The sequence below is a fragment of the Nocardioides sp. ChNu-99 genome (assembly GCF_029493445.1).
GTDB lineage: Bacteria > Actinomycetota > Actinomycetes > Propionibacteriales > Nocardioidaceae > Nocardioides.
This window is the reverse complement of the sequence record NZ_JAHWBL010000012.1, coordinates 1-56,631: the sequence shown is the minus strand read 5'-3', so window position 1 is coordinate 56,631 and position 56,631 is coordinate 1. Positions and strand designations below refer to the sequence as shown.

Here is a 56,631-nt window from a genome sequence, read left to right as displayed (position 1 = left end):
GGGCGGGGCCGACACGGTCGTGCTGCGCCTGCCGGGCCTCATGACCGACGGGACGCTGGCGGACGCCCTCACCGCCGTGCTGACCGCGGGGGCCTTCGCGGCGTTCCTGTCGACGTCGTCGGGCCTGACGATCGCGGTCGCCGGCGTGCTCAGCCAGGCCGTGACGCGCAGCCGGCACGCCACGCGGGGGCTCGGGCCCGTGGCGGCGTTCCGCGTCGCCGCCGTGCTGGCGGCGGGCGTGCCCTGCCTCGCCGCGCTGGCGGCTCCGGGGATCCCGGTCGCGCGGTCGGTCGGGCTGGCCTTCGCGGTGGCGGCCTCGACGTTCTGCCCCCTGCTCGTGCTCGGCATCTGGTGGCGCGGCCTGACCGCCGCCGGGGCGCTGGCCGGGCTCGTCGTGGGCGGGCTCGGCTCCTTCGTCGGGGTCGTCGCGGCGCTCGTGCTCGGCTCCGCCAGCGGCGAGGGCTGGGGCGTGGCGCTGGTGACGCAGCCCGCCGCGTGGAGCGTGCCGCTCGCCTTCGCCACGATGGTCGGCGTCAGCCGCGCGACCCGGGCGCGGGTGCCCGAGGGCGTCGACCGGTTCATGGTGCGGCTCCACACCCCCGAGGCCGTCGAGCTCGACCGGGGCTGAGCGCGGCGGGGCCCGGCGCCGGTTCGTGGTGGCAGCGCCGCGGAATGCCTGGCGCTCCCACCACGAACGGGTCCCGGCGCTCAGACCTCCGCGTCGGGGGGCAGCTGGCGGGGGTCGTGCGCGGTGACGACGGTGACGGCCGGGTCGGCGTCGAGGCGCCGCAGGGCGGCGTGGTTGCGGCGCAGCCGCCACGGCTGGCGGCACGCCACCGCCTCGAACGCCCGCAGCGCCGGCAGCGTGCCGAACGCGTCGCCGGTGCCGGGGTCGCACGCCCCGAAGGTGCTGGCGTCGAACGCCGCGTCGCCCGCGTGCACGACGAGCCCGGCGTCGCCCTCGACGGCGACCGCCGCGTGGCCCCGGGTGTGCCCGGCCAGCGGCACGAGCGTGATGCCCGGCAGCACCTCGTGCCCGCGCAGCCCGTCGCGCCACGGCTCGCCCGGGCCCGCGTGCCGACGTACGTCGCTCGTCGTCGCCCACTGCACGGGGCGGTAGCGCAGCCGCTCCGGCGCGTGCGTCGCGACCGTCGCGGCGGCCCACTCGGTCGTCGTGGTGTGCAGGACCGCCTGCGGGAAGTCGGACAGCCCGCCGGCGTGGTCGAAGTCGAGGTGGGTGAGCACGACGTGGGTGACGTCGGTGGCGCTGTGACCCAGGGCCAGGACGGCCGCGAGGGCGGTGGTGCTCGGGTCGGGGTCGGGCCGCAGCATCCGCCCGACCGGGCCGAGCCGGCGCGGGTCGGCGAGGTCCGCCGTACCCAGACCGGCGTCGACGAGCACGAGGCCCGCCTCGTGCTCCACGACGAGGACGTGGCAGACCGCCCGCGCTGCGAACCGGGGACGGAGGACGCCGGCGACGGCGTGGTGCACGCGCATGACCCGATCTTGGCACCCCGGCCAGGGGCGCGGGGGGCGGACCGCGAGGACGCCCGCCCCGCGACCGTTCGTCGCGCCCGGACGACCGCTCGGCGACCCGCGGCGCCGCCCACCGACCCGGGCGGCCCGCGGCGTCGCCCGTGAGCGCGACCACACCTAGCGTGACCGTGCTCACATCCCCGCCGAGGAGGCAACGATGCCCGAACCGTCCGAGCAGAGGTACCGCTCGACGTCCGAACCGATCTACGCCGACCTGCACTCGACGGCGCAGTTCGCCGAGCTGCGCCGCCGCTACCGCGGCTTCGCGCTGCCGTGGACCGTCGCGTTCCTCGTCTGGTACCTGACCTACGTCGCGCTCTCCAACTGGGCGCCCGGCCTGATGAACACCGAGGTGGTCGGCAACGTCAACGTCGCCCTGATCTTCGGCCTGCTGCAGTTCGTCACGACGTTCGGCATCGCCTGGCTCTACTCGCGCCACTCGACGCGGACCCTCGACCCCCTCGCGGCCGAGCTGCTCGACCGCTACGACACCCGCGGCGCCGCCGGCGGCCACCACCTCCGGAAGGACGACTCGCGATGAGCCAGCAGTTCCTCACCAGCGCGCTGTTCCTCGGCGTCGTCCTCCTCACCGTCGGGATCACGTTCTGGGCCTCGCGCCAGACGAAGTCCGCGACCGACTTCTACTCCGGCGGGCGCTCGTTCTCGGGCTTCCAGAACGGCCTCGCGATCGGCGGCGACTACATGTCGGCCGCCTCGTTCCTCGGCATCTCCGGGGCCATCGCGCTCTACGGCTACGACGGCTTCCTCTACTCGATCGGCTTCCTCGTCGCCTGGCTCGTCGCGCTGCTGCTCGTCGCGGAGATGCTGCGCAACGCGGGTCGCTACACGATGGCCGACCAGCTCGCCTTCCGGATGCGCCAGCGCCCCGTGCGCACGGCCGCGTCGGTCTCCACCGTGGTCGTCTCGATCTTCTACCTGCTCGCGCAGATGGTCGGCGCCGGCACGCTCGTCGCCCTCCTGCTCGGCGTGTCCAGCGAGGCGGTCAAGAACCTCACCATCGTCGGCGTCGGCCTGCTGATGATCTTCTACGTCGTCGTCGGCGGCATGAAGGGCACGACGTACGTGCAGATCGTCAAGGCCGTCCTGCTCATGCTCGGCTCCGCGCTCATCGTCTTCCTCGTCATGCTGAAGTTCGACTTCAACCTCTCGGCGCTGCTCGGCGAGGCCGCGGACAACTCGGGCAAGGGCGACGCGTTCCTGCAGCCCGGCCTGCAGTACGGCTCCACCTTGACCTCGCAGATCGACTTCCTGTCGCTCGGCCTGGCCCTCGTGCTCGGTACGGCGGGACTCCCCCACATCCTCATCCGCTTCTACACGGTGCCGACGGCGCGCGACGCCCGGAAGTCCGTGCTGTGGGCCATCGGTCTCATCGGCGCCTTCTACCTGATGACTCTGGTGCTCGGCTTCGGGGCCGCGGCGCTGCTCGACACCTCCGAGGGCTCGACGGTGGGCGACAACTCGAACCTCGCCTCGCCGCTCCTCGCCGAGGCGGTCGGTGGCGGTGACGGCTCGACGGGCGGCGCGATCCTGCTGGCGCTCATCTCGGCGGTCGCCTTCGCGACCATCCTCGCGGTGGTCGCCGGCCTGACGCTGGCGTCGTCCTCCTCGGTGGCGCACGACCTCTACAAGGGCGTGTTCAAGAAGGAGGGCACCGTCTCGGAGAAGGACGAGGTGCGGGTCGCCCGCATCGCCGCCTTCGCCATCGGCGCGGTCGCGATCGTGCTCGCCATCCCGGCGCAGCGCCTCAACATCGCCTTCCTCGTGGCGCTGGCCTTCGCGGTCGCCGCGTCGGCGAACCTGCCGGCGATCCTTTTCAACATGTTCTGGAAGCGCTTCAACACCCGCGGCGCGACCTGGAGCATCTACGGGGGCCTCATCACCAGCGTGGGCCTCGTGCTCCTCTCGCCGGTGACCTCGGGCGCCGAGACGTCGCTGTTCCCCGACAGCGACTGGGCGATCTTCCCGCTCAACAACCCCGGCATCGTGTCGATCCCCGCCGGCTTCCTGCTCGGCATCATCGGCACCCTGACGTCGCGGGAGTCGCACTCCGAGGCGCTCTACGCCGAGCTCGAGGTCCGCGCGCTCACCGGCGCGGGCGCCGAGGGGGCGAGCCAGCACTGAGCCCCGCGGTGGGGACTCCCGGGACCACCGGGGGTCCCCACCGTCACGCACGCGCAGCAGTCCCGTCGTACGACGGGAGCACCGGCCTAGGCTGACGAACGACCAGCCGCCCAGCACCGACCGCCCCCCGCGGGCGGAGGAGGAGAGAGACGTGAGCGAGAACCTGTCGAACCTGCTCAAGGAGGAGCGGCGCTTCGCCCCGCCCGCCGAGCTGGCGCGCGACGCCAACGCGACGGCGGCCACCTACGAGCGGGCCGCGGCCGACCGCCTCGGCTTCTGGGCGGAGCAGGCCGAGCGCCTCACGTGGGGCGAGCCGTTCACCGAGGTGCTCGACTGGACGAACCCGCCCTTCGCCAAGTGGTTCGTGGGCGGGAGGCTCAACGTGGCCTACAACTGCGTCGACCGCCACGTCGAGGCCGGCAACGGCGACCGGGTCGCGTTCCACTTCGTCGGCGAGCCCGGCGACACCCGCGACATCACCTACGCCGAGCTCAAGGACCTGGTCTCCCAGGCGGCCAACGCCCTCACCGACCTCGGCGTCCGCGCCGGCGACCGGGTCGCCATCTACATGCCGATGATCCCCGAGGCCGTCGTCGCGATGCTCGCGTGCGCCCGGCTCGGCGCCCCCCACACCGTCGTCTTCGGCGGTTTCTCCTCCGACGCGCTCGCCTCGCGCATCGAGGCCTGCCAGGCCGAGGTGGTCGTCACCTCCGACGGCGGCTACCGCCGCGGCGCGCCCTCCGCGCTCAAGCCCGCCGTCGACGACGCCGTCGCGAAGCTGCCGGACGGCAGCGTGCGCAGCGTGCTGGTGGTGCGCCGTACCGGCCAGGACCTGCCGGAGGGCTCGTGGGTCGAGGGACGCGACGTCTGGTGGCACGACGTCGTCGAGGCCGCCTCCACCGAGCACACCCCCGAGCTGTTCGACGCCGAGCAGCCGCTCTACGTCATGTTCACCTCCGGCACGACGGGCAAGCCGAAGGGCATCCTGCACACCTCGGGCGGCTACCTCACCCAGTGCGCCTCCACCTTCTGGTCGACCTTCGACCACAAGCCGGAGACCGACGTCTACTGGTGCACCGCCGACATCGGCTGGGTCACCGGGCACTCCTACATCGTCTACGGCCCGACGGCGAACGGCGCCACGCAGGTGCTCTACGAGGGCACCCCCGACTCCCCCCACAAGGGCCGCTGGTGGGAGATCGTGCAGGAGAAGAAGGTGACGACGCTCTACACGGCGCCCACCGCCATCCGCACCTTCATGAAGTGGGGCGACGACATCCCCGCGCAGTACGACCTCTCGTCGCTGCGCCTGCTGGGCTCCGTGGGCGAGTCCATCAACCCCGAGGCCTACGTCTGGTACCGCGAGAACATCGGCGGCGGCAGCGCCCCGATCGTCGACACCTGGTGGCAGACCGAGACCGGCGCCCACATGATCAGCCCGCTGCCGGGCGTCACCGCGGGCAAGCCGGGCTCGGCCATGCTCGCCGTGCCCGGCATCGAGGTCGCGGTCGTCGACAACGACGGCAACCCGGTCGGCAACGGCGAGGGCGGCCTGCTCGTCATCACCGAGCCGTGGCCCGCGATGCTCCGCACCATCTGGGGCGACGACCAGCGCTACCAGGACACGTACTGGTCGCGGTTCCCCGAGCAGGGCTACTACTTCGCCGGCGACGGTGCCAAGCTCGACGAGGACGGCGACATCTGGCTGCTCGGCCGCGTCGACGACGTCATGAACGTCTCGGGCCACCGCCTGTCGACCACCGAGATCGAGTCCGCGCTCGTCTCCCACCCGAAGGTCGCGGAGGCCGCAGTGGTGGGCGCCGCCGACGAGACCACCGGTCAGGCCGTCTGCGCCTTCGTCATCCTCCGCGAGGAGGCGGGCGACGGCGGCGCCGACATCGTCGAGGAGCTGCGCAGCCACGTGGCGAAGGAGATCGGCCCCATCGCCAAGCCCCGCCAGGTGATGGTCGTGCCCGAGCTGCCCAAGACCCGGTCGGGCAAGATCATGCGGCGTCTGCTGCGCGACGTGGCCGAGCACCGCGAGGTGGGTGACGTGACCACGCTCGCCGACTCCTCGGTCATGGACCTGATCTCGAAGGGCCTCTCCACCGACAAGGCCGACGGCTGAGCCGGTAGCACCGGTCCCACCGCCCGACCCGCACCACCCGCAGGACCCCGTGGCCCGGCCGCGCGGCGTACCCCCGCTCACCGGGGCGCGCCGTGCGCCGGGCCGTGCCACGCCTGCGTTGTAGGGTCGGGCGAGACGCAGCTGCGCCGCCGCCCGCACCACCACGAGCCACCAGGGGATGACTCCATGACGACCGACCCGGTCAACCCGGTCAAGGACACCGAGCCCACGATCGGCCAGCTCGTGGCCGACGCGAGCCGCGACGTGTCCACGTTGCTGCAGAAGGAGATCGAGCTCGCCAAGGCCGAGCTCAAGGTCAGCGTGAGGAACGGCGGCACGGGCGCCGTCCTGTTCGCCGTCGCCGGCTTCCTCGGCCTGCTGGCGATCATCCTGCTGTCGATCGCCTTCGCCCACCTCATCCACTGGAACGGCGACGGCCTCGACCTCCACTGGGCCTACCTCATCGTCACCGGCGCCTACCTGCTGCTCGCCGGGCTGCTCGTGTTCCTGGGCATCCGGAAGGTCAAGAAGGTCCGCGCCCCGGAGCGCGCCATCCGCCAGGGCAAGCAGATCCCCCCGGCGCTCAAGGGCAAGGTCGGCTGACCTCCCGCTCCCGCAGCGCCTCGCGCGCCCCCGTGGCTCCGGGCGGCCCCGCCGCCCCCGACGCGCCCCGCCGGCCCAGGCCCGCGGGGCGCTGTCGCGTCCGGGCGCCGATCCGCGTCGCGGCGCTGTCACCCCGTCGTACGACGCGCGCCCTTCAGGCCGCGCAGGCCCCGGTGGCCACCTCGACGGACGACGCCCGGCCGGCCTCGCCGGCGCTGGCGACCTGGGCCGCGGTGAGCGCGTAGCCCGTGTCGGTGTCGGTCACCGACGCCGCGAAGATGACGCCGACGACCTGGCCCGAGGCGTCGACCACCGGGCCGCCGGAGTTGCCGGGCCGCACGAGGCCGCGCAGCGAGAAGACGTCGCGCACGGTGCGGCCCTCGCCGTAGATGTCGGGCGAGCGCAGCTGCTGCTGGGCGCGGATGCGGGCCGGCTGCACGTCGTACGGCCCGTCCTGCGGGTAGCCGAGGATCGCCACGCTCTCCTCCGTCGCGCCCTCGCCGAAGGCGAGCGGGGAGAGGCCCTGGTCGTCGAGCGCCAGGACCGCGACGTCGACCTGGGGGTCGTAGTGCACGACGCGGGCCTGCACCCACTCGCCGCCGAGCTCGACGCGAGGCTCGTCCACCCCGGCCACGACGTGGGCGTTGGTCATGAGGCGGTCGTCGGCGTAGAGGAAGCCCGTGCCCTCGACGCCGCGGCCGCAGTCGTTGTCGCCGCGGATCTTCAGCACGCGGCTCTGGGCACCGACGACGCCGGCGGCCTGCAGCGTCTCCCGGTCGCCCGGGGCGACCTCGACGATGCGCTCGGGCGCGAACGGCTCGAGGTAGCGCGGGAAGAAGGAGGTGCCCACGACGCCGTTGAACGCCTCCAGCGCGCGGTCGGCCTCGCCCGGCAGCACCGTGTCGACCTTCGCCAGCACCGCCGAGCTGCGCACGGCCTCGGTCACGCCCGCGATGCGGGTGCCGGAGACGGCGACGCCGAGGGCCCAGGCGACGAGGAGCACGGCGAGCGCGCTGAGCGCCGCCCCACCGAGGGCGTCGACGACGCGCGCCGGCTGCCACGTGACGTGGTCGCGGGCGCGGGAGCCCAGGTACTGGAAGCTGGCCTGCCCGATCGAGGCGAGCAGGATGACGATGAACAGCGCCCCCAGCGAGACCCACAGCCCCGGCTCGGCGTCCCCCAGCACGAGCGGCGCCAGCACGATGCCGGCGAGCCCGCCGACCAGCAGCCCGGCCGTCGCGAACGCGCCCGTGATGAAGCCCTGCCAGTAGCCCGACAGCGCGTAGGTGCCCACGAGCAGCAGCAGCACCCAGTCCAGCCAGTTCATCCGTCGCTCTCCTCGATGTCGGCCATCGGCCCCTCGATCGGGGCCTCGACCGGCTCCTGCCGCACGGTCTGCGGTCCCGCGCGCTCGGCGCCGCCCAGCATGTACGACGGGAGCGCCGTCGTGAGCGTGTCGTCCCACGGCTCGCTCCACCCGAGGAAGTCGAGCAGGCGCGCGACGATCCCCCCGGTGAAGCCCCAGAGCACCACGTCGTGGTCCTCGCCGATGAGGAAGCCCGGCGACGACCAGCCCGACGGTCCGCGGACGGTGCGCCGCCAGCGGGGGTCGACGAGGTCGGCGACGGCGACGCGGTGGATCGCGTGCACCTCGTCGGCGCTGCGCACCGACACGGTGCCGGGCGAGGCCCACCAGGCGACGACCGGCACGACGGCGAAGTTGCTCGGCGGCAGCCAGAGCTCGGGCAGCCGGCCCACGACGTGCACCGACGCCGGGTCGAGGCCGATCTCCTCCCACGCCTCGCGCAGCGCGGCCTGCTCGTGGGTCTCCCCGGGGTCGAGGCTGCCGCCGGGGAACGAGACCTGCCCGGGGTGGGAGCGCATGTGGTGGGCCCGCTCGGTGAGCAGCAGCTCGGGGCCGCGCTCGCCCTCCGCGAAGACCATGAGGACGGCGCCCGGGCGGGCGTCGCCGCCGGGCGGGGGCGTGAACGCGGTGAGGTGCTCGGCCCGGATCGTGGCCAGCGCGTCGGTGATCGGGCGCAGCCAGTCGGGGGCGCCCGCGGGGCCGACGGTCCCGTCGCTGCCGGACGCGCTCACCGCTGCAGCCCCAGGTGCTCGTCGACGAGGTCGAGCAGCTGCTCGGTGGACTTCAGGGCGACCGCCTCGCTGAACACGACCTGCCCCGACGCGTCGACGAGCGTCGTGACGGGCAGCCCGCGGTTGAGGGCGAGGAACGCCTCCTGGGTGCCCAGGTACTCCTGCGTGTCGACGAGCAGCGGGTAGGTCACGCCCGACTCGGCGACCAGCTCCATCGCCCCCTCCGGGTCGAGCTCGTTGTAGGCCACGCCCACGGTGGCGACCTGGTCGCCGTACTGCTCGTGGAAGGCCTGGAGCAGCGGCATCTCCTCGCGGCACGGGCCGCACCAGCTGGCCCAGAAGTTGAGCAGCAGCGGACCCTCGAGCGAGCTGAGGTCGACCGCCTCGCCGCCACCGAAGCACGGCAGGACCGCGCTGGGCAGGCCGCCGTCGACCGCCTCGCCGGCGCCGGGCACGCAGGGCGCGACGCCCGCGTCGGCCTTGAGCGCGCGGAGCTCGGGGCTGTCGACCACCAGGTCGCGCGGCCCGACGCTGGGCACGACGTACGCCTCCCCGTCCCGCGAGCCCTCCCCCGAGGGCGCGCAGCCGGCGAGCGCCCCGGCGAGGGCCAGGAGGGCGGCGGCGGCCGCCGTACCCCTCACGCGCGACCCTCGGTGCGCACCAGCGCCTCGGCGAGCACGGGGTCGGTCGGGCCCTCCCCGAACGCGGGGCACCAGCGGGCCACGGGGCAGGCGCCGCAGGCGGGCTTCTTGGCGTGACAGCGGCGGCGGCCGTGCCAGATGAGGTGGTGGGACAGCATCGTCCAGTCGCGGCGCGGGAAGAGCGCGCCGATCGCGTGCTCGACCTTCACCGGGTCGGTCTCCTCGGTCCAGCCGAAGCGGCGCACGAGGCGACCGAAGTGGGTGTCGACCGTGATGCCGGGGACGTCGAAGGCGTTGCCCAGCACGACGTTGGCCGTCTTGCGGCCCACGCCGGGCAGCGTCACGAGGTCCTCGAGGCGGGGCGGCACCTGCCCGTCGTACCGCTCCACCAGGGCCTGGCTCAGCTTGAGCAGCGCGTCGGTCTTGGCGCGGAAGAAGCCGAGCGGGCCGACGATGCCCTCGAGGACGGCGCGGTCGGCGGCGGCCATCGCGGCGGGGTCGGGGTACGCCGCGAACAGCGTGGGCCGCACCGCGTTGACCCGCTTGTCGGTCGTCTGCGCGGAGAGCACGGTGACGACGAGGAGCTCGAAGGGGTTGGCGAAGTCGAGCTCGCAGCGGGCGTCGGGATAGGTCTGCGCCAGCACCCGGTCGATCTTCCGGGCACGGCGGACCAGGGCGACGTCAGGCACCCCGACAGGGTACGGGTCGCCACCGACCGGCGTGCCGTCCCACGGCCTGGCGGCGCCGGAGGCGCGGCGCCGCTAGGATGCGGGGTGGCCGTGGCGTGCGCCACGACCGACACCGTCTCCCCGGGAGGATCTTGTGGACATCGACGTGCTGCGTCAGGCGCCGCTCTTCAGCGCGCTCGACGACGAGGCGATCGAGTCTCTCGTCGAGTCGCTGGCCGAGACCCGCCTGCGGCGCGGCGAGGTGCTGTTCCACGAGGGCGACTCCGGGGACAAGCTCTACGTCGTGCTGGACGGCAAGGTGAAGCTCGGCCGCACCTCCGCGGACGGTCGCGAGAACCTGCTGGCCATCCTCGGCCCCGGCCAGATGTTCGGCGAGCTGTCGCTCTTCGACCCGGGCCCGCGCTCGGCGACCGTCACCGCGGTGACGGAGTCGACCTTCGCGTCGCTCTCCCACGACGACCTGCAGGGCTGGATCGAAGGACGTCCGAGCGTCGCCCGCGGCCTCCTCGCCCAGCTCGCCGCACGCCTGCGCAAGGCGAACGACGTCGTGGCGGACCTCGTGTTCTCCGACGTGCCCGGTCGCGTCGCCAAGGCGCTCATCGACCTCGCCGACCGCTTCGGCCGCACCGCCGACGACGGCGTGCACGTGCACCACGACCTCACGCAGGAGGAGCTGGCGCAGCTCGTCGGCGCCTCGCGCGAGACGGTCAACAAGGCGCTCGCCGACTTCACCTCGCGCGGCTGGCTGCGCCTGGAGCCCCGCTCCGTCGTCATCATGGACATCGAGCGGCTCTCGCGCCGCGCGCGCTGAGCGCAACTGCGGTCTCCCCACCTCGGTGGGGGGAAGCTCCTCAGAGCCCGAGGTACGCCAGCTGGGCCCGCACGCTGAGCTCCGCGGCGCCCCAGAGCACGGGGTCGACGTCGGCGTAGACGACCTCGACCACCCGGCGCGGCAGGGTCTCCGCGTCGAGCTGCTCCACCTCCCGCAGGCCGGCCACGGCCGTCTCGACCTGCTCGAGCCGGGAGCGCCGGTGGGCGATGTAGGAGTCGAGCGCGGCCAGCGCGTCGTCGATCACCGGGCCGTGCCCGGGCCACACGACGCGCGCCTCCTCCCGCTCGGCCAGCGCGTGCAGCCGGTCGAGGGAGTCGAGGTAGGCGCCCAGCTGCCCGTCGGGGTGGGCCACCACGGTCGTGCCGCGGCCGAGCACCGTGTCGCCGGTCAGCACCGCCCGCTCGGCGGGCAGCACGAACGACAGCGAGTCGGCCGTGTGCCCCGGCGTCGCGACGACGTGCACCTCCAGCCCGTCGACCTCGACGACGTCGCCGTCGCCGAGGCCCTCGGACCCCAGCCGGTACGCCGGGTCCAGCGCCCGCACGCCGCAGCCGGCCCGCTCCGCGAACGCCCTCGCGGCCTCGGAGTGGTCGAGGTGGTGGTGGGTGAGCAGCACCGCGCCGACCCGGCCTTCGGCGGCCTCCAGCACCGCGTCGAGGTGGGCCTCGTCGGGCGGCCCGGGGTCGACCACCACGGCGCGGGCGGCGCCCGGCTCGCGCAGCACCCACGTGTTGGTGCCGTCGAGGGTCATCGTCCCGGCGTTGGGGGCCAGGACGCACCGGCCCCGCTCGCCGAAGGTGCCGCCGTGCCACGCCTCCACGCCTGCCGCCACCCGCCCCACCTCAGCCGCGGTGCGCCGCGAGGACGGGACGCATCCGGTCGGGCATCGACATCGTCCAGCCGCCGTCCGGCAGCCGCTCGACGTCGGGCTCGAACATCTCCACGGTGCGCCGACCCGCCTCGGCGAGGACGGCCGCGGCGCTCGGCTGCTGGGCCACGTCGAGGCACGTGAGGTACGTCGGGGGCATCATCGCCGTGCCCCCGGTCTCGGCGGCGACCACGGCGTCGGCCGCGGGCACCCACTCCACCGAGGACGACTCCGTCGAGACGTCGCGGGTGCGCTGGCCCGCGGGCAGGGCGGCGGCGAAGAACCACGTGCGGTAGCGCTTCGGCTCGAAGCGGGGCGTCACCCAGGCGTCCCAGACACCGAGCAGGTCGGTGCGCAGCACCAGGCCGCGGCGGGCGAGGAAGTCGGTGAAGGCGAGCTCGTGGGTCTCCAGGGCGACCCGGTCGGCCTCCCAGTCCGCCCCCGTCGTGTCGGCGACGACCTCGTCGGCGGAGGCGCCGGCGAGCAGCACGCCGGACTCCTCGAACGTCTCGCGCACCGCGGCGCAGACCAGCGCCGCCGCCCGCTCCTCGTCGACGCCGAGACGCTCGGCCCAGGCCGCGGGCGACGGCCCGGCCCAGCCGCCGTCACCCAGGTCGGCGTCGAAGTCGCGCGGGTCGACCCCGCCGCCGGGGAACACCGCCATGCCGGCCGCGAACGCCATCGACGTGTGCCGCCGCAGCAGGTAGAGCTCGGGACCGCCGGGGTCACCGGCGCCGTCGCGCACGAGCACGACCGTCGCGGCGTCACGGGGCTCCGCGGGCGTGCGCCGCCCCGCGGCGTACTCCCCCGCCAGCGCGACGACCTCGTCGGGCACGGGCACCGGCGGCAGCGGGATCCGCACGCTCAGACCTCGACGACGATCTCGACCTCGACGGGCGCGTCGAGCGGCAGCACCGGCACGCCGACCGCGGAGCGCGCGTGCACCCCGGCCTCGCCGAAGACCCGGCCCAGCAGCTCGGAGGCCCCGTTCGCGACCTGCGGCTGCCCCGTGAAGTCGGGGGTCGAGGACACGAACGCGACCACCTTGACCACGCGCTTGACCAGGGCCAGGTCACCGATCTCGGCCTTGACGGCGGCGAGGGCGTTGAGCGCGCACTGCTGCGCGCAGGCCACGGCGTCCTCGGGGCTCACCGCTCCCCCGACCTTGCCGGTCGCCATCAGCTCGCCGCCGCGCATGGGCAGCTGGCCGGACGTCATGACGTGGATGCCCGAGCGGACCGCCGGCACGTACGCCGCGACCGGCTTGGCGACCTCGGGCACCGTCAGGCCGAGCTCGGCCAGGCGCTCCTCGGGGTGCGCCACTGCTCAGCCCTGGCCGGGACGCTTGAGGAAGGCGACGAGGCCGCCCTGGGCGTTGGTGTGGATGGCCACCAGCTCCCAGCCGTCCTGGCCGAAGTTGTTCAGCATCAGTGCCTCGTTGTGGAGCGGAATCGGCGCCACCTGGTACTCCCACTTCGTCATGCGGGGCACCCTACTCGGCGCGCTCGCCGCCCGACCCGTGCGACGCCCGGCTCGACGGCGGGCCGGGGCGGGAGCGGCGTCGGATCCACCCGCAGGCGGACGCGGGGCGGGTACGGCGCGCCGTACGCTCACCGGTCATGACGACCGTCGCCGTGCTGCCGCGGCAGCCCCGACGGCTGGGCCCGCGGGGGGCCGCGCTCCTCGACCTGGCGGTGGTCGGGGGCATCGGGTTCCTGGCGTTCGTGGGCGGCGTCAGCCTCTCCTCCGTCGTCGCCCTGGGGCTCGGCGCGGCGCAGACCCTGCCGCTGCTGTGGCGCCGCCACCACCCGGTGGCGACCTTCGCGGCGGTCGTCGCGGCGAGCGCGCTGCAGGTGCCGCTCCTCGGCGATCCCCTGCCCAGCCAGCTCGCGTTCCCGGTCGCGGTCTACTCCGTGGCGCGGTTCTCCTCCGCCCGGGCGGGCTACGCCGCGCTCGCCACGGGGCTCGTGGCCGCCGTGGTCGCGGCGCTCGACTGGACGATGGCGTACGGCGACGGGCTCGTGGCCGCCCGCAGCTACGCCGTCACGATCGGGCTCATCGTGCTCGCCGCCTGGGCGCTCGGCACGCTGGGGCGCACGCGGGCGGCGTACGTCGACGCCCTCCTCGCCCACACCCAGCACCTCGCCCGCGACGCCGAGCAGCGCGCCGAGCTCGCCGCCTCCGACGAGCGCGCCCGCATCGCCCGGGAGATGCACGACGTCGTCGCCCACGGCCTGTCGGTGATCGTGGTGCAGGCGGACGGGGCGCGCTACGCCGCCGCCAAGGACCCCGACGTCGCCACCCGCACGCTCGAGACGATCGCCGGCACGGGGCGCGAGGCCCTCACCGAGATGCGCCGCCTGCTCGGCCTGCTCCGCTCCGACCGCACGGGCACCGCCCCGTAGCCCGGCCTGGCGGACCTGCCCCACCTCCTCGACCAGGCCGCCGCCGACGGCCTGCCGATCATCGCGAGCCTTCCCGACCCGGCCCCCGCCGTGCCCGACGGGACGGCCCTCGTCGTCTACCGCGTCGTGCAGGAGGCCCTCACGAACGTACGGCGGCACGCCGGCCCCGTGGACACCGTGGAGGTCGTCGTCGCCGAGGCACCGGGGGAGGTCGTCGTGCGGGTCACCGACGACGGACGCGGTGCCGCTGCGACCCCGGGCCGCGACGCCCCGTCGGGCGGCCTCGGACTCGTGGGGATGCGCGAGCGGGTGCGCGCGGCCGGTGGCAGCGTCACCGCCGGCCCGCGGCCCGGCGGCGGGTTCGAGGTCGGTGCGAGGATCCCCGTGTGAGCGTCACCGAGCCGATCCGCGTCTTCCTCGTCGACGACCAGCAGATGGTGCGGGCCGGCTTCCGCATGCTGGTGGAGAGCCAGGACGACCTGACCGTCGTCGGCGAGGCCGGCGACGGTGAGGAGGCGCTGCGCCGCCTGGGCGCCGTCACCGCCGACGTCGTGCTCATGGACGTGCGGATGCCCCGGATGGACGGCGTCGACGCCACCCGCCGGCTGGCCGCCGAGGCCGCCGCCGGACGACCGGTCCCGCGCGTCATCGTGCTCACCACGTTCGACCTCGACGAGTACGCCTTCGCCGCCCTCAAGGCCGGTGCCTCGGCGTTCCTCCTCAAGGACGCGACCCCGCCCGAGCTGCTCGAGGCCGTCCGGCGGGTGCACGCCGGCGACGCCGTCGTCGCGCCGTCGACGACCCGCCGGCTGCTCGACCACTTCGCCGCGACGCTGCCCGACGGGGCCGGCCCGGGTGCGACGGCGGCGGGCCCGCCCGCGGCGGGGGACGCCGTACCCGACCCGAGGCTCGCGAACCTCACCGACCGCGAGGCCGAGGTGCTGGAGCTCGTGGGCCGCGGCCTGTCCAACGGCGAGATCGCGACCGCGCTCTTCGTCGGCGAGGCCACCGTGAAGACCCACGTCAGCCGCCTGCTGGCCAAGACCGGCTCCCGCGACCGCGTGCAGCTCGTCGTCCTCGCCTACGAGACCGGCGTCGTCTCCGCGGGCTGAGCGCCGCGCCCGGACCGGGGCCGTCATCCCCCGGGGGGGGACGGCCGGCCACGGGGGCGTCCACCCCCCGGCGTACGGCGGCAGCCCCGCCCGCCGCAGGATCCACCGGTCGCCGGACGACCCGGGGGCCCCGCCGTACCTAGCGTCCTGGTCATGTCCACGACACCCTTCACCGACCTGGTCCACCCCGCGCCGAGCGGCCCCGCGCCGGCCGCCAGCGCCCGCGGCCTGACGAAGACCTACGGCCGCGGCGACGCCGAGGTGCACGCCCTCCGCGGCGTCGACCTCGACCTCCCGGCCGGTCGCTTCACCGCCGTCATGGGCACGTCCGGCTCCGGCAAGTCGACCCTCATGCACTGCCTCGCCGGCCTCGACCAGCCGACGTCGGGCACGGTCAGCATCGCCGGCAAGCGGCTCGAGGGGCTCGACGACGACGCCCTCACCCGCTTCCGCCGCGACCACGTCGGCTTCGTGTTCCAGGCGTTCAACCTGCTGCCGATGCTGACGGCGGGGCAGAACATCCTGCTGCCCTTCGAGCTGGCCGGGCGCCGCGTCGACGCCACGGTGCGGGCCCGCTACGACGAGGTCGTCGCCACCCTGGGCCTCACCGACCGGGTCGGCCACCGGCCCGGCGAGCTCTCCGGCGGCCAGCAGCAGCGCGTCGCGATCGCCCGTGCCCTCGTCGCCCGGCCCGAGATCGTCTTCGCCGACGAGCCGACCGGCAACCTCGACTCCGACACCTCCGCCGAGGTGCTCGGCTTCCTGCGCCGCTGCGTGCGCGAGCTCGGCCAGACCGTCGTCATGGTGACCCACGAGCTCGACGCCGCGGCGTACGCCGACGACGTCGTCGTGCTCGCCGACGGCGCCGTGCGCGCCCACCTCGTCGACCCCACCCCCGAGCAGCTCCTCGCCACCCTGCGTCCCGGCGCCGGGGCCCGCACCGCCGGGGGCACCCGATGAGGACGGTGCTGCTCGCGTCGCTGCGCACCCACACCCGCCGCTACGTCGCCGCCGTCCTCGCCGTGGCGATCGCGGTCGCGTTCGTGGTCGTCACCGACGCCCTCGCCTCCTCGGCCCGCGGCGGGCTGACCGGCGAGGTCGGCAAGCCCTACGAGAAGGGCGACCTCGTCGTCACCGGTGGCGGGCTGGACGGGTGGCCGAACAACACCGGCGTCGAGGCCGTCGTCGACCTGGCCGAGGAGCGGGGCGACGCCGCCGTGCCGCTGGCCCAGACCTGGCTGACGGTCGAGCGCGCCGACGGCTCGACCGTCGCCACCGACGCCGAGATCGGCACCTGGGCCGACGACCCGTCCCTGGTCTGGCAGGACGTCGTCGAGGGCCGCGGTGCCGAGGCGCCCGACGAGGCCGTCGTCAGCGCCTCGCAGGCCCGGGCCCGCGACGTCGCCGTCGGCGACGAGCTCGTCGTCGGCAGCGGGGAGGGCGCGACCACCCTCACCGTGGTCGGTCTCGCCGACGGCACCCGCCTGGCCTCCAGCGCCCTGTGGGTGCCGTTCGCGACGATGCGCACCCTCGAGGGCTGGTGGGCCGAGACGGTCACGTACGCCGTCGCCCCCGGTGGCGACGTCGACGCGGCCGCCGACGCGATCGCGGCGCTGGGCGACGACGGGTCGGGCAGCGTCGACGCCGACGTCGAGACCACCGGCCTGCTCGAGACGTTCACCCCGGCCGAGGTCGCGGACGACCGGCTGCAGCAGGCCAACCAGCAGGTCGACGTCATGGCGATGCTCGTGCTGCTCTTCGCCGCCATCGCGGCGGTCGTGTCGGTGATGGTCATCGCCAACACCTTCTCCATCCTCTTCGCCCAGCGCCTGCGCGACCTCGCGCTGCTGCGCTGCGTCGGCGCCACCCGCCGGCAGGTGCGCCGGGCGATCCGCCTCGAGGCCCTCGTGGTCGGTCTCCTGGCCTCGCTGACCGGCCTCGCGCTGGGCGCGGCCCTGGGGTACGGCGGCGTCGCGCTGCTGCGGGCGAGCGTCGACTTCCCGCTGGGCGCTGTCCGGCCCTCGCCCCTGTGGTGGGGCGCGGCGTTCCTCGGCGGCGTCGTCACCACGGTGGTCGCCGCGTGGCTGCCCACCCGCACCGCGACGCGGGTGAGCCCGCTGGCGGCCCTGCGCCCCGAGGCCGCGCCGTCGGTGCGCACGACCGCGGGCCGGGCCCGGATCGCGCTCGGCGGGCTCGTGCTCGTCGCGGGCGGCGTGGGACTCGCCCTGGCGGTCGCCACGGCGAACCTGCTCGTCATGGTCGCCGGCGGCACCGCGTTCTTCGCCGGCGTCGTGCTGCTCGGGCCCGTCGTCGTGCCGGCGCTGCTGCGGCTCGTGGGGCTCGCGGTCCGGCGTACCGGCCCCGCCGCCCGCATCGCGGGCGACAACGCGGTGCGCAACCCCCGTCGTACGGCGGCCACCACCGCCTCCCTGCTCATCGGGGTCACGCTCACCACCGCCGTGCTGACGGGGATGGCGAGTGCCCGGTCGGCGACGGCGGTCGAGCTGGACCAGCAGTTCCCGGTCGACGTCACGGTCGCCGCCGACGCCGGCCCGCTCGACGCCGACCTCGCGGACCGGCTCGCCGAGGTGCGCGGCGTCGACGCGGCGCTCGTCGTGCCCGGCGGCCTCGCCGCGGTCGCCCCCGCCGCGGGCACCGACACCGGCGGCCTGCCCCCGGAGGAGGTCTGGTCCAGCGACACCCTCCCGCTCGCGGCACCGGCCGCCGCCGAGGACGCCGACGGGTCCCTCGACGAGGTCGTCCGCGGGGACCGCACCATCGCCGCCCCGGCGGACGACGAGATCGCGGTGCCCTACGACGTCGTCGGCACCGCGGGCGTGCCCGAGCGGGTCGAGGTGACGACGGCCGCCGGCACCCGCACGCTCACGCCGCGGCTGGTCGACAGCGGGTGGGGCTCGGCGGCCCTCGTCTCTCCGGCGACGCTCCAGGCGCTGGTCGGGGACGACACGGAGCCGTACGCCGTGTGGTTGCGCGCCGACGACGGCGCCGACGTCGACGACCTCGTCGCCGACCTGGAGGCCGCCGCCAGCGGCAGCGGGGCCGGCGTCACCCCGCTCGTGCAGCAGCGGGACTGGGTCGACACCCAGCTCGACGTCGTGGTGATGGCGGTCGTGGGCCTGCTGGGCATCGGCGTGCTCATCGCGCTCGTCGGCATCGGCAGCACGCTCGGCCTGTCGGTGCTGGAGCGGGCCCGGGAGAACGCGCTGCTGCGGGCGCTCGGCCTGACGCGCCGGCAGCTGCGGCGCACGCTCGCCGCGGAGGGGGTGCTGCTCTCGGTGGTGGCGACGCTGCTCGGCACGGCCGTCGGGGTGTTCTTCGCGGTGATCGGCGTGCGCGTCATGGTGCAGCCGGCCATCGGCGACGCCGCGCTCGTGCTGCCCTGGGGCCAGCTCGCGGCCGTCGTCGCCGTCGCCGCCCTGGCCGGGCTCGTCGCCTGCGTACTGCCCGCCCGCCGGGCCGCACGCATCAGCCCCGCGGCGGGGCTGACGGCGGACTGAGGCGCGGGCCCCGCGTCTCGCCGTACCCCACCCGGGGCGGGGCCCGACGTAGTCCCTGACGTTCCCGACGTCCCGACCGGCGTGTCGCGACGGTTTCGTCAGGGACTACGGCGTCCCGTGGGCGGAGGCTCAGCCGGCGAAGGCGTCCTTGCCGGGGCCGAGCACGGGCTCCCAGGCACGGACGGTCTGCTCGACGACGACGCCGATCGTGACGAAGGGGTCCTCGGCGGTCATCGCGCGCACCTCGTCGGCGGAGCCGCCGCGGAAGAGCAGCAGGGCGCCGGGGGCCTCGTCCGCGCCCCACGGGCCGGAGACGACCATGCGGCCCTCGTCGGCGAGGCCCGCGAGGTACTCCCGGTGGGCGGCGCGGTGCTCGTCGCGCAGCGTGACGTCGTCGGAGTAGGCGTAGGTGACGGCGTAGATCGAGGTCGACATGGCTCGATCCTCACACGCCGGACCCGCCACCCGCCCCGTGGCTAGGATCGCGAGGTGCCCCCCGCCACGGTCCCCGACGCCACCCACTGGCGCGACGTGCAGCTCCACGTGGTCACGGGCAAGGGCGGCACGGGCAAGTCCACGGTCGCCGCGGCGCTCGCGCTCGCGCTGGCCTCCACCGGTCGCAGCGTCCTGCTCTGCGAGGTCGAGGGCCGCCAGGGCATCGCCCGGATGTTCGACGTCGACCCGCTGCCCTACGAGGAGCGCCAGATCGCGAAGGGGCTGCCGGCCACGCCCGGTGCCACCGCCCCGGACGGCTCGCCCCGGGGCCCGGCGGGCACGGTGCACGCCCTCCACATCGACGCCGAGTCGGCGCTGCTCGACTACCTGGCGATGTACTACCGCCTCGGTCGCGCCGGCCGCGCCCTCGACAAGTTCGGCGTCATCGAGTTCGCGACCACGATCGCTCCGGGCGTGCGGGACGTGCTCCTCACCGGCAAGGTCTTCGAGGCGGCGAAGCCGGGGCGCCGCGGCAAGGGCGCCCGCCAGTACGACGCGGTCGTCCTCGACGCCCCGCCGACGGGCCGCATCACCCAGTTCCTCAACGTCTCCGACGAGCTCGCCGGCCTGGCCAAGGTGGGTCCCATCAAGTCGCAGGCCGACCTGATGATGACGCTGTTCCGCTCCTCGCGCACCGCGGTGCACTTCGTGACGGTGCTCGAGGAGATGCCCGTGCAGGAGACGGCCGACGGCATCGCCGACCTGCGCCGCACCGGCCTGCCCGTGGGCGGCGTCGTCGTCAACCTGACCCGCCCGGACGAGCTCGACGCCGAGGACCTCGCCCAGGTCATCGCGGGCACCGCCGACCCCGCCGCGCTCGCGGGCGACCTGGCCGCCGCCGGCCTCGAGGGCTCCCCCGACGACCTGGGCGCCCTGGCCGAGCACCTGCTGGCCCAGGGCCGCGACCACGCCGAGCGCCGGGCGCTGGAGGACTCGCAGCGGGCCCTCGTGGCCGGGTACGACGTGCCCACCTACGAGCTGCCCCGCCTCGCCGGCGGCGTCGACCTCGGCGGTCTCTACGAGCTCGCCGCCCACCTGCGGCGCCAGGGCATGGCATGAGGCACGTGACGAGGGAGGACGCATGACGGTCAGCAGCACCGACCCCGGCAGCGCGGCCGCGCGGTCGGCGACCCACCGTCGCAGCAGCCACCGCGTGGGCCCGCTGGCCGGCACCGAGGGCCCCGCGCCGTACCTCGACCTCGACGCGCTCCTCGACGACCGGGGCACCGGGATCGTCGTGTGCTGCGGCTCCGGAGGCGTGGGCAAGACGACGACGGCGGCGGCGCTGGCGATGCGCGCCGCCGAGCGCGGCCGGAAGGTGGTCGTGCTGACGATCGACCCGGCCCGCCGCCTCGCGCAGTCGATGGGCATCGAGGAGCTCGACAACACCCCCCGCCCCGTCACCGGTCTCGACACCTCGGCGGGCGGCAGCCTCGACGCGATGATGCTCGACATGAAGTCGACCTTCGACGAGGTCGTCGAGAGCCAGGCCAGCCCGGAGAAGGCGCGGGCCATCCTGGAGAACCCGTTCTACGTCGCCCTGTCGAGCTCGTTCGCGGGCACGCAGGAGTACATGGCCATGGAGAAGCTGGGCCAGATCCACCGGCAGGCGGAGGCGGACGGCACCTACGACCTCATCGTCGTCGACACCCCGCCCTCGCGTTCGGCGCTCGACTTCCTCGACGCCCCGGAGCGGCTCTCCAGCTTCCTCGACGGGCGGTTCATCAAGCTGCTGCTGGCACCTGCCAAGGGTCCGGCCCGCGTGATGAGCATGGGCTTCGGGCTCATCACCAACGCGCTGACCAAGGTGCTCGGCGCCCAGGTCCTCACCGACCTGCAGACGTTCGTCGCCGCGTTCGACACCGTCTTCGGCGGCTTCCAGCAGCGCGCGCAGCAGACCTACTCGCTGCTGCAGGACTCCCGTACGGCGTTCGTCGTCGTCGCCGCGCCGGAGCGGGACGCGCTGCGCGAGGCGGCGTACTTCGTCGAGCGGCTGGCCGACGACCGCATGCCGCTCGCCGGGCTCGTCGTCAACCGGGCGCACCCGCACCCACCGGTGGAGCTCAGCGCCGAGGAGGCGCTGGCGGCTGCGCAGCGCCTGGAGCGCCGCCGCGACGACGCCGGGTTGCACGACCCCGAGCTGACCGAGGGCCTGCTGCGGCTGCACGCCGACCACGTCCGCATCACGGAGCGCGAGGCGGCGCTGCGGGCCCGGTTCGCGGCCACGCACCCGGAGGTGCCGACGGCGGTCGTGCCCGCACTGGCCAGCGACGTGCACGACCTGGACGGCCTGCGGCGCGTCGGCGAGCTGCTCGCCCCCGGCTGAGCGGGACGGCGAGGCCCGGGACGCTCAGACCGCGGCGGTGGTGTGCTCGTTGCGCGCCGACTCCAGCACGTCGCGCCACGACGCGGCCGGGCGACGACGCAGCAGGGCGCGGCGCTCACGCTCGGTCATGCCGCCCCACACCCCCCACTCGATCTGGTTGTCGAGCGCCTCCGCGAGGCACTCGGTGCGCACGGGGCAGCCCTGGCACAGCTGCTTGACGCGGTTCTGCTCGGCCCCCCGCACGAAGAGCTCGTCCGGCTGCGCCTGTCGGCACACGGCCTTCGTCGTCCACTCCTCGACCCACATGTGACGTCCCCACCCCGTTCACGCCCGGTGCACGGCCCCACGCCCCGCACCCGGCTCTCCAACCCAACGGGACCAAGGTAAAGAAGTCGCGAGGTCCGCGGCAGACCCATTTGCGTCAACCGTGGTAGTCGGAAGGGACTAGGCCGTTGGTCCCGGGTGGTCCCGTGACCGGGACCGGGACGGGGCGCGGGGCCGGCGTGCGGGACGGGTCGGGAAAGGCCCCGACCCCGGGGCGGTCCCGTACCCTTGGGGACCATGTCCCCCTCCGCACCCGAGCGTCTCACGGCGGGACGCGTCGTGAAGCACCTCCTGGTGATGCTCGCGGCCTCCGTCGTGCTGGGCGTCGTCGTCTCCGGCCTCGCCCTGCCCTTCGCGGGCATGGCCGGCATCTCGGCCCGCAACGTCTCCGAGAGCGTCAAGGAGCTGCCGGCCGAGCTCGAGACGCAGGCCCTGCCGCAGCGCAGCCGGATCCTCGACGCGAACGACAACGTGATCGCGACGATCTTCGACGAGAACCGCGTCAACGTGCCGCTGACCCAGGTCAGCCCGTTCATGCGCCAGGCCATCGTGTCGATCGAGGACTACCGGTTCTACGAGCACGGGGCGCTGGACCTGCAGGGCACCCTGCGCGCGCTCATCGTCAACCAGGCCAACAGCGGCGTCGTGCAGGGTGGCTCCTCGATCACCCAGCAGATGGTGAAGCTGACACTGGTGCAGCAGGCCGGCGACGACGAGCAGGCCCGCGCCGAGGCGACGGAGGAGACGTTCAGCCGCAAGATCCAGGAGCTGCGCTACGCCATCGCGATCGAGAACACCTACTCCAAGGACTGGATCCTGGAGCGGTACCTCAACCTCGCCTACTTCGGCAACGGCGCCTACGGCATCCAGTCCGCGGCCCGCACCTACTTCGGCACGAGTGCGGCGGACCTGACGCTGCCCCAGGCCGCCCTGCTCGCCGGCCTCGTGCAGAACCCCGTCGGCCTCGACCCGACGGTCAACCCCGACCGCGCGCTGCAGCGGCGCAACGTGGTCATCGACCGCATGGCCCAGCTGAACGTCGTGACCGACGAGGACCAGCAGGCGGCCCGCTCCACCGACCTGGGCCTCAACGTCCGCGCGCCGTCCAACGGCTGCGTGTCGTCGGTCGCCCCGTTCTACTGCGACTACGTGCTGCGCTACCTGCTGGCCGACCCGTCCCTGGGCGAGAGCGAGGACGCGCGCCGCTCGCTGCTCTACGAGGGCGGCCTGACGATCCGGACGCCGCTCATCCAGACCTACCAGGCCTCCGCCGACGAGGCGGTCGCCGACGCGGTCGACCCGACCGACAACGCCATCGGCGGGCTCGCCATGGTGGAGCCGGGCACGGGCTACGTCCGGGGCCTGGCGCAGTCGCGCCCCATGGGCACGAACATGGAGGCGGGCCAGACCTACCTCAACTACACGGTGCCCGAGCGGCTCGGCGACTCCAACGGCTTCCAGGCCGGCTCCACGTTCAAGACCTTCGTGCTCGCGGCCGCGCTCGAGCAGGGCATCCCGGTCTCGTGGGGCATCAGCTCCCCCGAGCAGATCGCCGTCCGCGAGTCCACGTTCCGCGACTGCGACGGCGAGCCCTACGGCGGTTCGACCGCGTGGGAGCCGTCGAACTCCACCGACTCGGGCTACATGACGATGACGACCGGGACCCGGCTCTCGGTCAACACGTTCTACGCCCAGCTCACGCAGCGCACGGGCCTGTGCCAGCCGTTCGAGCTCGCCCGCGCCATGGGCGTCGAGCTCGACAACCCCACGGGCGAGGAGCAGCCGGGCCGCCTGGCCGAGCGGGTGCCGTCCTTCGTGCTCGGCGTCGCGGACGTCAGCCCCGTCGAGATGGCCGAGGCCTACGCGACCTTCGCCGGCCGCGGCGTCCACTGCGACGCCCTGCCGGTCGTGCAGATCTCCGACTCGGGCGGCAACGTCGTCAAGACCTACGACCCGACCTGCGACCAGGTGCTCACGCCCGAGGTCGCGGACGCCGTCAACGAGATCCTGTCGGGCGTGCTGGCCCCGGGCGGCTTCGCCGCCGCGCAGAGCCTGGGCATCGACGACGCGGGCAAGACCGGCACCACGCAGAACGCACGCTCGGTCTGGTTCGCGGGCTACACGCCCAACCTGGCGACGGTGGCGATGATCGCCGGCGCCAACGAGGTCGGCACCCCGATCTCGCTCGAGGGTCAGCGCGTCGGCGGGCGCCGGTTCGGCAACGTCTCGGCCTCCCGGTTCGTCGCCCCCATCTGGGGCGACGCGATGCGCGGGATCCGCGACGAGCTGCCCGGCGACGACTTCACGCCGTACAGCGCCTCGGCCCTGCGCGAGGCCGTCGGCCCGCCGGACCCCCAGGGCTCCGTCGGTCTCGGCGGTCGCGCCACCACCCGCATCAGCGGGGACGACGACTGACCCCGGCTGACGCCCGTACGACGACACGAGGCGCCCGTCCCCCTCGGGGGGCGGGCGCCTCGTCGTCCGTCGGCCCCTCGCGGGGCGGACCTCACCAGCCCGCGTGCTGGCCCGTGAGGTTCACCGAGCCGCCGACGTCGCCGTCGGCCAGGGCGCGGACCTCGCCGGCCACCCAGGCCTCCACGCCGTGCTCGGCGAGCAGTCGCAGGGCGGTGTCGACCGAGCCGGGGTCGGTGAGCGCCACCATCCCGACGCCGCAGTTGAGCGTCGCCTCGACGTCGGCCTGGGGCAGGTCGCCCACGCGGCGCACCAGGTCGAAGACGGGCTGCGGGGTCCAGGTGCCGCGGTCGATGGTCGCGGTCAGCTCGGCCGGCATGACCCGCTCGAGGTTCGCCGCGAGGCCGCCGCCGGTCACGTGGGCCATGGCGTGGGTCGCGGTGCCGCGGGCCAGCGCGAGGGCGGGCTTGGTGTAGATCCTCGTCGGCGTCAGCAGCTCGGCGCCGAGCGTGCCGCCCAGCTCCTCGACCTGGCGGTCGAGCTCCCACCCGGCGCCGGCGAGGAGCACGTGGCGCACGAGGGAGTAGCCGTTGGAGTGCAGCCCGCTCGAGGCCATCGCGATGACGACGTCACCGGGGCGCACGCGGCCGGGCCCGAGCATCTGCTCCGCCTCGACGACGCCGGTGGTGGCGCCCGCGACGTCGTAGTCGTCGGGGCCCAGCAGGCCCGGGTGCTCCGCGATCTCCCCGCCGACCAGCGAGCAGCCGGCCTCGACGCACGCCTCGGCGATGCCCTTGACGATCGCCGCGATGCGCTCCGGCACGACGCGGCCGGTGGCGATGTAGTCGGTCATGAACAGCGGCTCGGCGCCGCAGACGACGAGGTCGTCGACGACCATGCCGACGAGGTCGAAGCCGATGGTGTCGTGCTTGTCCATCGCCTGGGCGATGGCCACCTTGGTGCCCACCCCGTCGGTCGACGTGGCCAGCACGGGGCGGTCGTAGGCCTTGAGCGCGCTCGCGTCGAACAGCCCGGCGAAGCCGCCGAGCCCCCCGATGATCTCGGGCCGCCGGGACTTCTCCACCCAGCCCTTCATGAGGTCGATGGCGCGGTCGGCCGCCTCGATGGAGACGCCGGCGGCGGCGTACGCGTTCTCGGCGGGGTCGGTCACGTCAGCTGCTCCTGGGGGCCGGGTGCGGGAGTGCAGGTGGTGCGGGAGTGGGTCGGGCGCCGGGTACGACGGTCAGGGCCGGCGCAGCGCGTCGGCGGCGCCGCCCCCGGCGAGGGAGGCGGCGAGGCCGTCGACGTCGGTCGTCGTCGCGACCGGCGGCGAGCTCGGCGCGGAGCGCTGGATCTCCAGGACGTCCTTGCCCAGGTGGGTGGAGTCGGGCAGGTCGATGGGGTAGACCCCGTCGAAGCAGGCCCGGCACAGGTCGTCCTTCGGCACCGCCGTGGCGTCGATGAGGTCGTCCAGGTCGATGTAGCCGAGCGAGTCCGCGTCGATCGAGCGGCAGATCTCGTCGACGGTCAGGCCGTTGCCGATGAGCTCGGCGCGGGTCGCGAAGTCGATTCCGTAGAAGCAGGGCCACTTCACCGGCGGCGAGGAGATCCGCACGTGCACCTCGCGGGCGCCCGCCTCGCGGAGCATGCGTACGAGCGCGCGCTGCGTGTTGCCGCGCACGATCGAGTCGTCGACGACGACGAGCTTCTTGCCCTCGATGACGTCGCGCAGCGGGTTCAGCTTCAGGCGGATGCCGAGCTGGCGGATCGTCTGCGACGGCTGGATGAAGGTGCGCCCGACGTAGGAGTTCTTGACCAGACCGGTGCCGTACGGGATGCCGGACGCCTCGGCGTACCCGATCGCGGCGGGGGTGCCGGACTCGGGGACGGGGATGACGAGGTCGGCGTCGACGGGGAACGTCTTCGCGAGGCGGCGGCCGATCTCGACGCGCACGCTGTGCATCCGCTTGCCCGTCATCACCGTGTCGGGGCGGGCGAGGTAGACGAACTCGAAGAGGCAGTGCTTCGGCGCGGGCTCCGCGAAGGTGCGGCTGCGCAGGCCGTCGGCGTCGACGGCGACGAGCTCGCCCGGCTCGATCTCGCGGATGAAGGACGCGCCGACGATGTCGAGCGCCGCGGTCTCCGACGCGACGACCCAGCCGCGCTCGAGGCGGCCGAGCACCAGCGGGCGGATGCCCTGGGGGTCGCGCGCGGCGTACAGCGTGTCCTCGGTCATCCACACGAACGAGAAGGCACCGCGCACCTGGGGCAGCAGCTCGACCGCGCGCTCCTCGACGGTGGTGTCGGGGTGGTCGGCGAGCAGGGCGGTGACGACGCTCGTGTCGTTCGTCGAGTTCTGCTCGGGGCGGTGGACCTTGAGGTCGAGCTCGCCGTCGAGGACGCTGCGGTCGCGGACCATCTCGGCCAGCTCGGCGGTGTTGATCAGGTTGCCGTTGTGGGCCAGCGCGATCGAGCCGTGCGCCGTCGGGTGGAAGGTCGGCTGCGCGTTGTGCCACGTGCTCGCGCCGGTGGTGGAGTAGCGCGAGTGGCCGATCGCGACGTGGCCCTGCAGCGCGTCCAGCGTCGACTCGTCGAAGACCTGCGAGACGAGCCCCATGTCCTTGTAGACGAGGATCTGGCGCCCGTTGCTCACCGCGATGCCCGCCGACTCCTGGCCGCGGTGCTGCAGCGCGTAGAGGCCGTAGTAGGTCAGCTTCGCCACGTCCTCGCCCGGCGCCCACACCCCGAAGACGCCGCAGGCGTCCTGCGGGCCCTGGTCCTGGGGGTCGAGTGCGGCGGTCAGTCGACCGTCACCGCCCTTGCGTGTGCTCACGGAGTTGGCCACCCGGCCATGGTACGGCGCGCCCCGCCCGCCGGGCGACGTCGCGCCGTACCCGGACGGGTCACATCCGGCGCTCGCCCGCCCGGACGGCCTCGCGGATGCGGGTGTAGGTCCCGCAGCGGCAGATGTTGCGGATGCCGTCGAGGTCCGCGTCGCTGATGGCCCGTCCCTCGCGCTGCACCTTCCTCACCAGCGCGACCGCGGCCATGATCTGCCCGGGCTGGCAGTAGCCGCACTGGGCGACGTCGCGCTCCAGCCACGCCTCCTGCATGGGGTGGAGCTCCGCGCCGACGGTGGCGGGCAGGCCCTCGATGGTGGTGACCTCGTCGTCGGGCCCGAGGTCGCCGACGGGGACGGCGCACGGGTTGAAGGCGCGGCCGTTGACGTGCGACGTGCACGCCTTGCAGACGTTGATGCCGCAGCCGTACTTGGGGCCGACGACGCCCAGCAGGTCGCGCAGGACCCACAGGAGGCGGACGTCGTCCTCGACGTCGACGCTGACGGTCTCGCCGTTGAGGCGGAAGGTCTGACGGGGCACGGGAGGCTCCTCGGGGGCAGTGCCGGTGGGGCGGGCGGGCAGACGGGCGGGTGCGTGGGTCGGGTACGTCGGGGCGACGGGCGGGTCAGTAGGTGAGGCGCAGGCCGTTGGTCGGCGAGGCCGGGACCGGCGGCTCGAACGACTTGGGCTCGAAGGCCAGGTCGTCGAGGTGGTTGACCGGGAAGTGGGTCGGCATCGTGCCCGTGGCCCGAGCGTAGGCGCAGGCGACGGCGGCGAACGTGGCCGCGACCCCGGCCTCGCCCGCGCCGCCCGGCTGCGGGCTGTTCGACGGCATGACGTGCACCTCGACCTCGGGCGGGGTGTTCCACTGCCGCGTGTAGAAGTAGTTGTCCCAGCTGGCCTCGAGGAAGTGGCCATCACGCAGGTGGAGGCTGGAGGTCAGGGCGAGGGCGATGCCGTCGTTGATGCCGCCCTGCATCTGCGCCTCGAGGCCGCGCGGGTTGATCGCCAGGCCGACGTCGATGGCGAAGACCACCTTGGTGACGCGGGGGCCGGTGACCGCGTCGCGGACCTGGCGGCCCACGGTGGCCGGGCGGCAGTCGATCTCGACGAGGCAGGCCGACGCGCCCTTGTACTCCTTGTGGATGGCGATGCCCTGGGCGGTGCCCGGCTCCATCGCCCGCCCCCAGCGCCCGGCCTGCGCGACCCGGTCGAGCACGGCGGTCACGCGGGCGTTGCGGGAGAAGGCCCGGCGGAACTGGTAGGGGTCGCGGCGCATGTCGGCCGCCAGCCGGTCGACGACGAGCTCGGAGGCGGCGCGCACGTCGGGCGAGTAGATGTTGCGCATGCTGCCGGTGTTGAACCGGCCGTCGGACTCGGTGAGCGTCTGCAGAACCGCGCCGAAGTTGTAGGGCATCTCCTGGGTCAAGGTGAAGACGGTCTCGGCGAAGCCCAGGTTGCCCAGGCCCGCCGGCAGGTCGGCGGCGAAGCCCGTGATGGCCTCGCCCAGGCCGTGGCGGAAGTCCGTCTCGACGCTGGCGTGCGACTGCTGGAAGGCGACGACCTGGCCGCCCACGTGGGCGGCGCGGATCTTCGAGGTGCACATGGGGTGGGTGCGCCCGGCGCGCGCGTCGTCGGCGCGGTGCCACATCAGCTTCACGGGCACGCCCATCGCCTTGCTGATGAGCGCGGCCTCCATGGCGCCGTCGAAGAACAGGCGGCGGCCGAACGACCCGCCGCTCTGCGTGACGTTGACCCGCACCTTGGACACCGGCAGGCCGATGGCGGCGGCGATCTGCTCCTGGGCGATGACCGGGGACTTCAGTCCCGACCAGATCTCGGCCTCGTCGGCCCGCACGTCGGCGATGGCCGAGTTGGTGTCCATCGCCGAGTTGCTGCGGAAGTAGAACGTGACGTCGGCGTTGACGGTGCGCAGCAGCGGCAGGCTGGGCAGCGACGGCAGGGGCAGCTGGTCGCGCTGCAGGCGGGCGAGGACGGTCTCGTCGGACTCGCCCGTGACGGTGCCCGGGTCCCAGTCCGCGCGCACCGCGCGCACGGCGTCGATGCACTGCCCGAACGTGCGGGCGCGCACGGCGACGCCGAAGTCCATGAGCGCGACGTGGGTGACGCCCGGCATCCGCTCCACCTCGGCCACGTTGTGCACCCGCAGGGCGCGGCCGTTGAGATTCGGGGCGCGGCAGACCATGGTCGGCAGCGCGTCCGGCACCTGCAGGTCGGTGGTGAACTGCTTGCGGCCCGTGACGGCATCGAGGGCGTCGATGCGGTTCTGCGGGCGGCCGATCACGGGGTGGGAGGTGCGCTCGGCGAGCTCGACCTCCACGCCGCGGCTCTGGGCAGCGGCAGCCGGGCCGGCCAGCTCGCCGTACGTGACCCGGCGCCCGTCGGGGGCCTCGATGACGCCGCCCAGCTTCACCACCAGCTGGTCGACGGCGTCCCCGAGCTGCACCGACGCCGCCTCCAGGAGCGCGCGCCGGGCGACGGCGGCGGCGACCCGGATGGGGGTGTACGTCGAGATCGTCGTGTTGGAGCCGCCCGTGAGCTGGTTGAGCAGCAGCTCGGGGCGCGCGGGGGCGAGGGTGACCTCGACCTTGTCGACGGGCAGGTCGAGCTCCTCGGCGATGATCATCGCCGTCGACGTCGTGATGCCCTGGCCGACCTCGGCACGGGGCAGGGCGAACGAGGCCGTGCCGTCGGCGTTGATCGTGATGGAGATCAGGTTGCTCGTCGACGCGCCCGCGAGGGTGAGGAAGTCGTTGAGGTCGAGGATCTCCGGTGGCTGCGGCACCGTGGGGATGCCGTCGGCGCTCGCCGGGGCGGCGCCCACACCGAGCGGAGCCGCGGCCACCAGCGTCGAGCCGCTGAGCACGAAGCCCAGGAACGTCCGGCGGCGCACGCCGTCACCCCCGGCGCTGGTCCCCTCCCCTGCTGCCTCCCCTGCTGCGTCGTGCGTCTGGTCGGTCGTCGGTCGAGCCACTGCGTCCTCCGGAGTGTCAGCCGGCCGAGGCCGGTGCGGTCACTCCCTCCCGCCGCCAACGCTCGCATCCCGAGCGGTCGGTCCCAACCCGGGCGCGCCCACGATGTGACGCCGATCACTGGGCAGTCTGCACACCGGCACTCCCCGGAGAGCGGCCTCAGCGAGGGCCGCCCCCCACGACCAGGCCGGTCCTGAGTACGGCGATACAGGACAGGAGTGCCGGTGCCGCCACCAGGAGCACCTCTATGTCGGGCGAGAGGGCCAACGGGAGGAGGACGACCGTCGATCCTCCTGCGACGAGAACGCTCGCCCAGGCCCCCGCCACCAGGAGTCGGTGGGTGCCGCCGCTGCGCAGGTGACCACGCCCCCACGCCACCCAGCCGGCGAGCGCCAGGTGGAGCACCCCCCACACCAGGCCCGCTGCCGCGAGGAACATCCCGGCGAGGACGTTGCCCACCACCGCGTGCGGTCCTGGGAACAGGTACATCTGCAGGCCCCACGCGAGGGCCAGCGCGTCCACACCGGCCGAGACGACGAGCCAGCGCCCCAGCAACCGGGCCCGGGCGAGGAGGAGGACCCGCGCCGCGCGATCCGAGGAAGGGGGCGTCCGGGCCGAGGTCACGGGTCGAACGGTCCTCCTCGACCGCCCCGTCGGCCATGAGCACGGATGCTCAGCGACGCCTCAGCCCGCGCCCCCGAGCCGGTACGCCGCGAGCGCGAGCGACAGCTCGACCGGGGGCGTCGCCGCGCCCACCCGGCCGCCCGTGACCTGCCGGACGCGGCGCAGCCGGTTGAGCACCGTGTTGCGGTGGCACGGCAGCGCCTGCGCGGTGGCGGTCGTCGACCCGCCGAGGCGCACCCACGCCTCGAGCGTCTCCACCAGCGCCCGGCCCTCGTCCCCGGGCAGGTCGAGCAGCGGGCCGAGCCAGTGCTCCACCAGGCGGGCGGCGATGTCGGGCGAGGCCAGCACGAGCGCGTCGGGCAGGGCGTCGTCGAACGCCACCGTCGGCACGCCGCGGCTGGCGGCGATGCGCTGCGCCGCCAGCGCGTGGCGGAAGGCCTCCTCCACCTGGGCGAACCCGACGGCCACCCCCGAGGTGCCCACCGGGCCGCCCACCAGCGCGCGCAGGCCCGCCGAGAGGTCGGGGGCGACGAGCGAGCCGGCCTCGACGAGGCCCACGAGGCCGACGGCGCGCCGTACCCAGCTCGAGCGGTAGCCCGCCGCCCGCAGGTTCGCCTCCGCGCTGCGCGCCGCGGCCGACGGGGTGTCGCCGTGGGCGACCACGACGACGCACGGGGCGCCCGGGTGGAGGTCGAGCAGGCGACCCGCCTCGGCGGCGAACACGGGGTCGGTGCCGCGCCCGGCGAGCAGGTCCTCCCACAGGGCGGTACGGCGCTGCTCGTGCGCGCGCAGCGCCCCGGCCTCGGTCTCGTGGTACGCCGCCGCGACAGCCGCCGACGTGCGGTCCACGACCGCCCACAGCGACGTGCCGATCTCCCGCACGTCGTGGGCGTCGAGGGTGTCGCCGGCGTGGTCGAGGAGGTCCTCCCAGATCAGCCGCCCGCCCATGCGGAACGAGCGCAGCACGTCGTCGAGCGGCAGGCCCTGCTCGGCGCGCCGGTGCCCGGTGGCGCGGGCCGCGTCGTACCGGTCGGGGCCCCCGGCGCGCGCCGGGTCGAGCTCGGCCTCCAGCAGCTCGAGCACGCGGGCGACGTTGTCGAGGCAGGAGCGCCGCAGGTCGTCGTCGGCGAGGACGGGCACGTCGGCGTACCCCGCGTTCTCGGCCCGGATGACGGCGAGCAGGGCCTCGGCGAGCACGCCGACCCGCTGAGCGCGGTGACGCTCGAGGAACGTCGCGGTCGTCGCGCGCACGAGCGGCTCCCGCCGGCCGGCCCCCGACCCGCCCTCAGGCCCCCCGCTCGGCCAGGCGGGCCAGCAGGAGCGTCTCGGCGAGCAGCACCCGCTCGAACTCCGCGAGGTGCAGGCCCTCGTTCGGTCCGTGGGCGCGGGTGTCGGGGTCCTCGACGCCGGTGACGAGGACGGTGGCGTCGGGGAACGCCTCGAGGAACTCCGCGATGAACGGGATCGAGCCGCCGACCCCCATGTCGACGGGCACCGTGCCGTCCCACGCCTCGGCGAACGCGGCGCGGGCGACGTCGTACACCGGCCCGGTCGCGTCGATCTGCGTCGCCTCGCCGGTGTCGACGACGGTGACGGAGAGCTGCGCGCCCCACGGCACGTGCGCCTCGAGGTGGGCGCGCAGGGCGGCCAGCGCGCTCTCGGCCGTGTCGCCGGGGGCGATGCGCATCGAGAGCTTCGCGCGGGCGGCCGGGACGAGGGTGTTCGAGGCGCCGTCGACCTTCGGGGCGTCGAGGCCGGTGACGCTGAGGGACGGCTTGGTCCACAGCCGCTCGACCGCGGACCCGGTGCCGACGAACGCGACGCCGTCGGCGACTCCCGACTCGGCGCGCAGCCGCTCCTCGGGGTAGTCGACGTCGGCGGCCGGGCCGGCGTGCAGGCCGGCGACGGCCACGTCGCCGGCGTCGTCGTGGAGGGTGGCGAGCAGGCGCGCCAGCGTCGTGATCGCGTCGGGGACGAGGCCGCCCCACATGCCGGAGTGCACCGCGTGCGTCAGCGTGCGCACCTCGACGTCGACGCGCACGAGCCCGCGCAGGCTCGTGGTGAGGGCGGGCACGCCGATGTCCCAGTTGGTCGAGTCGGCGATGACGATGACGTCGGCCCGCAGCGTCTCGGCGTGCTCGGCGAGCAGGGCCGGGAGCGTGTCGGAGCCGACCTCCTCCTCGCCCTCGACGAACACCGTCACGCCGACGCCCAGGTCGTCGCCGAGCGCACGCAGGGCGCCGAGGTGGGCCACGACGCCGGCCTTGTCGTCGGCCGCGCCGCGACCGAAGAGGCGCCGGCCACCGGGCGAGTCGGCCTCGGTGGCCTCGAAGGGCGGCGTCGCCCAGTCGGCGTGGTCGCCCTCGGGCTGCACGTCGTGGTGGGCGTAGAGCAGCACCGTGGGCGCGCCCGCGGGCGCGGGGCGGGTCGCGATGACGGCGGGGGCCCCGCCCTCGGCGCTGACGATGCGGGTGTCGAGACCCTCGGCCTCCAGGAGCGCGGCCACGGCCTCGGCGCTGCGCCGTACCTCGCCCGCCCGGGCCGGGTCGGCGCTCACCGACTCGATGCGCACCAGCGCCTCGAGGTCACGGCGCACGCCGGGCAGCACGGCGGCCACCCGGCCGCGGAGGTCGTCGGTGGTGAGGTCAGCCATGCGTCCGACCCTAGCCAGGGGCGCACGCGGTGTCGGGCTGGCCCGACACCGGACCGTCCGGCTCACCGGCTGCCGGGCGGGACGGCGTTTCCCTAGCGTCGTCGTCATGACCCAGACTCTCGACGTGCCCCTCGCCGTACCGCCCGACGCCGCCCTCCCCGGGGCGTCGGCACCCGCGGGGCCGATGGGTCCGGCGGGTGGCGCGGCTGAGCCCCGCCGCGGCCTGGCCGCCCGGCTGGCCGCCGAGACCGGGTACGCCGTGTCCGCCCTGCCGCTCGCGGTCGTCACGTTCACGCTCGTGCTGGCCGGCGTCGTCGTCGGCGTCTCCCTGTCGTGGCTCGTCGTCGGGCTGCCCGTCCTGGCCGGCGCCGTGCTGCTGGCCCGGGGGCTCGCCCACGTCGAGCGGGTGCGGATGCGCACGGCGCTCAGTCGCCGGGCCCCCTCCCCGACCTACGCCCGGGCGCGGGAGGACGCCGGGTGGCTGCGGCGGGTGCTGACCGTGCTCCGCGACCCGCAGTCGTGGCTCGACGTGACGTGGGCGCTGGTCTCGTCGGTCACCGCCGTGGCGCTCGCCGCCGTCACGGTCGGCTGGTGGGCCGCCACGATCGGCGGGCTGACCTACGGGTTCTGGCAGCGCTGGCTCCCCGACACCGAGGGCGACACGCTCGCCGAGCTGCTGGGGATGGGTGCGGGCCGCGGGCCCGAGATCGTGCTCACCACCGTGCTGGGCGTCGTCGCCCTGCTGCTGCTGCCGTGGGTCGTGCGCATCGCCGTGGCCGCCCACGCCGGGCTCGCCGAGGTGCTGCTGTCGAGCCGCGCCAGCCTCCAGGCCGAGGTACGCCGCGCGACCGGCGGGCGCGACGCCGCCCGCGACGCCGAGGCGCGCTCCCTGCGCCGCCTCGAGCGCGACATCCACGACGGCCCCCAGCAGCGGCTCGTGCGCCTCGCCATGGACCTCGGCCGCGCGCGCCACCAGCTCGACCAGGACCCGGAGCGGGCCCGCGACGCCCTCGACGCGGCGTACCAGCAGGCGCGAGACGCGATCGACGAGCTGCGGGCCCTCTCCCGGGGCATCGCGCCGCCGCTGCTCATGGACCGGGGCCTCGGCCCCGCGCTGGAGGAGCTCGTCGCCCGCGCCGAGGAGCACGTCGACCTCGTCGTCGAGCCCGCGCTGGCCCACGGCCTGCCGCCGCACGTCGAGACCGCCGTCTACTTCGTGGTGGCCGAGCAGATGACGAACGTCGCGAAGCACAGCGGCGCCGGCGTGGTCGCCGTCGACGTGCTCACGGTGCCGACCGCCGACGGCGAGGCCGTCCGGGTGCAGGTCGCGGACGACGGCGTCGGCGGCGCGCACCTCGGCAAGGGCTCCTGCCTGGCCGGGCTCGAGCAGCGCGTGCGGGGCCTCGGCGGCACCCTGGTGCTGGACTCGCCCGCGGGCGGCCCGACGATCCTGCGGGTGGAGGTGCCGCTGCGTGGGTGACCCGACCGGGCGCGGCGGCCTGCGGGTCGTCGTCGCCGACGACTCCGTGCTGCTGCGCGAGGGACTGCAGCTGATCCTCGCCGACGCGGGCCACACCGTGGTCGCGACCGCGGGCGACGGCCCGGGCCTCGTCGCCGCCGTGCTCGCGCACTCCCCCGACCTCGCCCTCGTCGACGTCCGCATGCCCCCGTCCCACACCGACGAGGGGCTGCGGGCCGCGGTCGAGGTGCGCCGGCAGCGTCCGGACGCTCGGATCCTCGTGCTCAGCCAGTACGTCGAGGTGTCCTACGCCGACGAGCTGCTGGCCGCCGGCGAGGGCGGCGTGGGCTACCTGCTCAAGGACCGGGTGAGCGAGCTCGGCTCGTTCCTCGACGCGCTGCGCACCGTCGCCGCCGGCGGCACCGTGCTCGACCCGCTCGTCGTCGGCCAGCTGATGCGCCGGCGCCGCGACCCGCTCGCGGCGCTCACCCCGCGCGAGCGGGAGGTGCTCGCGGCGATGGCCGAGGGCCTCTCGAACGCCGCGGTCGCCGAGCGCCTGGGCGTCAGCGAGGGCGGGGTGGAGAAGCACACGCAACGGATCTTCGCCAAGCTCGACCTGCACGCCGACGACGGCCAGCACCGGCGGGTCAAGGCCGTGCTGGCGTTCCTGCGCTGAGCAGGTTCAGCGGTACGCCGCGGGGTCGGCGCCCAGCGCCGCGACCTGCTCGACGAACCAGGGGCTGAGCGCCCACGGCGTGCGCTCGACGGTCGCCCACACGTCCTCGACGCGGGCCCACGCGTGCTCGGCCACCTCGTCCGGGTCGGGGCGCAGCACGTCGTCGGTGCGCGCGACGAAGACGGGACAGATCTCGTTCTCCACGACGCCGCTCGCGTCGACGGCGCGGTAGCGGAAGTCGGGCAGCAGGCTGCGCACGTCGTGCACGTCGACGCCGAGCTCGCGCCGCCCGTAGCGGCGCACCGCCTCGGTCATCTCCTCGCCCGGCCGCGGGTGGCCGCAGTAGGAGTTCGTCCACACGCCCGGCCACGTGCGCTTGACCAGCGCCCGCCGCGTCATCAGCAGGCGGCCGTCGCGGTCGATCAGGTGGCAGGAGAAGGCCAGGTGCAGCGGCGTGTCCGGCCCGTGCACACCGACGCGGGGCGCCGTGCCGCGGGGCGTGCCGTCGTCGTCGACGAGGACGACGAGGTCCTCCTCGGCCGGATCGGCGGCGGAGGTGGACGACGCGGGGACGGGCGCAGGGACGGGCGCAGGGACGGGCGCAGGCACCCCGCCATCGAACCAGGCGCACCCAGCCCGGTCCGTCGCATGCGGGCGAGGACGCGGGGGTACCGGCCATCGTGGAACCGTCCCCGCGCCCCAGCCCCCGCCTCGTCGCGGGAGCCGCGGCGGCCCTGCCCGTGCTGTCGGCCGGGCGCTTCGCCGTCCGTCTCGCCCACGGCTGCCTGATCGCCGGACGACGCCGCAGCCGGCGCCTCGCACCCCTCCCGCTACCACCCGTCCCGCAGACTGCCAGGGCGGGCGCACCGGACCGGTGGTCGGGGCAGGTGACCCGCCACCCGGCCGCGTCCGCGCCACGGTGAGGACGAGAGGAGAGCGATGAGCGCCTGGTTGCAGGGACCGCGGCGGGGGACGGTGCCCCGTCCCCACCTGCAGTACGACGAGGTGGCCGACGCGAGCGCGTCGCTCGTCATCTCCTCCTACTCCTCCTCCTTCGGCCTGGCGTCCCGCCTGCTCGCCGAGCCGGTGCGCAGCGACGTCCGCAACGTCTACGCCCTCGTGCGCGTGGCCGACGAGATCGTCGACGCCCCCCGCCCGGACCAGGACGCCGACCAGCAGCGCGCCGCCCTCGACACCCTCGAGGAGGAGCTGCACACCGCGCTCGCCTCGGGCGCGAGCAGCAACCTCGTGGTCCACGCGTTCGCCCGCTCCGCGCGCCGCTGCGGCATCGACGCGTCGCTGACCACCCCGTTCTTCGCCTCGATGCGCACCGACCTCGACCGCACCGAGCACGACGAGGCCAGCCTGGCCGTCTACGTCCACGGCTCCGCCGAGGTCGTGGGCCTCATGTGCCTGCGGGCCTTCCTGGCCGAGGACCCGCACCGCCTGGCCCGGTACGACGACCTCGCCCCCGGCGCGCAGCGGCTCGGCGCGGCCTTCCAGAAGATCAACTTCCTGCGCGACCTGGGCGAGGACAACGACGACCTCGGCCGGCGCTACCTCGTGGGTCTCGACCCCGACCGCCCGACCGACGCCGACCGCGACCGGTGGCTCGACGACATCGACGCCGACCTGGCCGCCGCCGCGGCCGTCGTGCCGGCCCTGCCCCGCAGCAGCCGCGTCGCGGTGTGCACCGCCCACGACCTGTTCGCCGAGCTGTCGGCCCGCCTGCGTCGCACCCCCGCCGCGGCGCTGCGCCACCAGCGCGTGCGCGTCCCCGCGCCCGTGAAGGCCCGGCTCGCCGCGGCCGCCGTGGTGCGCGCCGGGCGCCCCCGCACGCCCGTGACCCCCGCCGTCGCCTCGTGAGCGCCGCCCCCCGCCGCGTCGTCGTCGTGGGCGGCGGCGTCGCCGGTCTCGCGACCGCCGCGCTGCTGGCCGCCGACGGCCACGACGTCGAGCTCGTGGAGAAGAACGCCGAGCTCGGCGGCCGCGCCGGCTCGTGGGAGGCCGACGGCTTCCGCTTCGACACCGGCCCCTCCTGGTGGCTCATGCCCGAGGTGTTCGACCACTTCTTCCGCCTGCTGGGCACCACGACCGAGGAGCAGCTCGACCTCGTGCGCCTCGACCCGGGCTACCGCGTCTTCTTCGAGGGCGAGACCGCCAGCGTCGACGTCGCCGCCGACGAGGAGCGGAACCGCGCGATCTTCGAGGGCATCGAGGAGGGCGCCGGCGACGAGCTGGCGGCGTACCTCGCCACGGCCCGCGAGACCTACGAGATGGCCGTGGAGCGGTTCCTCTACACGAGCTTCGACACCCCGGGCGCGTACGCCGCACCTGCCGTGCTCGCCCACGGTCCGCGACTCGCCGGGCTGCTGACGCGCAGCCTGCAGAGCCACGTCGCCTCCCGGTTCTCCGACCGCCGGCTGCAGCAGGTGCTCGGCTACCCCGCCGTGTTCCTCGGCTCGTCGCCCGAGCGCACCCCCGCGATGTACCACCTCATGAGCTGGCTCGACCTGGCCGACGGCGTGCGCTACCCCGACGGCGGGTTCACCCGGTTCGTCGAGGTGCTCGCCCGGCTCGCCCGCGAGCGCGGCGCGCGCCTGCGCACGGGGGCGACCGTGACGCAGGTGCTGACCGCGCCCCGGCGTACCGGCTCACCCCTCGACCGACGCCGGGCCGAGGTGACCGGGGTGCGGCTGCGCGACGCCGACGGCGAGGAGCACGTGCTGCCCGCCGACGTGGTCGTCAGCGCGACCGACCTGCACCACGTCGAGACCACGCTGCTGCCGCGCGACCTGCAGACGTTCCCGCAGGCGTTCTGGGACAAGGCGGTCTCGGGGCCGGGCGCGGTGCTCGTCTACCTCGGCGTGCGCGGCGAGCTGCCCGAGCTCGCCCACCACTCCCTGTTCTTCACCGAGGACTGGAAGAGCAACTTCGACGCGATCTTCGAGCAGCCGACGCGGGTGCCGACGCCGGCCTCGATCTACGTCTGCAAGCCGTCGGCGACCGACGACGCGGTGGCGCCCGAGGGGCACGAGAACGTGTTCGTCCTCGTGCCCGTGCCGCCGGACCCGGGGCTCGGGCGTGGCGGCCTCGACGGGGCGGGCGACCCGGAGATCGAGGCGACCGCGGACCGGGCGATCGCCCTGGTCGCGGAGTGGGCGGGCGTGCCCGACCTCGCCGAGCGGGTCGTCGTGCGGCGCACCGTCGGCCCGGCGGACTTCGTCGCCGACGTCAACGCGTGGTCCGGCGGCGCGCTGGGCCCCGCCCACACGCTGCGCCAGAGCGCGTTCTTCCGGGCGGGCAACCGCTCGCGCAAGGTGGAGGGGCTCTACTACGCCGGCCACAGCACGGTGCCGGGCATCGGTCTGCCGATGTGCGTCATCAGCGCCGAGCTGGTGCTCAAGCGCCTGCGCGGCGACCGCTCCGTCGGGCGCTCGCCCGAGCCCGGACCGGCGCCCGAGCATGCGCCCGCGCCCCGTGTCGACGACCGGGTCTGAGGCCCGCTGACCGATGGGCACGACCAGCGGGTCGGGTGGTGACCGCGCCGACGAGGCCTACGCCCACTGGTCACGCCTGCACGGGGGTCTCGACCCGCGCGGCTCGTGGTGGGTCTCGCGGTGGGTGCGCCTGACCCACGCCTGCGCGCGCCCGCTGGCCCGCCGCGGCGTGCACCCCGACGTCGTGACGCTGGCCGGGGTGCTGCTGACCGCGACGGTGCCCGCGCTGGCCGCCCTCGGCGCCGCGTGGCCGCTCGTCGCGGTGGTCCCCCTGGTCGGGGCGGCCGTGCTCGACGGCGTCGACGGGGCGCTGGCCGCGCAGACCGGCACCGACTCCGCGTGGGGCCGCGTGCTCGACGCGGTCGCCGACCGGTGCGCCGACCTGCTGCTGCTCGCGAGCCTGGGGGTGCTCGGCGCGCCGTGGTGGCTCGTCGCCGCGGTGGCGGGCCTGACGCTCCTGCTCGAGTACGCGCGGGCGGGGGCCCAGGCCGCGGGCATGACCGGGCCGGGGGCGGTCACCGTCTGGGAGCGGCCCTCACGGGTGCTCGTCGCCGCGTTCACCGCCGCCTCGTGCGCCGCCGCGTGGGCGGCGCGGGCGGCGGGCGTCGACGTGCTGCCGGACGTCGACGGTGCGGTGCTGGCGACGACCGGCGCGGTCGCCGGGCTGGGCCTGGCGCTCGTCGGCACCGCCCACGTGCTGCGCGCCGCGCGCTCCGCGCTGAGGTGACGCGGCTCAGCGTCGCGGCGGACCCACGAGCCCGGCCACGATCCGGGCCGAGAGCACGACGAGCGGAAGCCCGCCGCCCGGGTGCGACGAGCCCCCGACGAGGAACAGCCCCGGCACCGGCGAGGCGTTCGCCGGGCGCAGGAACGCGGCGCGCGCGCCGTTCGACGACGTGCCGTAGATGGAGCCCCCGGGCGTGAGCGTGCGGCGCTCGAGGTCGGCGGGGCTCAGCACCGTGCGGTGCCGCAGCGTCCGTCGTACGTCGGTCCCCCGCTCGGCGAGCAGGTCGAGCACCGCGTCCGCCCGGGCGTCGGCGAGCCCCGGCGCGTCCCAGTCGTTGCCGCGCCCCGGGTCGTGCGGCGGGGCGTTGACGAGCACGAACCAGGCGCTGGTGCCGGGCTCCGGCACGACGGTCGGGTCGTCGGGCGCGGCCACGTAGACGGTCGGCCGGTCGACGGGCCGCGGGCGCCCGCGCCGGCCGAAGACGGCGTCGAACTCGGCGTCGTAGTCCTCGGTGAAGAAGACCTGGTGGTGCGGGGTGCCGGCGGGCGGGTCCTCCACGCCGAGGAGCAGCGCGAGGCCGGACAGCGACGGGGTGGTGCGCCGTACCCGGGTCGCGGCGCGCCGCGCCGTCGCGCCGCGCACGAGGCGCTCGTAGACCTGGCGGGCGTCCGCGTTCGCGACCACGACGTCGGCCGGACGGCGGGTGCCGTCGGCGAGCACGACGCCGTCCGCGCGACCGCCCGCGCCCGTCGTCACCTCCACGACCTCGGCGCCCGTCTCGACCTCACCGCCGAGCGCGACGAGGCGCTCGACGAGGGCCGTGGCGATGCGCCCGAGACCGCCGGGGACGTACCACGAGCCCCACGCCTGCTCCGCCCACGGCACCGAGGCGAGCGCGGCCGGCGCGCGGCGCGGGTCGGAGCCGGTGTACGTCGCGTACCGGTCGAGCAGCACCACCAGCCGCGGGTCGTGCAGGTAGCGACGCCCCAGCCCGCGCAGCGACGCCCACGGCGCCACCGTGGTGACGTGGGAGAGCCGGCGCGAGAGTCGCACCATGTCCCCGACCCCGATCGGCGACTCGAGGAACGGCTCGTGGGTGACGTCCCAGATCCGGCGGGCGCGGTCGAGGAAGGCCGACCACTGGGCGCCGCGCCCGGGCCCCAGGGCCGCGTCGAGCGCGTCCGGCACCGCGGCGACGTCGCCGGGCAGGTCGAGCACCGTGCCGTCGGGGAACGTGTAGCGGCACGCCACGTCGAGCCGCTCGAGCGGCAGCACGTCGCGCAGCGGCGCCCCCGTGGCGGCGAACAGCTCCTCCAGCACGTGCGGCATGGTCAGCAGCGACGGGCCGGTGTCGAAGACGAACCCGTCGGCCTCGAGCACGCCGAGCTTGCCGCCGACCGCGGGCGCCTGCTCGAGCACGGTCACCCGGTGGCCGAGCGCCTGCAGCCGGACGGCCGCGGCGAGCCCGCCCACACCGGCGCCGACCACGACGACGCGGCTGCTCGGGCCCGTCCCCGCGCCGGTCACGCCGGCACCTCCACGGGGCGGCCCTTCCACCGCAGCAGGCCGCGCCGGCGGCCGACGACCGAGTCGGCGGTGAGGGCGCCGAACGCGACGACGGAGGCCGGGTGCGCGAGGGCGTCCGCGACCCTCCCGCCGGTACGACGCGCGACGAGCGCCCGGGAGGCGACGCCCGCGGCGTACCCGACGAGGCCCGCGCGCGAGCCGCGCAGCGCCGCCACCGGCGGCACGACGTAGGCGAGGGCGAACAGGGCCGTGACGGCCCCCGCCCCGGCGGGCGAGCCGAACGCCGCCCACAGCGACTTGCGGTAGCCGGCGCGCACGGCGGGCCACCCGTCGTACATCCGGCAGGTGGCGACCGCGCTGCCCTCGGCGACGACGCCGCGACCCCCGGCGCGCTTGACGGCGCGCAGGAGGCCGATGTCCTCGAGCACGTCGCCGCGCACCGCGCCGTGGCCGCCGGACCGGGCGTAGGCGCCGGTGTCGACGGCGAGGAGCTGGCCGTTGGCGGCCGCCAGGGAGGGGCGCGGCGACGTCTCCGCGAGGCCGAGGGGCAGGGTGCTCATCCACGACCACTGCAGCAGCGGCTGCACGAGCCGCTCGCCGACCCCGCCGACCTCCTGGCGCGGGTAGGGGCAGACGAGGTCGAGGCCGGTCGTGCGCAGCAGCGCGACGGTCGCGACGAGGGCGTGCGGCGCGAGGCGCACGTCGGCGTCGACGAAGACGAGGACGGCGGCGTCGGCCGCGGCGCGGGCCAGCTGGTGGCAGGCCCACGGCTTGCCCAGCCAGCCGGGCGGGGTGGGCTCGCCGGCGAGCACCTCGAGGCGGGGGTCTCCCGCGGCGAGACGGTCGAGGACGGCGCGGGTGCCGTCGGTGGAGCCGTCGTCGAGCACGAGCACCCGCACCGGGCCGGGCCAGCGGTCGGCCGCCGCGCGCACCGCGACGAGGCAGGAGGCGACGGCGTCGACCTCGTCGCGCACGGGCAGCAGCACGGCGAGCGGATCGGGGGCGACCGTGGCGTCCGGGTCGGGGGCGCGCAGGCGGCGGAGGTTGTCGAGGGTGAGGCCGAGCGAGGCCACTGCGATCCCGGCGCCGACACGGACGAGGACGCGGCCCGCACGGGCACGCCGTACCGCTCGGGGGCCCGTCACGACGTACGTCCCGTCACGACGGCTGGCCCTGGGGCTCGACGACGGGCCGGCCGGCCCGCAGCTCGCGCACGACACCGACGGCGAGGGGCACGGCGACGAGACCCATGACGATCCCGCCGACGAGCGCGACCGGGGGCCGGCCGAAGAAGGCGAGGTGGGCGAGGACGGACGAGGAGTAGGTCCACAGGTAGACCACGACCGGCACGGCGTCGTCGCGCAGGGGCGCCCGGGCCTCCTGCCGGCCGGGCACCAGTCGGTCGAGCAGCGCGACCATGAGCAGGGAGACGAGCAGCCACCCCGCGAAGTTGGTGAGCGGGATGCCCGTGACGCCGGGCAGCGTCGGGTGCGGGTCGGCCCACACCCAGTGGCCCGCGTCGACCATCTGCGGGTCGAGGAACACGTCCCACGCGGTGAGCGCCAGGGCCCCGACGAGCGCGGTGGCGACCGGGCCGCGGTGCCCGGCGAGGCGGCGGGCCACGACGAGCGCGGGCCACGCCATCATCACCCAGGCCAGGGGCACGAGGGCGGGAACGTCGAGCACCTCGAGCCCGAGGGTGCCCGTGTACTCGTAGGCCCCGAACGGGTAGCCCGTGCGCGTGCCGACCGCCTCGGCGATAAGGCCGCCGCCGCCCGCCACGACCAGCAGCGTGGCCGCCGTGCCCGGCCCGCGGGTCGCCGCGGCGTGCGTGAGCGAGGCCGACGCGAGCAGGAGCACGCTCGCGGTGGTCAGCAGGAGCGTCCCGCCGTCGGTGAACGGGAACGCCATCTGCACCAGGACCGTCGCGCCGGCCAGCACCCAGGCGGCCCGGGTCAGCAGCGGGGTCTGCGGGGTCGGCGAGGTGCTCGTCACGGGGTCCTCCCGTCGTAGGTGCCCACGACATCGTGCACGGCGAGCCGGGCGAAGAGCTCCTCGGCGTACCAGCGGGCGGGTTCGGTACGGCGGACCGCGGCGCGGTGGGCCGCCGACCCGTGGGCGAAGCGGGTGAGGGCCTCGGTGGAGTCCCACAGCGAGAAGGTGCCCTGCAGCCCGATCGGGGCCTCGCCCACGCCGAGCGCCAGCCGCAGGCCGGGGGTACCGGTGAGGTCGGCGACGACGGGCGGCACGGCGCGCCAGAACGACGGGGCGCGCGTGGGCCGCAGGCGGGCGCGGGTGATGGAGGCGACGGGCGCACCGGGCGCGTCCACGGTGGCGGGCCCGTCGTCCGAGGTCGCGAAGGGGCCGGCACCGAAGGGCTCGACCCCCGACCACCGCCCGCGCGAGGCGAGCGGGGTCATCGTCACCCGCAGCTCCTCGTGGCTGGCGTCGCGCCACGACCGCAGCGTCCGCGCCCGTGCGCCCGCGGCGGCGGCGTCCGCGTCCTCCCAGACGGTCAGCAGGGCCCAGTGCCGCGGGTCGGCGTCGCGCGGGGTGAAGGTGCGGGCGGAGCCGGTGCCGAGGAGCTTCGCGAACCGCAGGCCGGGCAGGCGTCGTACGGCGCGGGGGCCCACCGCCATGCGCCCCAGCGCGGGCAGCACCGCATCGACGCCCCACACGCGCAGCTCGACGACGGGGCTCACGCGAGCGCCTCGCGCCCGCCGCGCACGCGCAGGTCGAGGGCGCGGGTCGCGGTCCAGCCGAGCAGCACGAACACGTGCAGCACGTAGAGCCACAGGCCCACCGCGACCACGCCGCCGACGACGCCGAGCCCGCCGAACGGGATCCCGACGTCGACGGGCAGCGCGAGGAAGAGCTGGAAGCCGTGGAGGAAACCGGCCAGGAACGACCCGGTGCCGAGCGCCCCGGCTACCGCGACCCACGCCAGCGGCCGCTCGGGCATGACGACGACGAAGACCCACGCGAGCAGCACGGCGAGCACCAGCCAGACGGCCACGAAGCCCACCACGATCCGCACGACGCGGTCCACCGGGCCTCCTCCGCCACCCTCGGGCGCCAGCGGCACCAGTGCGTCCCCGGTTGCCAGGAACCCCCAGGCCAGCACCGGCAGCGCGAGGAGGGACGGCATGAGCGCGAGGCGCGCCCGCCAGCCGGTGAGGCGGTCGTCGTGCGGGGCGAGCTCGAGGGCCGCGCGCCGCAGGCCCTCGCCGTAGAACGAGGCGGGGAACAGCACGACGAGCGCGCCCAGCAGGCCCAGGTGGGTGGCTGCCTCGACGAGGGCGTCGTACGACGGACGCGCCCCCATGTCGGGCGGCACCAGCACGCGGAGCTCCAGCAGGCGGTCCTGCGCCGCGCCCGCGCCCGCGGTCCACGACGACGTCCACAGCGCGAGCAGCAGCCACGGCACGACGGCGATGCCGGCGAAGTAGGTGAGCGTCGCCGCGGCGGCCGACAGGTCACGGCCCTCCAGGAGACGGCGGGTGCCCCGCAGCAGGCCCTGGGCCTCGGCCACCCCGCTGCTCCAGACGCTCATCCCACCCCTGCTCCCGACCTCCACGACACCCGCAACAATGACGACATGGGCCAACTGACGTACGCCGCGATGCTCGTGTTCGTCCTCGTGGTCACCCTGCCACTGGAGCTGGTGCTGCGCACGCGGGTGTACGCGCGGGTGGTGCGGCTGGCGCTGACCCTGCTGTGCGTCGCCGTGCCGTTCGCGCTCTGGGACGTGGCGGCGGTGCACGCCGGGCACTGGGAGTTCGACCTCGCGCAGACCCTCGGTGTGGAGATCGGGCCCCTGCCGCTCGAGGAGTGGGCGTTCTTCCTGGTGGTGCCGCTGGCGTCGGTGCTCACCATCGAGGCGGTGCGCAGCATGCGTCCCGGCTGGCGCATCGGCGACGAGCGGGAGGAGCGGGCATGACGCACACCGAGGCCTCGCTGCTGGGCATCGCCGTCACCGTCGTGCTGGACCTGTGGGTGCTGCGCACCCGGCTGCTGACGCGCAGGGCGTACTGGGCGTCGTACGCCATCGTGCTGTTCTTCCAGCTGCTGACGAACGAGTACCTGACCTCCCGCGGCGTCTTCGTGTACGACGAGGACGCCATCCTCGGCTGGCGCATCGGCCACGCCCCCGTCGAGGACTTCCTCTTCGGCTACTCGCTGGTGACGCTGTCGCTGGTGTTCTGGGTGTGGTGGGGCCGCCGCGGCGTGCAGCCCGAGCCCGGCCCCGGCCCGATCCCCGCCGTCACCCGCCTGCTCGACCGCACCCGCCGCGACTGACTCGCCCCGGCCCCTGGTGGTCGAGCCGCGCGACCGTGCTCCGGTGGTTGAGGTGGCTCGCTCTAGCGAGCCCTCGAAACCACCCAGCCCGGGCCACCCGTGGTTTCGAGGGGTGCTAGCGCACCCACCTCAACCACCGGGCGCCGCGCACCCACCTCAACCACCGATGAGCCGCGCGGCCACCTCAACCACCGGGGCGCAGGCCCTCCAGCAGGTCGAGCGTCGCGGACCACGCCGGCGACGCCGCGTCGATGACGACGAAGTGGTCGCCGTCGACCTCGGTCAGAGTGGCGTCGTCGCCGGCGGCGACGGCGCGCTCGACGTACCGCAGCGACTGCGTGATCGGCACGATCCGGTCGTCCGTGCCGTGGACGCAGCGCACGGGCACGCCGAGCGGGAGGTGCGCGGTCGGGTCGGCCTGCGCGTAGGACTCGGGGTCCGCCGCGGCGTCCCCGCCCATGAGCGCCAGCACGTTCGGACGGGCGGTGGCGTCGTCGAGGGCGCCGGTCAGGTCGAGCACCCCGGCCTGGCTGACCGCGCCGGTCACCGCGACCCGCTCGGGCGCCCACCGCTCGAAGCGGCCGCGCGCGGCGGCCCAGACCGCCAGGTGGCCACCCGCGGAGTGCCCCAGCGTCAGGACGGTCGCGCGCTCGGCGTCGGTGAGGTCGTCGACGTCGGCCAGCGCGTCGATCCCGGCGGCCACGTCGTCCAGGGTCGCCGGGAACCCACCGCCGCCGCCCTCGCCGGAGCCGACGCGGCGGTACTCCAGGTTCCAGGCCGTCCACCCTGCCTCCGCCAGGCCGAGGGCCAGCGGGGCGCCGAGCGTCGCGTCGTACTCGGCCCGCCAGAACCCGCCGTGGATCACCACCACGACGCCCTTGGAGGCCGGACCGTCGGCCCGGCCGTCGACCGTCGTGCCGGGCGCGGGGCGGTAGAGGTCGGCGTACTGCGCGGGGTCGTCGCCGTAGGCCACCCGGCGCGGGGTCAGCACGTCGCTGCCCGGGATCGGCGTCGCGTCGTCCGGCGGCGGCTCGTCCGCCGCGCCGGGCAGGCCGTCGTCGGCGCACCCGGCGAGCCCCGCCAGCCCGAGCGCCGCCCCGACCGTGCCGAGCGACCCCGCCAGCACGCCCCGCCGCGACACCCGCGCCGCTCGTTCAGTCCCACCTGCCCTGCCTCCCACGCTTGGCCTCCGATCGTCGCGTCTTCGCCGCCAGGCGCCGGCGCTGCGACCCCCGGGTGGGCTTCGTCGCCCGACGCGGAGCGGATGGGGGTGCCGCCGCCTCGCGCAGCAGCGCCAACAGCCGCTCGCGCGCGGCCCGGCGGTTGTCGCGCTGCGCCCGGTGCTCGCTCGCGACCACGACGACGGTGCCTCCGACGAGACGCCCGGCCAGTCGCTCGAGCACCCGTTCACGCAGGTCGTCGGGCAGCGACGCGGCCCGCGCGACGTCGTACGTCAGCTCCACCCGGCTGTCCGTGGTGTTGACGCCCTGCCCGCCGGGGCCCGACGCCCGCGAGAACCGCTCGGCCAGCTCGCGGGCCGGCACCCGCCAGCGGCGGGTCACCTCCAGGTCGTCGTCGAGGTCCATCGCGGGCTCAGCGCAGCGGGAGGTACGGCGACAGGTCGGTGCGCTCGCCGCTCACCGACACGCGGGGCTCGCTGCCCCAGGGGCTCTCGCCGGTCGCGAGGCGCAGCCACGTGTCGGCGTCGGTCTCGACGACGGCCGGCGGCGTGCCGCGGGTGTGGCGGACGCCCTCGACGACCTGCACGGCGGCGTACGGCGGCACGCGCACCTCCACCGACGCCCCGGGCGCACGCTCCTGCAGGAGGGCGAGGTAGTGCTTGACCAGCAGCTTCAGGTCCGCGCGGTCGGCCCCGCCGGAGCGCCACCGCGCGAGGGCGTCGGAGACGGCGGCGGGGTCGGCGGGCACGAGACGACGGGGCACCTGCCCATCGAAGCACGCGCCGCCGACCCCGCCGAACCCGCTCGGGGCGACCCGGAGGGTCAGTTCGGCTCGTTCTCCGGGTTCGGCTTCGCGTTCGGTCCGGCGGTGCCCTCCTGCGCGTGACCGCTCTCGGCCTCCGGGTACCCCGCGGTCGCCTGGTCCGGGATGATCGGCGTGTCGGCCTCGGCCGGGTCCATGGCGCTCACCTCGGACACCTGGCCCTCGCTCTGGGCGTCGTCCTCGGGGCGGTTCTTGCTCTCGCTCACGGGCTTCTCCTCGGTGGTCGACCACGTCGCCCGCGGACGCGGACGACACCGCCCATCGTCCGGGCGGGGGCAAACCCCGGCCGGGCTCAGCCCAGCGCGGCCGGCAGGGTCGCCGCCCAGGCCTCGCGGGCCTCGGCGACGGACACCGCGAAGGAGCCCTCGACGACGAGCTCGTCGCCGCCCGTGCGGCCGACGACCGCGGCCGGCACCTCGTGCACCGTCGCGCGGGCCAGCAGCTCGGTGAGGCCGTCGGCCGGCACGGAGACGAGCACGCGGCCGGTCGACTCCGCGAAGAGCGCCACGAACGGGTCCTCGTGGACCGCCGTCACGTCGACCGTCGCGCCGATGCCGCGGTGGAAGCTCGACTCGGCGAGCGCCTGCGCGAGCCCGCCGTCGGAGAGGTCGTGGGCCGAGCCGGCGACGCCGACGAGGTCCGCGAGCAGCCCCGCGAGCCGCTTCTCGCCCGCGAGGTCGACCTGCGGGGGCCGGCCGCCGAGGTGGCCGTGCACGACGTGCGCCCACTCCGAGCCCGACAGCTCCTCCCGGGTCTCGCCGAGCAGCACGAGCACCTCGCCCTCGGCGCCGAAGCCGGTCGGCGTACGACGGGTGACGTCCTCGATCACGCCCAGCACCGAGACCACCGGTGTCGGCAGGATGGCCGTCTCCCCGGTCTGGTTGTAGAGGCTGACGTTGCCGCCCGTGACGGGCACGCCCAGCTCGAGGCACGCGTCCTTCAGGCCGCGGCACGCCTCGGCGAACTGCCACATGACCGCCGGGTCCTCCGGCGAGCCGAAGTTGAGGCAGTCGGAGACCGCCAGCGGCACGGCGCCGCCGGTGGCGACGTTGCGGTAGGCCTCGGCCAGCGCGAGCTGCGCCCCGGCGTACGGGTCGAGCTTGGCGAAGCGGCCGTTGCAGTCGGTGGCGACCGCGACGCCGAGGTTGCTCTCCTCGTCGACGCGCACCATGCCGGAGTCGGCCGGCTGCGCGAGCACGGTGTTGCCGCGCACGTAGCGGTCGTACTGGTCGGTGATCCACGACTTGTCGCACAGGTTGGGCGAGGCGACGAGGCGCAGCAGCGTCTCCCGCAGCGCGTCGCCGCCCGCCGGTCGCTCGAGCGCCTCGGCGGCGTCGGCCTGCAGGCCGTCCTGCCACTCGGGGCGCGCGAACGGGCGCTCGTACGTCGGACCGTCGTGCGCGACCGAGCGCGGGGGCACGTCGACGACGCGCTGGCCGTGCCAGTCGATCTCCAGCCGGCCGGTGTCCGTGACCTCGCCGACGACCGTGGCCTCGACGTCCCACTTCGCGCAGATGGCGAGGAACGCCTCGACGTCGTCGGGCTCGACGACGGCCATCATCCGCTCCTGGCTCTCGCTCATGAGGATCTCCTCGGGAGCCAGGGTGGAGTCGCGCAGCAGCACCTGGTCGAGGTCGACGTGCATGCCACCGTCGCCGGCGCTCGCCAGCTCCGACGTCGCGCACGACAGGCCCGCCCCACCGAGGTCCTGGATGCCGGCGACCACGCCGGCCGCGAAGAGCTCGAGCGTGCACTCGATGAGCAGCTTCTCCATGAACGGGTCGCCGACCTGCACGCTCGGGCGCTTGGCCGGCCCGTCGGCGTCGAACGTCTCCGAGGCGAGCACCGAGACGCCGCCGATGCCGTCGCCGCCGGTGCGCGCGCCGTACAGGAGCACCTTGTTGCCCGTGCCGCTCGCGTTCGCGAGGTGGAGGTCCTCGTGGCGCAGCACGCCGACGCACAGCGCGTTGACGAGCGGGTTGCCGAGGTAGGTGGCGTCGAAGACGGCCTCGCCACCGATGTTGGGCAGGCCGAGGCAGTTGCCGTAGCCGCCGACGCCGGCCACGATCCCGGGCAGCACCCGGTGGGTGTCCTCGGCGTCGAGCGGGCCGAAGCGCAGCGGGTCCATCACGGCGACGGGGCGCGCGCCCATGGCGAGGATGTCGCGGACGATGCCGCCGACGCCGGTCGCGGCGCCCTGGTAGGGCTCGACGTACGACGGGTGGTTGTGCGACTCGACCTTGAAGGTCACCGCGTAGCCCTGGCCGATGTCGATGACGCCGGCGTTCTCGCCGATGCCCGCGAGCATCCGGCCGGCCCGCGTCTCCTGGGGGATCTCGGAGAACTGCTTGAGGTGCACCTTCGAGCTCTTGTAGGAGCAGTGCTCGCTCCACATGACGGAGTACATCGCCAGCTCGCTCGACGTGGGGCGGCGCCCGAGGATCTCGCGGATGCGGTGGTACTCGTCCTCCTTGAGGCCGAGGTCCGCCCACGGCTGGTCGCGGTCGGGGTCACCGGCCGCGCGCTCGACCGTGTCGAGGTTCTGCAGGGGCACGGCGGGGGCGGCAGCGTCCGTCACGGGCGGCATCGTATCGCCGCGCCTCCCCGCTCCCCGCCGCCGTCCCGCCGCAGCGGACGCGGACGGGCGGACAAGTCGGCGGCGCCGCCATGCATAGACGCGCGCGCACCTGGGAAAGGGAGGTCGCCGGTCCTCGGTGGGGGGCGTCGCGGCAGGGCTCGGGGGGCCTTGCGACGCGCCTTCGACGGGGGTCCGGAATGCTACGTTGCCGAACGCACGGCTGCCGCCGCCCGCGTCCGATCCGAGGAGTCCTCGCATGTCGAACCCGTCCGATCCCTCTCCGCAGCAGGGTGGGTACCCCCAGCAGCCGCCGCCGGGCGCGCCGGGGTACGGCGCACCTCAGGGCCAGCCGGGCTACCCCCAGAACCAGCCCCAGGGTCAGCCCCAGGGGCAGCCGGGCGGGTACGGCCAGCAGCCCCCCGGCTACGGGCAGCAGCCCGGCTACGGCCAGCAGCCGCCGTACGGCCAGCCGGGCCCGCAGGGCTACGGCCAGCCCGGGTACGGGCAGCAGCCCTACGGCCAGCAGCCCGGCTACGGCGCGCCGTCCACCCCCGCCGTGCCCAAGGTCAACCCGCTGAAGGGCTGGCCGATCTCCGACTACGTCCGCGACGCCGGCGCGTTCCTCGCGCTCCTCGCGCCGCTGTGGATGCAGTGGGACGCGGACGACGACGGCCACGACCACTGGTGGGTCTGGATCTCCGTCATCATCGGCATCTTCTCGCTCGCGATCCCCTACCTCGCCAAGGCGCGGATCCTGCCGCTCGCCGGTCAGCAGGTGTTCCTGGCGAAGGCGGCCCTCCTCCTGCCGTTCGCCGGCAGCGTCGTCGCGGCGCTGGTCAACGAGCTCATCTCGGGCGGTGACGCGGCCGACGGCGGCATCGGCGTCGGCATCGCGATGGGTGTCGCGGGCGCCGTGCTCGCCCTCTCCCCCCGTGCCGCCCAGGAGACCGACGGCGCGCCCGCGCAGCCCTCGGACGGCCTGTGGTGGCGCGTCACGACAATCACCGCGTTCGTCGCCATCGGCCTCGCCGTGCTGACGACGCTCCTGTGGATCGTGAAGGGCCTCATCGACGAGGCGGACCTGTTCGCCTCCGTCCTCGGCTTCTTCGTCATCCTCCTGCTCTGGGTCGCGATCCCGCTCGTCTGCCTCGTGTGGCCGACGCTGGGCCTGCTCAAGCGCTCGGAGGAGTCGCGCCTGGTGCTCGCCACGATCGGCTTCACCGGCCTCGTGTGCGCGATGTTCACCGGAGACGGCGACGGCATCTTCGGCGCCATCCACGAGAAGTGGTTCTTCCCCGGCTCCAGCGTCCTCGTCCTCGGCGCCCTCGCCGCGCTGCTCGTGTCGCGCCCGGTCGTGCGGGCCACCCGCCCGCAGGAGCCCTTCTGGGGCTGGGTGGGCACCGCCAAGCTGGCGCTGCTGATCTCGGGCACCGTCATCGCCATCACCGTCGTCGCCACGCTCCTCGGCCTGATCGAGGACGACGCGTTCGGCGGCGGCACCGTGGTGCCGCTCGTGCTCGGCGTGATCGCCGCGGCGCTCGCCTTCATCCCGGCCCTCACGATGCTGTCCGACCCCCGCAAGGGCCGCCTCGTCGTGCTCGGCATGGCCGCCGGCGTCTTCGTGCTCGGCATCGTCTTCATCGCGGTCCTCAACGGCTCCGACGACGCCAGCCCCCAGGGCATCGCCGCGCAGCTGACCCACGCCATCGCCGGCGTCCCGGAGGACTTCCGCGGCGACGTCGAGCTCACCGGGTTCGTGCAGACCTTCTTCACCGTCTACCAGTCCGGCGCCTGGCTGGGCCTGCCGGTGCTGGCGATCGTGGCGCTGACCGTGCCGCCCGCCATCCGCAGCGTGCTCGGCTCGATCGTGCCGCAGAACACCGGCGCCCAGCAGCACGGCCAGCACGCCCAGCCGGGCTACGGCCAGCCGGGCCAGCAGTACGGCGCGCCCCAGGGCGGCTACGACCAGGGCGGTCACGGCCACCCCGGCCAGCAGTACGGGGCGCCGCAGGCCCAGCCGGGCCAGCAGTACGGCGCGCCGCAGGGCGGGTACGGGCAGGGCTACGGCCAGCCCGCGCCCGGCCAGCCCGCCCCCGGCCAGGGTGGCTACGGCCAGCCGGGCCAGCCGGGTCAGCCGGGCCAGCACCAGTACGGCGCGCCCCAGCCCGCCCCGGGCCAGGGTGGCTACGCCCAGCCCGGCCCGTACGGCGCGCCCCAGCCGGGCCAGCCGGGCCAGCCCGGTGAGGACGAGGCGACCGACCGCACGATGGTCCGCCCGCCCAACGACACGCAGCAGTTCTCGCGACCGCAGGACCCGCCGCAGCAGCCCTGACGCACCGCACGACCCCGACGCGGGCCGGCCGCACCACCACGACGTGGGGTGCGGCCGGCCCGCGTCCGTCGTACGGGGCGGGTGTCGGGGGTGCGACACGCGTCTCTCGCCGGGCGTACGACGACGGGGACCACCCCCATCCGGGAGACTGGCCCGGTGAGCGACCTCTTCTGGCCGGGTGACGAGCGGGCGGGTGCCCTCTTCACCGACGCTGCCCTCCTCGAGGGGATGGTGGCGATGGAGGCGGCGTGGTCGGCCGCGCTCGCCGCCCGCGGGCTCGCGCCCGCCGCCGCGGTGGTGAGCGCCGACGACCTGCTCGACGGGCTGACCCCCGACGACATGGCCGGGGTGGTGGTCGCGGCCGAGGCCGGCGGCGACCCGGTGGTGCCGCTGGTCGCGATGCTGCGCAACCGGCTGGTGGTGGCGGGACGGGACGAGGCCGCCCACTGGCTGCACCAGGGCCTGTCGGGCCAGGACGTGGTCGACACCGCCCTCATGATCTGCGCCGGCACGACGCTGCGGCGCCTCGAGATCGAGCTCGGCGTGCAGGTCACGGCGATCACGGCGCTGGCCGGCGCCCACCGCGGCACCCTCATGGTGGGCCGAACCGTCACGCAGCACGCCGTGCCCACGACCTTCGGGGCGCGCGCCGCCGGCTGGCTGGCCGGGGTGAAGGACGCGCGGGCCTCCGTCGCGTTCGCCCACTCGATCCTTCCCGCCCAGGTGGGCGGGACGGCCGGCACGCTGGCCGCGACCGTCGAGCTGGCCCGGCTCCGGGGTGTCCGCGACCCGGTCGACGTGGCGTCGAAGGTCGCCGCCGACGCCGCCGCGACCCTGGGCCTGCAGCCCTCGCCGCCCTGGTTCACGAGCCGCTTCCCGGTCACCCGCGTCGGCGACGCGCTCGCGACGACGTGCTCGGCGATGGGCCACGTCGCCGCCGACGTCGTGACCCTGACCCGCCCCGAGGTCGCCGAGGTTTCCGAGCCCGTGGCCCCGGGCCGCGGCGACTCCTCGACCACCCCGCACCAGCAGGTGCCCGTCCTCGCGACCCTGGTACGACGCGCCGCGATCACCGCCCCCGGGCTGGCCGCGACGCTGCACACGGCGGCCGGCCTGGCGAACGACGAGCGCTCCGACGGCGCGTGGCACGCCGAGTGGGCCACGCTGCGCGACCTGGCCCGCCGCACGGTGGTCGCGGCCTCCCACCTGTCCGAGCTCGTGTCCGGACTGCGCGTCGACGTGGTCACGATGGGCGAGCGCGTGCGGGCGGCCGAGGGCGTCCTGCGCGAGCGCGACGCGGTCCGGGTGCTGCTCGAGGGCGGCGACGGCTCGCCCGCCAGCGTCCCGGAGGAGGCGACCGGTGGCGGCGACCCCGCGTCGTACCTGGGGATCATCGACCCCGTCGTGGACCAGCGGATCAAGCCGTGAGCGTCCCGCACCTCGGCGCCACCGAGCTCGGCGCGCCCGGGCGCGGGCCCGTCCTGCTGCTGGGCCCGACGCTCGGCACCTCGGCCGTCACCGCGTGGGGCCCGTGCGCCGAGCTGCTCGCCGACGACTTCCACGTCGTCGCGTGGGACCTGCCCGGCCACGGCGCGAGCCCGGCGCCGGACGACGCCTTCACCGTCGCCGAGCTCGCGAGGGCCGTCCTCGCCCTCGCCGAGCGGCTGCTCGTGGCCCGCGGCGAGGGCAACGGCACGTTCGCGCACGCCGGCGTCGGCGTCGGCGGCGCGGTCGGCCTGCAGCTGCTCCTCGACGCGCCCGGCCGGGTGTCGTCGGTCGCGTCGCTGGGCGCGGCGGCACGGATGGGGACGCCCGACGGCTGGCAGGAGCGCGCCGCCATGGTGCGCGCCTTCGGCACGGAGACGATGGTGGAGGAGGCGGCGAAGCGCTGGTTCGCGCCGGGGTTCGCCGAGCGGGAGCCCGAGCGGGCGGGGGCGCTGCTGGCCGCGCTGCGCGGCGCGGACGCGCACGGGTACGCCGCGGTGTGCCGGGCCCTGGCCGCCCACGACCTGCGCGACCGGCTCGGCGGCGTGGCCGCGCCGCTGCTGGCCGTCGCGGGCGCGGACGACGAGACCGTCCCGCTGGCGGACGTCGAGGCGGTCGCGGCGGCCGTCCCGCACGGCCGCGCCGTGGTGCTCGACGACGTCGCCCACCTCGCGCCCGTCGAGGCCCCCGCGCTCGTCGCGGACCTCCTGCGCGACGCCCTGCTGAGCGGGCCCGTCGTCACCGAGTGGCAGCGCCGCGCGGTCGGGGCGACCGTGCGGCGCCAGGTGCTCGGCGACGTCCACGCCGACCGCCTCGAGGCTGCGACCACCCCCTTCACGGCCGACTTCGAGGACCTGGTCACGCAGTACGCCTGGGGCGGGGTGTGGAGCCGGCCCGGGCTGGACCGGCGTACCCGCGCGCTGGTCGGGCTCTCGGCGCTCGTGGCCAGCGGGGCCCACGACGAGCTCCCCGCGCACGTGCACGCCGCCCTGGGCAGCGGGGTCAGCGTCGAGGAGCTCGCCGAGGTGTTCCTGCAGAGCGCCGTCTACTGCGGCGTCCCCGCGGCCCGGGCCGCGTTCCGCGTGGCCCAGGACGCGTTGGCCGACGCCGGCGTCGAGCTCTGAGGCCTCAGTCGAGGCAGAACTCGTTGCCCTCGGGATCGGTCATGACGATGAACCCGTTGCTCGTCGGCGGGTCCGGCTCGTGCCGCTCCCGGCGCGTGGCGCCGAGGGCCACCAGACGCTCGCACTCCGCCTCGAGCGCGGCCATCCGCTCGTCGCCCTCGAGGCCGGGTGCGGCCCGCAGGTCGAGGTGCAGCCGGTTCTTGGCGGTCTTGCCCTCGGGCACGCGCTGGAAGTAGAACCGCGGGCCGGTCCCGTCGGGGTCGTGGCAGGCCGAGGCGTCGTTGCGGCGCTCCGCCGGCACCTGCCACGCGTCGAGCGCCTCCTCCCACGTGGCGAACCCGCCCGGCGGGGCGTCGCGCTCGTAGCCCACCGCCGCGCACCAGAAGGCGCTGAGGGCCGCCGGGTCGCCGCAGTCGAAGGTCACCTGGATCGTGCGCGCCACGGCGCACCTCCCGTCCTCGGGGACCGACGACGCCGCGGGCGCCAGTCGGCCGTGCGTCGCGCGGGTGCCGGGCCGTCCGTCGGGTCGGACGGGGGCAGCACCCCCGCCCACCGCGTGTACCGCTCCTCTGGGTCCATGGCCCCACCGTGGCAGGCCTGCAGGACTGTTCCGGTCCGCTATCCGTGGCAGGATCCCCGCATGGCCGACGGCACGACCCACCGCGTCCTGCGCCTCCTCGGCCTGCTGCAGGCGCGGCGCACCTGGACGGGACCCGAGCTGGCCGCCGAGCTGGGCGTGACCGACCGCTGCGTGCGCCGCGACGTCGCGCGGCTGCGCGAGCTCGGCTACCCGGTCAACGCCTCGCAGGGGGTGGGCGGTGGGTACCAGCTGGGTGCCGGTACGGCACTGCCCCCGCTGCTCCTCGACTCCGACGAGGCCATCGCGACGACGCTGTCGCTGCTCCTCGCCGCCGGCGGCACCGTCACCGGGGCGGCCGACGCGACCCTGCGCACGCTGGCGAAACTCGACCAGGTGCTGCCCCCGCGGCTGCGGGCGGAGGTCCGGGCGATCGCCGAGACCACGGCCATCCTCGACCGCGGCGGCACCGACGTGGACGGGGGCGACCTCATGCTGCTGGCCCGCGCCACGCGGGACCGCCTGCGGGTGCGCTTCGCCTACGAGCGGGCCGACGGCAGCCGCGCGGAGCGCGACGTCGAGCCCTCGGGGATCGTCGCGACCGGACGGTGGTGGTACCTCCTGGCCTGGGACACCGCGCGCGACGACTGGCGCACCTTCCGCGTCGACCGGCTCTCCGCGCTCGTCGTCACGACGTGGCGCTGCGCGCGGCCCGCCCACCCCGACCCCGCGGCGTACGTGCAGGGGGCGGTCACCACCGCGCCGTACCGGCACCGCGCCCGCGTCCGCGTCGCCCTGCCGCCGGAGCGGCTCCGCACGCTGGTCGGACCGGGTACGGCGAGCGTCGAGGCCGACGCCGAGCCCGGCTGGTCGCTCCTCGTCGCCGGCGCCGACGACCTCGACTGGATGGCGCTGCGGCTCGCCGAGATCGACGCGCCGCTCGAGGTGCTGGAGCCGCCGGAGCTGCGCACGACGGCCGCCCGGCTCGCGGAGCGGCTGCGGGCGATGGCGGGGTCAGCGGGCTGAGCCGCGCCCGCCGCGCCCGTCGCCGGGCAGCCACGGCCGGTCGCAGCCGTGCCACGCCGGCCGGCGCACCTCACGCACG

Annotated in this window: 55 protein-coding genes (1 of these 55 only partly in view); 25 read left to right on the top strand and 30 right to left on the bottom strand. The window is 75.4% G+C overall.

Annotated features, from left to right (window positions below):
- Positions 1-628, top strand: partial view of a cation acetate symporter gene (locus KK617_RS06385; protein ID WP_277498847.1) — the 3' portion only. 947 nt of this gene lie to the left of the window's left edge; 628 of the gene's 1,575 nt are visible here — the last part of the coding sequence; the start codon falls outside the window, past its left edge; the stop codon is at positions 626-628.
- Between the two features lie 80 nt (positions 629-708).
- Here KK617_RS06385 and KK617_RS06380 read toward each other — a convergent pair whose 3' ends face one another.
- Positions 709-1,497, bottom strand: a complete 789-nt coding sequence (locus KK617_RS06380) for an MBL fold metallo-hydrolase (RefSeq protein ID WP_277498846.1) — start codon at positions 1,495-1,497, stop codon at positions 709-711.
- Between the two features lie 196 nt (positions 1,498-1,693).
- On the opposite strand from KK617_RS06380, the gene KK617_RS06375 reads away from it, so the two are divergent.
- The 4 genes from KK617_RS06375 to KK617_RS06360 all read left to right on the top strand — a co-directional run bounded on the left by KK617_RS06375 (position 1,694) and on the right by KK617_RS06360 (position 6,409).
- On the top strand, positions 1,694-2,077 hold the full coding sequence (locus tag KK617_RS06375; RefSeq protein WP_277498845.1) for a DUF485 domain-containing protein: 384 nt from the start codon (positions 1,694-1,696) through the stop codon (positions 2,075-2,077).
- Positions 2,074-3,678, top strand: coding sequence for a cation acetate symporter (locus KK617_RS06370; RefSeq protein WP_277498844.1), 1,605 nt, complete (start codon positions 2,074-2,076; stop codon positions 3,676-3,678). The genes KK617_RS06375 and KK617_RS06370 overlap by 4 nt, the downstream gene beginning before the upstream one ends.
- 151 nt (positions 3,679-3,829) lie before the next feature.
- Positions 3,830-5,806 carry an acetate--CoA ligase gene (acs, locus tag KK617_RS06365; protein ID WP_277498843.1) on the top strand — a complete coding sequence of 659 codons (1,977 nt, stop codon included), beginning with the start codon at positions 3,830-3,832 and terminating at the stop codon, positions 5,804-5,806.
- Positions 5,807-5,992: 186 nt separating this feature from the next.
- Entirely contained in the window at positions 5,993-6,409 is a 417-nt protein-coding gene (locus tag KK617_RS06360; RefSeq protein WP_277498842.1) for a phage holin family protein, read from the top strand.
- Between the two features lie 154 nt (positions 6,410-6,563).
- On the opposite strand, the gene KK617_RS06355 is transcribed toward KK617_RS06360, so the two are convergent.
- Genes KK617_RS06355 through nth form a run of 4 tightly spaced genes read right to left on the bottom strand, consistent with a single transcriptional unit; the run spans position 6,564 to position 9,836 of the window.
- Positions 6,564-7,736 (bottom strand): MarP family serine protease, encoded by a 1,173-nt coding sequence (locus KK617_RS06355; RefSeq protein ID WP_277498841.1) that lies wholly within the window; start codon positions 7,734-7,736, stop codon positions 6,564-6,566.
- The gene (locus tag KK617_RS06350; RefSeq protein ID WP_277498840.1) at positions 7,733-8,506 is read right to left on the bottom strand and encodes a CoA pyrophosphatase; all 774 of its coding nucleotides are present in this window, start codon (positions 8,504-8,506) and stop codon (positions 7,733-7,735) included. Before KK617_RS06350 ends, KK617_RS06355 begins: the two co-directional genes overlap by 4 nt.
- Entirely contained in the window at positions 8,503-9,147 is a 645-nt protein-coding gene (locus KK617_RS06345) for a TlpA disulfide reductase family protein (RefSeq protein ID WP_277498839.1), read from the bottom strand. The genes KK617_RS06350 and KK617_RS06345 overlap by 4 nt, the downstream gene beginning before the upstream one ends.
- The gene (gene nth / locus KK617_RS06340) at positions 9,144-9,836 is read right to left on the bottom strand and encodes an endonuclease III (protein ID WP_277498836.1); all 693 of its coding nucleotides are present in this window, start codon (positions 9,834-9,836) and stop codon (positions 9,144-9,146) included. The genes KK617_RS06345 and nth overlap by 4 nt, the downstream gene beginning before the upstream one ends.
- 133 nt (positions 9,837-9,969) lie before the next feature.
- Between nth and KK617_RS06335 the strand changes: the two genes are divergently transcribed.
- The gene (locus tag KK617_RS06335; protein WP_277498834.1) at positions 9,970-10,647 is read left to right on the top strand and encodes a Crp/Fnr family transcriptional regulator; all 678 of its coding nucleotides are present in this window, start codon (positions 9,970-9,972) and stop codon (positions 10,645-10,647) included.
- 40 nt (positions 10,648-10,687) lie between these two features.
- Here KK617_RS06335 and KK617_RS06330 read toward each other — a convergent pair whose 3' ends face one another.
- From KK617_RS06330 to KK617_RS06315, 4 genes are read right to left on the bottom strand one after another with little or no spacing between them, the layout of a single operon-like run.
- On the bottom strand, positions 10,688-11,500 hold the full coding sequence (locus KK617_RS06330) for an MBL fold metallo-hydrolase (protein WP_277498832.1): 813 nt from the start codon (positions 11,498-11,500) through the stop codon (positions 10,688-10,690).
- Positions 11,501-11,510: 10 nt separating this feature from the next.
- A complete protein-coding gene (locus KK617_RS06325; protein ID WP_277498830.1) occupies positions 11,511-12,398 on the bottom strand; it encodes an NUDIX hydrolase in 888 nt (295 codons plus the stop codon).
- A gap of 2 nt (positions 12,399-12,400) precedes the next feature.
- On the bottom strand, positions 12,401-12,859 hold the full coding sequence (locus KK617_RS06320; protein WP_277498829.1) for a RidA family protein: 459 nt from the start codon (positions 12,857-12,859) through the stop codon (positions 12,401-12,403).
- Positions 12,860-12,862: 3 nt separating this feature from the next.
- On the bottom strand, positions 12,863-13,018 hold the full coding sequence (locus tag KK617_RS06315; protein WP_172268980.1) for a hypothetical protein: 156 nt from the start codon (positions 13,016-13,018) through the stop codon (positions 12,863-12,865).
- Between the two features lie 137 nt (positions 13,019-13,155).
- Between KK617_RS06315 and KK617_RS06310 the strand changes: the two genes are divergently transcribed.
- From KK617_RS06310 to KK617_RS06290, 5 genes are all read left to right on the top strand, one after another.
- Entirely contained in the window at positions 13,156-13,941 is a 786-nt protein-coding gene (locus tag KK617_RS06310; RefSeq protein WP_277498826.1) for a histidine kinase, read from the top strand.
- A 90-nt stretch (positions 13,942-14,031) separates the two neighbouring features.
- Positions 14,032-14,331 carry an ATP-binding protein gene (locus KK617_RS06305; protein ID WP_277498825.1) on the top strand — a complete coding sequence of 100 codons (300 nt, stop codon included), beginning with the start codon at positions 14,032-14,034 and terminating at the stop codon, positions 14,329-14,331.
- The gene (locus KK617_RS06300; protein WP_277498823.1) at positions 14,328-15,053 is read left to right on the top strand and encodes a response regulator transcription factor; all 726 of its coding nucleotides are present in this window, start codon (positions 14,328-14,330) and stop codon (positions 15,051-15,053) included. The genes KK617_RS06305 and KK617_RS06300 overlap by 4 nt, the downstream gene beginning before the upstream one ends.
- A 153-nt stretch (positions 15,054-15,206) precedes the next feature.
- Complete coding sequence (locus KK617_RS06295) at positions 15,207-16,013, top strand: ABC transporter ATP-binding protein (protein ID WP_277498820.1); 807 nt, start codon at positions 15,207-15,209, stop codon at positions 16,011-16,013.
- Entirely contained in the window at positions 16,010-18,571 is a 2,562-nt protein-coding gene (locus tag KK617_RS06290; protein ID WP_277498818.1) for an FtsX-like permease family protein, read from the top strand. The genes KK617_RS06295 and KK617_RS06290 overlap by 4 nt, the downstream gene beginning before the upstream one ends.
- Positions 18,572-18,700: 129 nt before the next feature.
- Here KK617_RS06290 and KK617_RS06285 read toward each other — a convergent pair whose 3' ends face one another.
- Positions 18,701-19,006 (bottom strand): YciI family protein, encoded by a 306-nt coding sequence (locus tag KK617_RS06285; protein ID WP_277498817.1) that lies wholly within the window; start codon positions 19,004-19,006, stop codon positions 18,701-18,703.
- 54 nt (positions 19,007-19,060) lie between these two features.
- Here KK617_RS06285 and KK617_RS06280 point away from each other — a divergent pair, with 54 nt between their 5' ends.
- Both KK617_RS06280 and KK617_RS06275 read left to right on the top strand, forming a co-directional pair.
- Positions 19,061-20,125 carry an ArsA-related P-loop ATPase gene (locus KK617_RS06280; RefSeq protein ID WP_277498815.1) on the top strand — a complete coding sequence of 355 codons (1,065 nt, stop codon included), beginning with the start codon at positions 19,061-19,063 and terminating at the stop codon, positions 20,123-20,125.
- Between the two features lie 22 nt (positions 20,126-20,147).
- Positions 20,148-21,392, top strand: coding sequence for an ArsA-related P-loop ATPase (locus KK617_RS06275; RefSeq protein ID WP_277498814.1), 1,245 nt, complete (start codon positions 20,148-20,150; stop codon positions 21,390-21,392).
- Positions 21,393-21,416: 24 nt separating this feature from the next.
- Here KK617_RS06275 and KK617_RS06270 read toward each other — a convergent pair whose 3' ends face one another.
- Positions 21,417-21,698: a WhiB family transcriptional regulator gene (locus KK617_RS06270; protein WP_277498813.1), complete on the bottom strand. Its 282-nt coding sequence runs from the start codon at positions 21,696-21,698 to the stop codon at positions 21,417-21,419.
- Positions 21,699-21,953: 255 nt separating this feature from the next.
- On the opposite strand from KK617_RS06270, the gene KK617_RS06265 reads away from it, so the two are divergent.
- Positions 21,954-24,131 carry a transglycosylase domain-containing protein gene (locus KK617_RS06265; RefSeq protein WP_277498812.1) on the top strand — a complete coding sequence of 726 codons (2,178 nt, stop codon included), beginning with the start codon at positions 21,954-21,956 and terminating at the stop codon, positions 24,129-24,131.
- 91 nt (positions 24,132-24,222) lie between these two features.
- On the opposite strand, the gene purM is transcribed toward KK617_RS06265, so the two are convergent.
- The 7 genes from purM to KK617_RS06230 form a co-directional block, all read right to left on the bottom strand.
- Complete coding sequence (gene purM, locus KK617_RS06260) at positions 24,223-25,299, bottom strand: phosphoribosylformylglycinamidine cyclo-ligase (RefSeq protein ID WP_277498811.1); 1,077 nt, start codon at positions 25,297-25,299, stop codon at positions 24,223-24,225.
- A 72-nt stretch (positions 25,300-25,371) separates the two neighbouring features.
- On the bottom strand, positions 25,372-26,973 hold the full coding sequence (gene purF / locus KK617_RS06255) for an amidophosphoribosyltransferase (RefSeq protein ID WP_277498809.1): 1,602 nt from the start codon (positions 26,971-26,973) through the stop codon (positions 25,372-25,374).
- A gap of 58 nt (positions 26,974-27,031) precedes the next feature.
- Entirely contained in the window at positions 27,032-27,508 is a 477-nt protein-coding gene (locus KK617_RS06250; RefSeq protein ID WP_277498808.1) for a (2Fe-2S)-binding protein, read from the bottom strand.
- An 85-nt stretch (positions 27,509-27,593) separates the two neighbouring features.
- The gene (locus KK617_RS06245; protein WP_277498804.1) at positions 27,594-29,882 is read right to left on the bottom strand and encodes a molybdopterin cofactor-binding domain-containing protein; all 2,289 of its coding nucleotides are present in this window, start codon (positions 29,880-29,882) and stop codon (positions 27,594-27,596) included.
- Between the two features lie 238 nt (positions 29,883-30,120).
- The gene (locus KK617_RS06240) at positions 30,121-30,585 is read right to left on the bottom strand and encodes a hypothetical protein (protein WP_277498802.1); all 465 of its coding nucleotides are present in this window, start codon (positions 30,583-30,585) and stop codon (positions 30,121-30,123) included.
- Between the two features lie 60 nt (positions 30,586-30,645).
- Positions 30,646-31,836, bottom strand: a complete 1,191-nt coding sequence (locus KK617_RS06235) for a helix-turn-helix domain-containing protein (protein WP_277498801.1) — start codon at positions 31,834-31,836, stop codon at positions 30,646-30,648.
- 34 nt (positions 31,837-31,870) lie between these two features.
- On the bottom strand, positions 31,871-33,238 hold the full coding sequence (locus KK617_RS06230) for a dipeptidase (RefSeq protein ID WP_277498799.1): 1,368 nt from the start codon (positions 33,236-33,238) through the stop codon (positions 31,871-31,873).
- 106 nt (positions 33,239-33,344) lie between these two features.
- Here KK617_RS06230 and KK617_RS06225 point away from each other — a divergent pair, with 106 nt between their 5' ends.
- Entirely contained in the window at positions 33,345-34,718 is a 1,374-nt protein-coding gene (locus KK617_RS06225) for a sensor domain-containing protein (RefSeq protein ID WP_277498796.1), read from the top strand.
- A gap of 19 nt (positions 34,719-34,737) precedes the next feature.
- A complete protein-coding gene (locus KK617_RS06220; protein ID WP_277498867.1) occupies positions 34,738-35,373 on the top strand; it encodes a response regulator transcription factor in 636 nt (211 codons plus the stop codon).
- Between the two features lie 6 nt (positions 35,374-35,379).
- Here KK617_RS06220 and idi read toward each other — a convergent pair whose 3' ends face one another.
- Positions 35,380-35,982 carry an isopentenyl-diphosphate Delta-isomerase gene (idi, locus tag KK617_RS06215; protein WP_277498794.1) on the bottom strand — a complete coding sequence of 201 codons (603 nt, stop codon included), beginning with the start codon at positions 35,980-35,982 and terminating at the stop codon, positions 35,380-35,382.
- A gap of 330 nt (positions 35,983-36,312) precedes the next feature.
- On the opposite strand from idi, the gene KK617_RS06210 reads away from it, so the two are divergent.
- From KK617_RS06210 to KK617_RS06200, 3 genes are read left to right on the top strand one after another with little or no spacing between them, the layout of a single operon-like run.
- On the top strand, positions 36,313-37,239 hold the full coding sequence (locus tag KK617_RS06210; RefSeq protein WP_277498793.1) for a squalene/phytoene synthase family protein: 927 nt from the start codon (positions 36,313-36,315) through the stop codon (positions 37,237-37,239).
- Positions 37,236-38,873 (top strand): phytoene desaturase family protein, encoded by a 1,638-nt coding sequence (gene crtI / locus KK617_RS06205; RefSeq protein ID WP_277498790.1) that lies wholly within the window; start codon positions 37,236-37,238, stop codon positions 38,871-38,873. Before KK617_RS06210 ends, crtI (KK617_RS06205) begins: the two co-directional genes overlap by 4 nt.
- 13 nt (positions 38,874-38,886) lie before the next feature.
- Positions 38,887-39,600 (top strand): CDP-alcohol phosphatidyltransferase family protein, encoded by a 714-nt coding sequence (locus KK617_RS06200; protein ID WP_277498788.1) that lies wholly within the window; start codon positions 38,887-38,889, stop codon positions 39,598-39,600.
- Between the two features lie 6 nt (positions 39,601-39,606).
- On the opposite strand, the gene crtI (KK617_RS06195) is transcribed toward KK617_RS06200, so the two are convergent.
- The 5 genes from crtI (KK617_RS06195) to KK617_RS06175 are packed head-to-tail and all read right to left on the bottom strand — an operon-like array spanning position 39,607 to position 44,680.
- The gene (gene crtI / locus KK617_RS06195) at positions 39,607-41,127 is read right to left on the bottom strand and encodes a phytoene desaturase family protein (protein WP_277498787.1); all 1,521 of its coding nucleotides are present in this window, start codon (positions 41,125-41,127) and stop codon (positions 39,607-39,609) included.
- Positions 41,124-42,272 carry a glycosyltransferase family 2 protein gene (locus KK617_RS06190; RefSeq protein ID WP_277498786.1) on the bottom strand — a complete coding sequence of 383 codons (1,149 nt, stop codon included), beginning with the start codon at positions 42,270-42,272 and terminating at the stop codon, positions 41,124-41,126. The genes crtI (KK617_RS06195) and KK617_RS06190 overlap by 4 nt, the downstream gene beginning before the upstream one ends.
- 13 nt (positions 42,273-42,285) lie before the next feature.
- Positions 42,286-43,122 carry a carotenoid biosynthesis protein gene (locus KK617_RS06185; protein WP_277498785.1) on the bottom strand — a complete coding sequence of 279 codons (837 nt, stop codon included), beginning with the start codon at positions 43,120-43,122 and terminating at the stop codon, positions 42,286-42,288.
- On the bottom strand, positions 43,119-43,829 hold the full coding sequence (locus KK617_RS06180; protein ID WP_277498783.1) for a hypothetical protein: 711 nt from the start codon (positions 43,827-43,829) through the stop codon (positions 43,119-43,121). Before KK617_RS06180 ends, KK617_RS06185 begins: the two co-directional genes overlap by 4 nt.
- Entirely contained in the window at positions 43,826-44,680 is an 855-nt protein-coding gene (locus KK617_RS06175) for a YhjD/YihY/BrkB family envelope integrity protein (RefSeq protein ID WP_277498781.1), read from the bottom strand. Before KK617_RS06175 ends, KK617_RS06180 begins: the two co-directional genes overlap by 4 nt.
- A 45-nt stretch (positions 44,681-44,725) precedes the next feature.
- On the opposite strand from KK617_RS06175, the gene KK617_RS06170 reads away from it, so the two are divergent.
- Together KK617_RS06170 and KK617_RS06165 are read left to right on the top strand one after the other, a co-directional pair.
- A complete protein-coding gene (locus tag KK617_RS06170) occupies positions 44,726-45,067 on the top strand; it encodes a lycopene cyclase domain-containing protein (protein ID WP_277498780.1) in 342 nt (113 codons plus the stop codon).
- Positions 45,064-45,426 carry a lycopene cyclase domain-containing protein gene (locus KK617_RS06165; RefSeq protein WP_277498779.1) on the top strand — a complete coding sequence of 121 codons (363 nt, stop codon included), beginning with the start codon at positions 45,064-45,066 and terminating at the stop codon, positions 45,424-45,426. The genes KK617_RS06170 and KK617_RS06165 overlap by 4 nt, the downstream gene beginning before the upstream one ends.
- Positions 45,427-45,610: 184 nt before the next feature.
- On the opposite strand, the gene KK617_RS06160 is transcribed toward KK617_RS06165, so the two are convergent.
- The 5 genes from KK617_RS06160 to purL form a co-directional block, all read right to left on the bottom strand.
- On the bottom strand, positions 45,611-46,567 hold the full coding sequence (locus tag KK617_RS06160) for an alpha/beta hydrolase (RefSeq protein ID WP_277498777.1): 957 nt from the start codon (positions 46,565-46,567) through the stop codon (positions 45,611-45,613).
- 13 nt (positions 46,568-46,580) lie between these two features.
- Complete coding sequence (gene arfB / locus KK617_RS06155) at positions 46,581-47,012, bottom strand: alternative ribosome rescue aminoacyl-tRNA hydrolase ArfB (protein WP_277498775.1); 432 nt, start codon at positions 47,010-47,012, stop codon at positions 46,581-46,583.
- Between the two features lie 7 nt (positions 47,013-47,019).
- Positions 47,020-47,370, bottom strand: a complete 351-nt coding sequence (locus KK617_RS06150) for a sterol carrier family protein (RefSeq protein ID WP_277498773.1) — start codon at positions 47,368-47,370, stop codon at positions 47,020-47,022.
- Positions 47,371-47,429: 59 nt separating this feature from the next.
- Positions 47,430-47,636: a hypothetical protein gene (locus KK617_RS06145; RefSeq protein WP_277498772.1), complete on the bottom strand. Its 207-nt coding sequence runs from the start codon at positions 47,634-47,636 to the stop codon at positions 47,430-47,432.
- Between the two features lie 86 nt (positions 47,637-47,722).
- On the bottom strand, positions 47,723-50,008 hold the full coding sequence (gene purL / locus KK617_RS06140) for a phosphoribosylformylglycinamidine synthase subunit PurL (RefSeq protein ID WP_277498771.1): 2,286 nt from the start codon (positions 50,006-50,008) through the stop codon (positions 47,723-47,725).
- A gap of 256 nt (positions 50,009-50,264) precedes the next feature.
- On the opposite strand from purL, the gene KK617_RS06135 reads away from it, so the two are divergent.
- The 3 genes from KK617_RS06135 (at position 50,265) to KK617_RS06125 (ending at position 54,949) form a co-directional block, all read left to right on the top strand.
- On the top strand, positions 50,265-52,340 hold the full coding sequence (locus tag KK617_RS06135) for a hypothetical protein (RefSeq protein ID WP_277498769.1): 2,076 nt from the start codon (positions 50,265-50,267) through the stop codon (positions 52,338-52,340).
- Between the two features lie 156 nt (positions 52,341-52,496).
- Positions 52,497-53,768 carry a lyase family protein gene (locus KK617_RS06130; protein ID WP_277498768.1) on the top strand — a complete coding sequence of 424 codons (1,272 nt, stop codon included), beginning with the start codon at positions 52,497-52,499 and terminating at the stop codon, positions 53,766-53,768.
- Positions 53,765-54,949, top strand: a complete 1,185-nt coding sequence (locus KK617_RS06125; protein ID WP_277498767.1) for an alpha/beta fold hydrolase — start codon at positions 53,765-53,767, stop codon at positions 54,947-54,949. The genes KK617_RS06130 and KK617_RS06125 overlap by 4 nt, the downstream gene beginning before the upstream one ends.
- 4 nt (positions 54,950-54,953) lie before the next feature.
- On the opposite strand, the gene KK617_RS06120 is transcribed toward KK617_RS06125, so the two are convergent.
- On the bottom strand, positions 54,954-55,391 hold the full coding sequence (locus KK617_RS06120) for a VOC family protein (RefSeq protein WP_277498766.1): 438 nt from the start codon (positions 55,389-55,391) through the stop codon (positions 54,954-54,956).
- A gap of 198 nt (positions 55,392-55,589) precedes the next feature.
- Between KK617_RS06120 and KK617_RS06115 the strand changes: the two genes are divergently transcribed.
- The gene (locus tag KK617_RS06115; RefSeq protein ID WP_277498764.1) at positions 55,590-56,552 is read left to right on the top strand and encodes a YafY family protein; all 963 of its coding nucleotides are present in this window, start codon (positions 55,590-55,592) and stop codon (positions 56,550-56,552) included.
- Positions 56,553-56,631: the final 79 nt, after the last annotated feature.

Bases quoted from the DNA above. Each gene is read 5' to 3' on its own strand.
- KK617_RS06285 (WP_277498817.1), bottom strand. From the start codon at position 19,006: ATGTCGACCTCGATCTACGCCGTCACCTACGCCTACTCCGACGACGTC.
- arfB (WP_277498775.1), bottom strand. From the start codon at position 47,012: ATGGACCTCGACGACGACCTGGAGGTGACCCGCCGCTGGCGGGTGCCG.
- KK617_RS06115 (WP_277498764.1), top strand. From the start codon at position 55,590: ATGGCCGACGGCACGACCCACCGCGTCCTGCGCCTCCTCGGCCTGCTG.
- KK617_RS06370 (WP_277498844.1), top strand. From the start codon at position 2,074: ATGAGCCAGCAGTTCCTCACCAGCGCGCTGTTCCTCGGCGTCGTCCTC.
- KK617_RS06225 (WP_277498796.1), top strand. From the start codon at position 33,345: ATGACCCAGACTCTCGACGTGCCCCTCGCCGTACCGCCCGACGCCGCC.
- KK617_RS06135 (WP_277498769.1), top strand. From the start codon at position 50,265: ATGTCGAACCCGTCCGATCCCTCTCCGCAGCAGGGTGGGTACCCCCAG.
- KK617_RS06270 (WP_277498813.1), bottom strand. From the start codon at position 21,698: ATGTGGGTCGAGGAGTGGACGACGAAGGCCGTGTGCCGACAGGCGCAG.
- KK617_RS06170 (WP_277498780.1), top strand. From the start codon at position 44,726: ATGGGCCAACTGACGTACGCCGCGATGCTCGTGTTCGTCCTCGTGGTC.
- KK617_RS06210 (WP_277498793.1), top strand. From the start codon at position 36,313: ATGAGCGCCTGGTTGCAGGGACCGCGGCGGGGGACGGTGCCCCGTCCC.
- KK617_RS06360 (WP_277498842.1), top strand. From the start codon at position 5,993: ATGACGACCGACCCGGTCAACCCGGTCAAGGACACCGAGCCCACGATC.
- KK617_RS06230 (WP_277498799.1), bottom strand. From the start codon at position 33,238: ATGGCTGACCTCACCACCGACGACCTCCGCGGCCGGGTGGCCGCCGTG.
- KK617_RS06315 (WP_172268980.1), bottom strand. From the start codon at position 13,018: ATGACGAAGTGGGAGTACCAGGTGGCGCCGATTCCGCTCCACAACGAG.
- KK617_RS06295 (WP_277498820.1), top strand. From the start codon at position 15,207: ATGTCCACGACACCCTTCACCGACCTGGTCCACCCCGCGCCGAGCGGC.
- KK617_RS06290 (WP_277498818.1), top strand. From the start codon at position 16,010: ATGAGGACGGTGCTGCTCGCGTCGCTGCGCACCCACACCCGCCGCTAC.
- KK617_RS06165 (WP_277498779.1), top strand. From the start codon at position 45,064: ATGACGCACACCGAGGCCTCGCTGCTGGGCATCGCCGTCACCGTCGTG.
- KK617_RS06175 (WP_277498781.1), bottom strand. From the start codon at position 44,680: ATGAGCGTCTGGAGCAGCGGGGTGGCCGAGGCCCAGGGCCTGCTGCGG.
- KK617_RS06200 (WP_277498788.1), top strand. From the start codon at position 38,887: ATGGGCACGACCAGCGGGTCGGGTGGTGACCGCGCCGACGAGGCCTAC.
- KK617_RS06275 (WP_277498814.1), top strand. From the start codon at position 20,148: ATGACGGTCAGCAGCACCGACCCCGGCAGCGCGGCCGCGCGGTCGGCG.
- KK617_RS06375 (WP_277498845.1), top strand. From the start codon at position 1,694: ATGCCCGAACCGTCCGAGCAGAGGTACCGCTCGACGTCCGAACCGATC.
- KK617_RS06355 (WP_277498841.1), bottom strand. From the start codon at position 7,736: ATGAACTGGCTGGACTGGGTGCTGCTGCTGCTCGTGGGCACCTACGCG.
- KK617_RS06310 (WP_277498826.1), top strand. From the start codon at position 13,156: ATGACGACCGTCGCCGTGCTGCCGCGGCAGCCCCGACGGCTGGGCCCG.
- KK617_RS06380 (WP_277498846.1), bottom strand. From the start codon at position 1,497: ATGCGCGTGCACCACGCCGTCGCCGGCGTCCTCCGTCCCCGGTTCGCA.
- KK617_RS06265 (WP_277498812.1), top strand. From the start codon at position 21,954: ATGTCCCCCTCCGCACCCGAGCGTCTCACGGCGGGACGCGTCGTGAAG.